Annotated in this window: 49 protein-coding genes and 1 riboswitch (1 of these 50 only partly in view); of the genes, 25 read left to right on the forward strand and 24 right to left on the reverse strand. The window is 72.3% G+C overall.

Annotation, left to right across the window (positions count from 1 at the left end):
* Positions 1–117 precede the first annotated feature (117 nt).
* Positions 118–3,930 carry a multifunctional oxoglutarate decarboxylase/oxoglutarate dehydrogenase thiamine pyrophosphate-binding subunit/dihydrolipoyllysine-residue succinyltransferase subunit gene (locus AB0947_RS21555; RefSeq protein WP_366751951.1) on the forward strand — a complete coding sequence of 1,271 codons (3,813 nt, stop codon included), beginning with the start codon at positions 118–120 and terminating at the stop codon, positions 3,928–3,930.
* A gap of 155 nt (positions 3,931–4,085) precedes the next feature.
* On the opposite strand, the gene fxsT is transcribed toward AB0947_RS21555, so the two are convergent.
* From fxsT to AB0947_RS21595, 8 genes are all read right to left on the reverse strand, one after another.
* On the reverse strand, positions 4,086–7,088 hold the full coding sequence (gene fxsT, locus AB0947_RS21560; protein ID WP_366751952.1) for an FxSxx-COOH system tetratricopeptide repeat protein: 3,003 nt from the start codon (positions 7,086–7,088) through the stop codon (positions 4,086–4,088).
* A gap of 83 nt (positions 7,089–7,171) precedes the next feature.
* Positions 7,172–8,494 carry an HEXXH motif-containing putative peptide modification protein gene (locus AB0947_RS21565; RefSeq protein ID WP_366751953.1) on the reverse strand — a complete coding sequence of 441 codons (1,323 nt, stop codon included), beginning with the start codon at positions 8,492–8,494 and terminating at the stop codon, positions 7,172–7,174.
* Positions 8,491–8,769, reverse strand: coding sequence for a hypothetical protein (locus AB0947_RS21570; protein ID WP_366751954.1), 279 nt, complete (start codon positions 8,767–8,769; stop codon positions 8,491–8,493). The genes AB0947_RS21565 and AB0947_RS21570 overlap by 4 nt, the downstream gene beginning before the upstream one ends.
* A 92-nt stretch (positions 8,770–8,861) precedes the next feature.
* Entirely contained in the window at positions 8,862–12,287 is a 3,426-nt protein-coding gene (locus AB0947_RS21575) for an SAV_2336 N-terminal domain-related protein (RefSeq protein WP_366751955.1), read from the reverse strand.
* 7 nt (positions 12,288–12,294) lie between these two features.
* Entirely contained in the window at positions 12,295–13,308 is a 1,014-nt protein-coding gene (locus AB0947_RS21580; RefSeq protein ID WP_366751956.1) for a MoxR family ATPase, read from the reverse strand.
* Positions 13,309–13,494: 186 nt separating this feature from the next.
* On the reverse strand, positions 13,495–16,020 hold the full coding sequence (locus tag AB0947_RS21585) for a trypsin-like peptidase domain-containing protein (RefSeq protein WP_366751957.1): 2,526 nt from the start codon (positions 16,018–16,020) through the stop codon (positions 13,495–13,497).
* Positions 16,017–16,427, reverse strand: coding sequence for a CU044_2847 family protein (locus tag AB0947_RS21590; RefSeq protein WP_366751958.1), 411 nt, complete (start codon positions 16,425–16,427; stop codon positions 16,017–16,019). The genes AB0947_RS21585 and AB0947_RS21590 overlap by 4 nt, the downstream gene beginning before the upstream one ends.
* 182 nt (positions 16,428–16,609) lie before the next feature.
* Positions 16,610–16,789, reverse strand: a complete 180-nt coding sequence (locus AB0947_RS21595) for a DUF6104 family protein (RefSeq protein ID WP_014674941.1) — start codon at positions 16,787–16,789, stop codon at positions 16,610–16,612.
* A 179-nt stretch (positions 16,790–16,968) separates the two neighbouring features.
* Between AB0947_RS21595 and AB0947_RS21600 the strand changes: the two genes are divergently transcribed.
* Complete coding sequence (locus tag AB0947_RS21600) at positions 16,969–17,952, forward strand: DUF4097 family beta strand repeat-containing protein (protein WP_366751959.1); 984 nt, start codon at positions 16,969–16,971, stop codon at positions 17,950–17,952.
* A 1-nt stretch (position 17,953) separates the two neighbouring features.
* Complete coding sequence (locus AB0947_RS21605; protein ID WP_366751960.1) at positions 17,954–18,976, forward strand: PadR family transcriptional regulator; 1,023 nt, start codon at positions 17,954–17,956, stop codon at positions 18,974–18,976.
* Positions 18,977–19,059: 83 nt separating this feature from the next.
* On the opposite strand, the gene AB0947_RS21610 is transcribed toward AB0947_RS21605, so the two are convergent.
* The 4 genes from AB0947_RS21610 to AB0947_RS21625 form a co-directional block, all read right to left on the reverse strand.
* On the reverse strand, positions 19,060–19,632 hold the full coding sequence (locus AB0947_RS21610; protein ID WP_366751961.1) for a Clp protease N-terminal domain-containing protein: 573 nt from the start codon (positions 19,630–19,632) through the stop codon (positions 19,060–19,062).
* Complete coding sequence (locus AB0947_RS21615) at positions 19,632–19,841, reverse strand: HTH domain-containing protein (RefSeq protein ID WP_014674937.1); 210 nt, start codon at positions 19,839–19,841, stop codon at positions 19,632–19,634. The genes AB0947_RS21610 and AB0947_RS21615 overlap by 1 nt, the downstream gene beginning before the upstream one ends.
* Positions 19,842–19,971: 130 nt before the next feature.
* Positions 19,972–20,937, reverse strand: coding sequence for a quinone oxidoreductase (locus AB0947_RS21620; RefSeq protein WP_030992977.1), 966 nt, complete (start codon positions 20,935–20,937; stop codon positions 19,972–19,974).
* Positions 20,938–21,220: 283 nt separating this feature from the next.
* Positions 21,221–22,444, reverse strand: coding sequence for an NADP-dependent malic enzyme (locus AB0947_RS21625; protein ID WP_366751962.1), 1,224 nt, complete (start codon positions 22,442–22,444; stop codon positions 21,221–21,223).
* A gap of 563 nt (positions 22,445–23,007) precedes the next feature.
* Here AB0947_RS21625 and AB0947_RS21630 point away from each other — a divergent pair.
* From AB0947_RS21630 to AB0947_RS21640, 3 genes are read left to right on the forward strand one after another with little or no spacing between them, the layout of a single operon-like run.
* The gene (locus tag AB0947_RS21630) at positions 23,008–23,967 is read left to right on the forward strand and encodes an ABC transporter substrate-binding protein (protein WP_366751963.1); all 960 of its coding nucleotides are present in this window, start codon (positions 23,008–23,010) and stop codon (positions 23,965–23,967) included.
* Positions 23,968–24,003: 36 nt separating this feature from the next.
* The gene (locus AB0947_RS21635; protein ID WP_366751964.1) at positions 24,004–24,939 is read left to right on the forward strand and encodes an amino acid ABC transporter permease; all 936 of its coding nucleotides are present in this window, start codon (positions 24,004–24,006) and stop codon (positions 24,937–24,939) included.
* 50 nt (positions 24,940–24,989) lie between these two features.
* Positions 24,990–25,742: an amino acid ABC transporter ATP-binding protein gene (locus tag AB0947_RS21640; RefSeq protein ID WP_366752078.1), complete on the forward strand. Its 753-nt coding sequence runs from the start codon at positions 24,990–24,992 to the stop codon at positions 25,740–25,742.
* Positions 25,743–25,906: 164 nt separating this feature from the next.
* Here the strand turns inward: AB0947_RS21640 and AB0947_RS21645 are convergent, their stop codons facing one another.
* Positions 25,907–26,665 carry a class I SAM-dependent methyltransferase gene (locus AB0947_RS21645; protein ID WP_366751965.1) on the reverse strand — a complete coding sequence of 253 codons (759 nt, stop codon included), beginning with the start codon at positions 26,663–26,665 and terminating at the stop codon, positions 25,907–25,909.
* Between the two features lie 101 nt (positions 26,666–26,766).
* Between AB0947_RS21645 and AB0947_RS21650 the strand changes: the two genes are divergently transcribed.
* Positions 26,767–27,396, forward strand: coding sequence for a CGNR zinc finger domain-containing protein (locus AB0947_RS21650; protein ID WP_132788601.1), 630 nt, complete (start codon positions 26,767–26,769; stop codon positions 27,394–27,396).
* Here the strand turns inward: AB0947_RS21650 and sodX are convergent.
* Positions 27,300–27,734, reverse strand: coding sequence for a nickel-type superoxide dismutase maturation protease (sodX, locus tag AB0947_RS21655; protein ID WP_366752079.1), 435 nt, complete (start codon positions 27,732–27,734; stop codon positions 27,300–27,302). The genes AB0947_RS21650 and sodX overlap by 97 nt on opposite strands.
* Positions 27,735–27,879: 145 nt before the next feature.
* Here sodX and sodN point away from each other — a divergent pair, with 145 nt between their 5' ends.
* The 3 genes from sodN to AB0947_RS21670 all read left to right on the forward strand — a co-directional run bounded on the left by sodN (position 27,880) and on the right by AB0947_RS21670 (position 29,281).
* Positions 27,880–28,275, forward strand: a complete 396-nt coding sequence (gene sodN, locus AB0947_RS21660; protein WP_046418451.1) for a superoxide dismutase, Ni — start codon at positions 27,880–27,882, stop codon at positions 28,273–28,275.
* A 152-nt stretch (positions 28,276–28,427) separates the two neighbouring features.
* A complete protein-coding gene (locus AB0947_RS21665) occupies positions 28,428–28,829 on the forward strand; it encodes a helix-turn-helix transcriptional regulator (protein ID WP_014674927.1) in 402 nt (133 codons plus the stop codon).
* A 35-nt stretch (positions 28,830–28,864) separates the two neighbouring features.
* Entirely contained in the window at positions 28,865–29,281 is a 417-nt protein-coding gene (locus AB0947_RS21670; RefSeq protein ID WP_366751966.1) for a VOC family protein, read from the forward strand.
* 66 nt (positions 29,282–29,347) lie between these two features.
* On the opposite strand, the gene AB0947_RS21675 is transcribed toward AB0947_RS21670, so the two are convergent.
* The 4 genes from AB0947_RS21675 to AB0947_RS21690 form a co-directional block, all read right to left on the reverse strand.
* Positions 29,348–29,722 (reverse strand): DUF952 domain-containing protein, encoded by a 375-nt coding sequence (locus AB0947_RS21675; RefSeq protein ID WP_366751967.1) that lies wholly within the window; start codon positions 29,720–29,722, stop codon positions 29,348–29,350.
* A 36-nt stretch (positions 29,723–29,758) separates the two neighbouring features.
* The gene (locus AB0947_RS21680) at positions 29,759–30,013 is read right to left on the reverse strand and encodes a hypothetical protein (protein ID WP_366751968.1); all 255 of its coding nucleotides are present in this window, start codon (positions 30,011–30,013) and stop codon (positions 29,759–29,761) included.
* 202 nt (positions 30,014–30,215) lie between these two features.
* Entirely contained in the window at positions 30,216–31,361 is a 1,146-nt protein-coding gene (locus tag AB0947_RS21685) for a family 2 encapsulin nanocompartment cargo protein polyprenyl transferase (RefSeq protein WP_366751969.1), read from the reverse strand.
* 112 nt (positions 31,362–31,473) lie between these two features.
* Entirely contained in the window at positions 31,474–32,880 is a 1,407-nt protein-coding gene (locus tag AB0947_RS21690) for a family 2B encapsulin nanocompartment shell protein (protein WP_366751970.1), read from the reverse strand.
* A 298-nt stretch (positions 32,881–33,178) separates the two neighbouring features.
* On the opposite strand from AB0947_RS21690, the gene AB0947_RS21695 reads away from it, so the two are divergent.
* Both AB0947_RS21695 and AB0947_RS21700 read left to right on the forward strand, forming a co-directional pair.
* Positions 33,179–33,772, forward strand: coding sequence for an N-acetylmuramoyl-L-alanine amidase (locus AB0947_RS21695; protein WP_366751971.1), 594 nt, complete (start codon positions 33,179–33,181; stop codon positions 33,770–33,772).
* A gap of 114 nt (positions 33,773–33,886) precedes the next feature.
* Entirely contained in the window at positions 33,887–34,807 is a 921-nt protein-coding gene (locus AB0947_RS21700; RefSeq protein ID WP_366751972.1) for a pyridoxal-phosphate dependent enzyme, read from the forward strand.
* On the opposite strand, the gene AB0947_RS21705 is transcribed toward AB0947_RS21700, so the two are convergent.
* On the reverse strand, positions 34,804–36,387 hold the full coding sequence (locus tag AB0947_RS21705; RefSeq protein ID WP_366751973.1) for a Na+/H+ antiporter: 1,584 nt from the start codon (positions 36,385–36,387) through the stop codon (positions 34,804–34,806). The two genes, AB0947_RS21700 and AB0947_RS21705, sit on opposite strands and share 4 nt — an antisense overlap.
* A gap of 61 nt (positions 36,388–36,448) precedes the next feature.
* Here AB0947_RS21705 and AB0947_RS21710 point away from each other — a divergent pair, with 61 nt between their 5' ends.
* The 3 genes from AB0947_RS21710 (at position 36,449) to AB0947_RS21720 (ending at position 38,560) form a co-directional block, all read left to right on the forward strand.
* Entirely contained in the window at positions 36,449–36,709 is a 261-nt protein-coding gene (locus tag AB0947_RS21710; protein WP_132788589.1) for a UBP-type zinc finger domain-containing protein, read from the forward strand.
* Between the two features lie 307 nt (positions 36,710–37,016).
* Positions 37,017–37,433 (forward strand): anti-sigma regulatory factor, encoded by a 417-nt coding sequence (locus AB0947_RS21715; protein ID WP_171152933.1) that lies wholly within the window; start codon positions 37,017–37,019, stop codon positions 37,431–37,433.
* A gap of 17 nt (positions 37,434–37,450) precedes the next feature.
* Entirely contained in the window at positions 37,451–38,560 is a 1,110-nt protein-coding gene (locus tag AB0947_RS21720; protein ID WP_366751974.1) for an RNA polymerase sigma factor SigF, read from the forward strand.
* A 62-nt stretch (positions 38,561–38,622) separates the two neighbouring features.
* On the opposite strand, the gene AB0947_RS21725 is transcribed toward AB0947_RS21720, so the two are convergent.
* A complete protein-coding gene (locus tag AB0947_RS21725; protein ID WP_366751975.1) occupies positions 38,623–39,084 on the reverse strand; it encodes a hypothetical protein in 462 nt (153 codons plus the stop codon).
* A 136-nt stretch (positions 39,085–39,220) separates the two neighbouring features.
* Between AB0947_RS21725 and AB0947_RS21730 the strand changes: the two genes are divergently transcribed.
* Entirely contained in the window at positions 39,221–40,189 is a 969-nt protein-coding gene (locus AB0947_RS21730; RefSeq protein WP_366751976.1) for a diacylglycerol kinase family protein, read from the forward strand.
* A gap of 321 nt (positions 40,190–40,510) precedes the next feature.
* Positions 40,511–40,768 (forward strand): WhiB family transcriptional regulator, encoded by a 258-nt coding sequence (locus tag AB0947_RS21735; RefSeq protein ID WP_003992873.1) that lies wholly within the window; start codon positions 40,511–40,513, stop codon positions 40,766–40,768.
* Positions 40,769–40,986: 218 nt separating this feature from the next.
* On the opposite strand, the gene AB0947_RS21740 is transcribed toward AB0947_RS21735, so the two are convergent.
* Positions 40,987–42,462 (reverse strand): PAS domain-containing sensor histidine kinase, encoded by a 1,476-nt coding sequence (locus tag AB0947_RS21740; protein WP_366751977.1) that lies wholly within the window; start codon positions 42,460–42,462, stop codon positions 40,987–40,989.
* 324 nt (positions 42,463–42,786) lie between these two features.
* Complete coding sequence (locus tag AB0947_RS21745; RefSeq protein ID WP_366751979.1) at positions 42,787–43,416, reverse strand: TetR/AcrR family transcriptional regulator; 630 nt, start codon at positions 43,414–43,416, stop codon at positions 42,787–42,789.
* 93 nt (positions 43,417–43,509) lie between these two features.
* Between AB0947_RS21745 and AB0947_RS21750 the strand changes: the two genes are divergently transcribed.
* The 5 genes from AB0947_RS21750 (at position 43,510) to mctP (ending at position 48,207) form a co-directional block, all read left to right on the forward strand.
* Positions 43,510–44,262, forward strand: coding sequence for an SDR family oxidoreductase (locus tag AB0947_RS21750; protein WP_366751980.1), 753 nt, complete (start codon positions 43,510–43,512; stop codon positions 44,260–44,262).
* A 160-nt stretch (positions 44,263–44,422) separates the two neighbouring features.
* Positions 44,423–45,208: a glucosamine-6-phosphate deaminase gene (gene nagB / locus AB0947_RS21755; RefSeq protein ID WP_366751981.1), complete on the forward strand. Its 786-nt coding sequence runs from the start codon at positions 44,423–44,425 to the stop codon at positions 45,206–45,208.
* A gap of 211 nt (positions 45,209–45,419) precedes the next feature.
* Positions 45,420–46,181 (forward strand): GntR family transcriptional regulator, encoded by a 762-nt coding sequence (locus AB0947_RS21760; RefSeq protein ID WP_366751982.1) that lies wholly within the window; start codon positions 45,420–45,422, stop codon positions 46,179–46,181.
* Positions 46,182–46,318: 137 nt separating this feature from the next.
* Positions 46,319–46,582 (forward strand): DUF3311 domain-containing protein, encoded by a 264-nt coding sequence (locus AB0947_RS21765; RefSeq protein ID WP_366751983.1) that lies wholly within the window; start codon positions 46,319–46,321, stop codon positions 46,580–46,582.
* Positions 46,579–48,207, forward strand: a complete 1,629-nt coding sequence (gene mctP / locus AB0947_RS21770; protein WP_366751984.1) for a monocarboxylate uptake permease MctP — start codon at positions 46,579–46,581, stop codon at positions 48,205–48,207. The genes AB0947_RS21765 and mctP overlap by 4 nt, the downstream gene beginning before the upstream one ends.
* 20 nt (positions 48,208–48,227) lie before the next feature.
* On the opposite strand, the gene AB0947_RS21775 is transcribed toward mctP, so the two are convergent.
* Complete coding sequence (locus tag AB0947_RS21775) at positions 48,228–51,848, reverse strand: ATP-binding protein (RefSeq protein WP_366751985.1); 3,621 nt, start codon at positions 51,846–51,848, stop codon at positions 48,228–48,230.
* A 154-nt stretch (positions 51,849–52,002) separates the two neighbouring features.
* Here AB0947_RS21775 and AB0947_RS21780 point away from each other — a divergent pair, with 154 nt between their 5' ends.
* The 3 genes from AB0947_RS21780 to AB0947_RS21790 all read left to right on the forward strand — a co-directional run bounded on the left by AB0947_RS21780 (position 52,003) and on the right by AB0947_RS21790 (position 56,179).
* The gene (locus AB0947_RS21780) at positions 52,003–52,509 is read left to right on the forward strand and encodes a GNAT family N-acetyltransferase (RefSeq protein ID WP_366751986.1); all 507 of its coding nucleotides are present in this window, start codon (positions 52,003–52,005) and stop codon (positions 52,507–52,509) included.
* A 39-nt stretch (positions 52,510–52,548) separates the two neighbouring features.
* A riboswitch (cobalamin riboswitch) is annotated at positions 52,549–52,686 on the forward strand.
* 122 nt (positions 52,687–52,808) lie between these two features.
* Positions 52,809–55,166 carry a ribonucleoside-diphosphate reductase subunit alpha gene (locus AB0947_RS21785; protein ID WP_366751987.1) on the forward strand — a complete coding sequence of 786 codons (2,358 nt, stop codon included), beginning with the start codon at positions 52,809–52,811 and terminating at the stop codon, positions 55,164–55,166.
* Complete coding sequence (locus tag AB0947_RS21790) at positions 55,166–56,179, forward strand: ribonucleotide-diphosphate reductase subunit beta (RefSeq protein ID WP_366751988.1); 1,014 nt, start codon at positions 55,166–55,168, stop codon at positions 56,177–56,179. Before AB0947_RS21785 ends, AB0947_RS21790 begins: the two co-directional genes overlap by 1 nt.
* A 7-nt stretch (positions 56,180–56,186) precedes the next feature.
* Here the strand turns inward: AB0947_RS21790 and AB0947_RS21795 are convergent, their stop codons facing one another.
* On the reverse strand, positions 56,187–56,697 hold the 3' portion of the coding sequence (locus AB0947_RS21795; protein WP_366751989.1) for a hypothetical protein. 275 nt of this gene lie beyond the right edge of the window; only the last 511 of its 786 coding nucleotides appear in the window; its start codon lies off the right edge, out of view; it ends in the stop codon at positions 56,187–56,189.

Here is a 56,697-nt window from a genome sequence, read left to right on the forward strand (position 1 = left end):
TCTTGATGTGACTTACGCGACGATGACCTTGCTCGACCTGACCTTCCCGGCCAGGGAGGCGTAGCCTTTATTCCCGCTGTCCATCACCTTGTGAAGCGGAAGAGGGCGGTTGCCGCCGTGTCGCCACAGTCCCCCAGTAACTCGAGCATCTCCACCGACGACCAAGCCGGGAAGAACCCCGCAGCGGCGTTCGGTGCGAACGAGTGGCTCGTCGACGAGATCTATCAGCAGTACCTCCAGGACCCGAATTCGGTAGACCGTGCCTGGTGGGACTTCTTCGCCGATTACAAGCCGGGTGCTCCTGCCACCCCGGCTCCGGCGGGTACTGCGGCCACGGGGGCCGCAGAGACCCCCACCACGGCCCCGCAGGCCCGGCCCGCGGCCCCGGCCCCCCAGGCCGCCGCCCCGGCCGCCCCAGCGGCTCCGAAGCCCGCCGCCGCTCCCGCTCAGGCCCCGGCTGCGGCCCCGGCCCCCGCGGCGAAGGCCCCCGCCCCGGCCAGGCCGGCGCAGCCCGCACAGGCGCCCGCCCAGCCGAAGGCGAAGCCCGCCGAGGCCCCCGAGGGCCCGGAGCTGATCACGCTGCGCGGCCCGGCCGCCGCCGTCGCCAAGAACATGAACGCCTCCCTGGAGCTGCCGACCGCCACCTCGGTCCGCGCCGTCCCGGTGAAGCTGCTGTTCGACAACCGCATCGTCATCAACAACCACCTCAAGCGCGCCCGGGGCGGGAAGATCTCCTTCACGCACCTGATCGGCTTCGCGATGGTGCAGGCCATCAAGGCCATGCCGTCGATGAACTGGTCGTTCGGCGAGAAGGACGGCAAGCCGACCCTCGTCAAGCCGCCGCACGTCAACCTCGGCCTGGCCATCGACCTGGTCAAGCCGAACGGTGACCGCCAGCTCGTCGTGGCCGCCATCAAGAAGGCCGAGACGCTGAACTTCTTCGAGTTCTGGCAGGCCTACGAGGACATCGTCCGCCGCGCCCGCGAGGGCAAGCTGACGATGGACGACTTCACCGGCGTCACGGTCTCCCTGACCAACCCCGGCGGCCTCGGCACCGTCCACTCCGTGCCGCGCCTCATGCCCGGCCAGTCCGTGATCATGGGCGTCGGCTCCATGGACTACCCGGCGGAGTTCCAGGGCACCAGCCAGGACACCCTGAACAAGCTCGGCATCTCGAAGGTCATGACGCTCACGTCGACCTACGACCACCGGGTCATCCAGGGCGCCGCCTCCGGCGAGTTCCTCCGCCAGGTCGCCAACCTGCTGCTCGGCGAGAACGGCTTCTACGACGACATCTTCGAGGCGCTGCGCATCCCCTACGAGCCGGTCCGCTGGCTCAAGGACATCGACGCCAGCCACGACGACGACGTCACCAAGGCCGCCCGCGTCTTCGAGCTGATCCACTCCTACCGGGTCCGCGGCCACGTCATGGCCGACACCGACCCGCTGGAGTACAAGCAGCGCAAGCACCCCGACCTGGACATCACCGAGCACGGGCTCACCCTGTGGGACCTGGAGCGCGACTTCGCGGTCGGCGGCTTCGCCGGCAAGTCGATGATGAAGCTGCGCGACATCCTCGGCGTGCTGCGCGACTCGTACTGCCGCACCACCGGCATCGAGTTCATGCACATCCAGGACCCCAAGCAGCGCAAGTGGATCCAGGACCGCGTCGAGCGCCCGCACGCCAGGATGGAGCGTGAGGAGCAGCTGCGGATCCTGCGCCGGCTGAACGCCGCAGAGGCCTTCGAGACGTTCCTGCAGACGAAGTACGTCGGCCAGAAGCGCTTCTCGCTGGAGGGCGGCGAGTCCGTCATCCCGCTGCTCGACGCGGTGATCGACTCCGCCGCCGAGTCCCGCCTGGACGAGGTCGTCATCGGCATGGCCCACCGCGGCCGCCTGAACGTCCTCGCCAACATCGTCGGCAAGTCCTACGCGCAGATCTTCCGCGAGTTCGAGGGCAACCTCGACCCGAAGTCGATGCACGGCTCCGGCGACGTCAAGTACCACCTGGGCGCCGAGGGCACCTTCACCGGCCTGGACGGCGAGCAGATCAAGGTCTCGCTGGCCGCCAACCCGTCCCACCTGGAGACGGTCGACCCGGTCATCGAGGGCATCGCCCGCGCCAAGCAGGACATCATCAACAAGGGCGGGACGGACTTCACCGTGCTGCCCGTCGCCCTGCACGGCGACGCGGCCTTCGCGGGCCAGGGCGTGGTGGCCGAGACCCTGAACATGTCGCAGCTGCGCGGTTACCGCACCGGCGGCACGGTCCACATCGTCATCAACAACCAGGTCGGCTTCACCGCGGCCCCCGAGTCCTCGCGTTCCTCCATGTACGCGACGGACGTGGCCCGCATGATCGAGGCCCCGATCTTCCACGTGAACGGCGACGACCCGGAGGCCGTGGTCCGCGTCGCGCGTCTGGCCTTCGAGTTCCGCCAGGCGTTCAACAAGGACGTGGTGATCGACCTCATCTGCTACCGCCGCCGCGGTCACAACGAGTCGGACAACCCGGCCTTCACCCAGCCGCTGATGTACGACCTGATCGACAAGAAGCGCTCGGTGCGCAAGCTGTACACCGAGTCCCTGATCGGTCGCGGCGACATCACCCTGGAAGAGGCCGAGCAGGCCCTCCAGGACTACCAGGGCCAGCTGGAGAAGGTCTTCACGGAGGTCCGCGAGGCCGTCACGACCCAGCAGGCCGCCGGCCCCGCCGCGGACCCGCAGGCGGACTTCCCGGTGGCGGTGAACACCGCGATCTCCTCGGAGGTCGTCAAGCGCATCGCCGAGTCCCAGGTCAACATCCCGGACTCCTTCCACGTCCACCCGCGTCTGCTGCCCCAGCTCCAGCGCCGGGCGGCGATGGTCGAGGACGGCACCATCGACTGGGGCATGGGCGAGACCCTCGCGGTCGGCTCCCTGCTGCTGGAGGGCACCCCGGTCCGGCTGTCCGGCCAGGACTCCCAGCGCGGCACCTTCGGCCAGCGCCACGCGGTCCTCATCGACCGCGAGACGGGCGAGGAGTACACCCCGCTCCAGTACCTCGCCGAGGACCAGGCGCGCTACAACGTCTACAACTCCCTGCTGTCCGAGTACGCGGTCATGGGCTTCGAGTACGGCTACTCGCTGGCCCGCCCCGACGCGCTCGTGATGTGGGAGGCGCAGTTCGGCGACTTCGTCAACGGCGCCCAGACGGTGGTCGACGAGTACATCTCGGCGGCGGAGCAGAAGTGGGGCCAGACCTCCGGCGTCACCCTGCTCCTGCCGCACGGCTACGAGGGCCAGGGCCCGGACCACTCCTCGGCCCGGGTCGAGCGGTTCCTCCAGCTCTGCGCGCAGAACAACATGACGGTCGCCATGCCGACCCTGCCGTCGAACTACTTCCACCTCCTGCGGTGGCAGGTGCACAACCCGCACCACAAGCCGCTGGTGGTCTTCACCCCGAAGTCGATGCTGCGCCTGAAGGCCGCCGCGTCGAAGACGGAGGAGTTCACGTCGGGTCAGTTCCGTCCCGTCATCGGGGACACGGCGGCGGACCCGGCCGCGGTCCGCAAGGTCGTGTTCGTGGCCGGCAAGCTGTACTACGACCTCGAGGCCGAGCGGCAGAAGCGGGGCGTGACGGACACCGCGATCATCCGCATCGAGCGGCTGTACCCGCTGCCGGGTGCGGAGATCCAGGCGGAGGTCAACAAGTACCCGAACGCCGAGAAGTACCTGTGGGCGCAGGAGGAGCCGGCGAACCAGGGTGCGTGGCCGTTCATCGCGCTCAACCTGATCGACCACCTGGACCTGGCGGTCGGCGCGGACGTGCCGCACGGTGAGCGCCTGCGGCGCATCTCGCGCCCGCACTCCTCGTCCCCGGCGGTCGGCTCCGCGAAGCGGCACCAGGCGGAGCAGGAGCAGCTGGTGCGGGAGGTCTTCGAGGCGTAGTGCCTCGGGCGGTCAGCCGAAGCCGGGAGCCCGGTGCCGAGTTCCGACTCGGCACCGGGCTCTTCGCCTGCCCGGCGGGGCGGTTGCGGACGGTGCGCGGCTGCGGACCGTCCTCGGTCGCCCGCGCGGTTCCCCGCGCCCCTCGCGCGGCGCTTTCAGCCCAGGTACGCCTCGAAGTCCCAGTACGGTCTGGTCCGTTGGCGGGCCGAGATCGTGTGGGGGTGTTGGGCTCCCAGCGTGCGGGTGAGGGCGAACAGGGCGTCCTCCTCCAGCTTCCCCGCCTCCTCCTGCTCGTGTGCCGCCCTCAGGTCCGCGGCGAGAGCGACCTGGCACGACAGTGTCAGCGGGTGCTCGTGACCCAATGTGTGCCGGGACCGGCGCAGGGTGTCGCGGCTCAGTTCGACGGCGTCCTCGATGCGGCCGTTGAGGTTGCGCGCGCCGGCCGCGTTCAGGGCGCAGCCCAGCACCCAGGGGTGGTCGGGGCCGAGCGTGGCGCCGAGGCCGGCGAGGGCGGACTCGAACATGGACAGGGCCTCGCCCCGCTCGCCCGCCGCCTGCATCACCAGCCCGGTGTTGGACAGCATGCCGGTGGCCACGGGGTGCGCGGGGCCGAGCAGCGACCGGTAGCCGGCCTCCGCCTCGTCGATGAGGTCGCGGGCCTGGCTGAGGTCGCCGTGCTCGCGCAGGAAGTTGCCGTAGTTGGTGAGGAACGCCAGCGTGCGGTAGTGCCCGCGGCCGTGCAGCTGGATCAGCTGGTCCAGCAGGCTGGCCATCCCGGGGCCGACGTCCGGCGCGTGCCCGCCCTCCCGGCGCCGGCACATGGCCAGCTGGGAGCGGGCTTCGAGGGTCTGCGGATGCTGCGGGCCGAGCACCTGCACATGGAGCCGTACGACGGGTTCCTGACGGGCCAGCGCCTCGCGGTAGCGGCCGAGCAGGCGGAGGCTGTGGGTGACGGCGTTGCCGGAGTGCAAGGTGTTGATGTGCCGGGCGCGCAGGACGCTCTCGCGCCGGGCCAGGGTCTCCAGGTCGAGGTCCAGCGCCTCGGCGTACCGGCCCAGCATGCGCAGGGTGACGCCGAGGTTGTGCCGGGCGACCAGGGTGGGCGGCTCGTCCGGGCCGAGGAGCCGTTCGTTGCCCTCGAGGACCTCGCGCTGGAGGTCGTACGCCTCCTGGTAGCGGCCCAGGGAGCGCAGGCCGGAGGCGATGGCGCTCCTGCTGACGAGTTCGCCGATCTCGTTGCGCCGGGGCGCGGCCCGGAGCTGTCTCAGCACGCCCCGGTGCAGCTCGTACAGCTCGCGGAACCGGCCGCTGTTGCGGAGCATGTTGCCCTCCTGGGTGGCCAGGTCGAGCATCGGCTGGTCGATCGGGTCCATGAACCGCGACCAGTGCGCGCGCACCTGCTGCGCCAGTTCCAGGCCGCCGCTGTACTCGCCGCTGCGGGTGCAGTACCGCAGGCAGTTCAGGACCAGTTCCTGCACGCGCGGCTGTCCGCTCTCCAGGGCGCCGGAGGGTTCGAGGTGGGGCAGCAGTTCGGCGTAGCGCGGCCAGTTGCGGCTGTCGGCCGGGTTGCCGGGGTCGGCCTCGGCGAGCAGGGTGCGCACCGCCCGCCGGTGCAGTTCCCGGCTGCCGTCGCTGGTCAGCTTGGAGACGATGTCGTGGACGAGCCGGTGCATGTGCACCGACTCCTGGTGCGGGCCCATCTCGGCGGCCAGCGGGCCGCGGGTCTCGCGGGTGAGCACCGAGTAGTTGACGAGGGTGTCCAGGGCCCGGGTCCAGGCGGGCAGGTCGGTGGACATCCAGCGCAGTTCCTCGGGCAGCTCGGCGCGCGGGTAGGCGCGGATGAGGCCGAGCGGGATGCGTCCGGGGGCGAAGGAGGTGCACAGGCCGAGCACCTCGATGGCCTGCGGCTGGGAGCGGCGCAGCCGGTTGAGCAGTATCGCCCAGGAGGTGAGGGAGGACTGCGGGAAGCCCTCGCCGGTGACGGGCTCGTCGACGGTGGACAGCCGCCGTTCGCGCACCATCCGCAGGTACTCGGCGGCCTCCATGCCGGACTCGCCGAGCCAGGACGCGGCCTGCACCAGCGGCAGCGGCACGTCCCCGAACTCGGCGGCCACCTCGTCGGCCTCGCGGGCGGTGATGTGCGGGGCGCGGCGCATCAGGTAGGCGGTGGACTCGGGGCGCAGGAACGCGGGGATCTCCAGGACGTCGGTGTGCTCGTTCCAGCCTCGGTTGCGGGAGGTGATCAGCACGTGCCCGGTGCCCTGCGGGAGCAGCGAGGCCACCGCGTCGATGTCGTCCCAGCCGTCGAAGACCACCAGCCAGTTCCCGTACGGCTCCCCGCGCCTGAGGGCGTTGCGGACCGCGCGGATGCGTTCGCCGGGCTCGCTGCCGATGCGCAGGCCGAGTTCGACGGCGAGTTCGCCGAGGCGGTCGCGCTGGATGGTCCGGTCGTCGCTGTTGACCCACCACACCAGGTCGTAGTCGGTGCTGAAGCGGTGGGCGTACTCGGCGGCCAGCTGGGTCTTGCCGATGCCGGACATGCCGACGAGTGTGCAGGCGGCGGCGCCGCGCTCGGCGTCGGCGAGCCGCTGGTGGAGTTCGCCCAGCAGGTCGTCGCGGCCGGTGAAGCGCGGGTTGCGGCGCGGCACCTCGCCCCAGATCTCGCAGCGCTCGTCCGGGTAGCGGATCCGGCCGGCGAGCGCGCGGGGGCGGGTGAGCGGTTCCAGGCCGAGGCGGCGCAGCAGGCGGTCCTCGGCGGCCTCCTCGCTCAGCGCCCACAGGCTGGCCGGTTCCAGGACGGCGGTGGCGGGCAGCAGCGGCCGGTTGGTGAGGTTGACGGCCGCGAACCGGTCGGCGTGGGCGGCGACGAAGCCGCGCAGCGCGTCGTTCCACTCGCCCGGCGGGCGGGGACCCAGTTCGAAGAACCAGTCGTTGAGGACCAGCAGCACCTTTCCGCTGGCCAGCAGCAGATCGCCGAGCGAGTCCTCCAGCGCGACCTCGCGCGGCGGGTCCCAGCGCTGCAGGGTGGCCCGGTGTCCGTGCCGCTCCAGGCACTGCGCGATCCACGCCGCCCACGAGCGGTAGTACCCCGGGAAGACCACGAGCACGTGCTCGGGTGCCGATGCGCCGTTCGCGCCCGGCCGCCGCTGTTCCGCCATCGCCGCTCCCTGCTTCCACCGCCGCCGCCGGTCTCCTGGGCGGCCGCACGCATAACGTAACGCAAGAGGTCGTCCACGGAGCGTCAGCCCGGCGCGTGGGCGCTCCCCGCGAGGCGCGCGTGGTGGCTGCCCATGTGCCGGACGAACTCCCTTCCGCAGGGGGTCAGTTCATCGGACTCCGCCAGTACGGACAAGGCCTCGGCGACCTGCTCCCGGCACGCCTCGAACCGCTCGTCGGCGCGCCGCCGCCACGCCCAGGCCGCTCCGGTGCGCGCCTTCCCCCACAGGTCCAGCAGCGCGAGGTGCGCGTACGCGCCCTGGAGCACGCCCGGCACCGGGCGCGGGTCGCGCCGCCAGCCCACCCGGTGCAGGCTGCCGCCGGGCCGCCACAGCGGGACCAGTTCGTCCAGCACCGCCAGTTTGGTGTGGTGCGTCTCGTGCACCAGCAGCTCGGCCAGCTCGCGCCGGTCGGCCGGCAGCTGGGCCAGGACGGCGCCGGGCGCGGTCCGCACGGTGGCGCTCAGCGGCGGTCCGCCGCCCGCCGACGGCGCCAGCGGGACGACGGCCCGCACCAGTGCCAGGGTCTCGGCGGCCCGCGCGGGGTGCGTCGCGGCCAGCAGGGCGTGCGCGTCGCGCCAACGGGCGGCCCACGCGGCCGGGTCGGAGTAGGGCCGCTCGGCCGCGGGCAGTGCCGCCGGCCCGATGCCGCCCGGGGGCACCCGGTGGGGGTCCACGTCGTCGAGTACGGCGGTGCCGCCGGGCAGGGTGTACAGGGCCGACCAGGCCAGGGCGCCGTCGGCGGTCCACCGGGTGCCGGGTCCGGCCGGGGCGGGCCCGGGCAGCAGCAGCGTCCGGCCCGCGCCGTCGGTGACGCGGAGGGTTCCCAGCCGGCCGCTGAGCCGGGCCCGGCCGCGGGCGCAGCGCAGCAGCCCGGCACCGGGCAGCGGCAGGGTGCCGGCGGGCAGCACGCGGGTGGTGGTGAAGCGGCAGCCGGCGCGCAGGGCGGCGGCGACGGCCACCGCGCCCAGCCCGGCGAGTCCCTCGGCGAACGCCGGGCCGTCGGGCGCGGCGAGCGCGGTGGCCAGCCAGGCACCGGTCGTCGGATAGTCGAGGACGGCGCGGACGGCCGGTGCGTCGGCCCGTTCGGCCCGCTCCAGCAGCGCCCAGTCGTCCTCGAAGCGCCGCCGTACCGCCGCGGGCAGGGTGCCGCGCGCGCGGTCGAAGCGGACCAGCAGGGACTTCAGCAGCAGCATCCGCCGGGCGTGCAGGGCGGCGCGCAGGGCCGCGGTGACGGCGGGCAGCGGCCGGGTGCGGGCCAGGGCGGCGAGGGTCCCGGGCGGGACCGGTCCCGGAGCGGGGCCGGCCGGGCGTATGTCCCCCTCGGGTCCCACGGCTCCCGGGGTCATGCCACGGTGTCCTCGCCGGGTAAGGGCTGCCGCGCGGGACCGGCCGAAAACGCGCGCCCGGGCCGGCCCGGCGTGATCTCGTCGTCCCCGCCGGTGGTGTACCAGACCCGGCGCAGCCCGTCCGGGTCGGCGAGCACCCCGGCGACGGCCGCGAGCACCGCCGGATCGTCCATGGCACGCAGTGTCCGCAGGTCGACGTCGGTGAGGTCGGGCGGGCACACGGCCTCTTCGGCGTCCTCGCCGAGGCCGGCCCCCCGTGTCCTAAGCTCCCCCACCCTCGGCTCCTCCCTGCCCCACGGCCTCCCCGCACAGCCGCAGTGGCTGCCCACTCCTTCCCGACAGGCCGGAACCAGAAACCCTGGACGGCTCAACTCCGGTCACGTTCGCGCGCGTCGGCCCAGTCCTGGGACCACGGCCACCACGGCGGGGCCGTTTCCCGCCAGTCCGGCCCGGCCAGCGACCGGGCGTCCGCGGGCGGCGGTCGCCGCTCCGCCCGCCGGGTCAGTTCGACGTCGGCCCAGTCGACCTCGCGCAGCGCCCCGACGAGCCGCTGCCACTGGTCCAGGGCGGCCCGGAAGGCGTCACGGGCCGCGCCGGGCCGTCCCATCAGCGCCAGTACCGCCCCGCAGCCGTGCCGGGCGCGTGCGGCCGTCACCGAGCCGGGGTCGCCGCCGTGGGCCGCCTCCGCCTCCCGTTCGGCGTTCTCGTACGCCTGCAACGCCTCCATCAGCACCGGCGCGCCCGCGTGGTACCAGCCCTCCAGCCGCACCCGGCCCAGCTGGAGCCAGACCTCGGCCCGTACGGCCGCGTCGGTCGCCGCGCGCACCGCCTGGCCGAGCAGGTGCCGGCTCTCGAACAGGTCGGGCAGGAAGCCGACGTGGCGGAAGCGCTGGGCGAGGGCGCTGCCGACCAGGCCCTGGAGCCGGCCGCGGTGCGCGGACCGGGCGGGCAGCGACTTCAGCGCCTCGCGCAGCACGTACTCGGCGCGGTCCACCACCCCGGCCCCGTCACCGGCGGAGGCCCGCCGCAGCAGCGACTCGCCCCAGGCGGTGAGGAGCCGGACGCGCAGCGGGCCGTCGGCGGGGGCGAGCAGCGCGGCCCGCTCGTACGCCGCGTCGGCCTGCCCGCTCTCCCCGGCCGCGTCGTGGAACGCGGCCAGCGCGGCCAGGCACGGCAGCAGCAGGTCCGGATCGTCCCCGGCGGCCTCCAGCGCCTCGCCGAGCGCCCGCCGCAGCTCGGCGTCCTCGACGTCGTCCCGGTGCAGTGCCCGCGCGAGGTCGAGCAGCGCGGGCCCCCGCACGGCGTCGGGCACCCGTTCCCGCGCCAGCACGGCGCAGGCCTCCCGCAGTACGGGCTCGGCGGCACCGGGCCGCCGCAGGTCGAGCAGGACCCGCCCGGCCAGCAACAGCCGCGCCCGGTGTGCGGTCACCTCCCAGGGCACGCCGCCCCGGCTCCCGGGGGACGGCTCCGGATCAGCGGCGGCGGGTACGACGGTGTCCGTGCCGCCGTTGCCGTTACGGCCGTGCGTGCCCCCGGCGTCACCGGGGCCACCCTGACCGGCCTCGCCGCCGGCGTGACCGGACCCGCCGCCCCCGGACCCGCCGTCGCCGGTCCTGCCGTCGCCGGTCCTGCCGTCGCCCGGACTCGTGCCCTCGGTACCCGCGGGGCCGGGGCGCCAGTCGCGGGCGACGGCGGTGATCCGCGGCCAGGGCGGGACCTCGCCGTCCAGGGCGCCGAGCGCTTCCGTCAGGTGGTCCCCTTCCGCCGTCAGCTCCCACAGCTCACGGCGGCACGACGCCAGTTCCAGTGCCGCTTCCGCCCGTTCCCGGCTGTCGGCGGGGGCCGCCCCGTACGCGCCGGCGAGTTCGGCCGCCGCCTCCCGCAGCAGCCCGGCGCGCCGCCCCTCCGCCCGCGCACCCGCCGTACCGGCCTCGGCGCGCAGCACGCGGCCGAGGACCAGGCGCGCCCGGGCCACGGGACCGGGACCGTCGGCGCCGGTGCCGGCCGTGGCGACGCGGGCCTGTTCCCGGGCCCGGCGCAGCATCTCCGGGTCGGCCAGCTGCCGCCACCGGTCGAGCAGCCGCTCGGCCTCGGTCAGCGGATCGGGGGTGACCAGGCCCGGCAGGTAGAAGCGCAGCACGCGCGCGGGGATGCGGGCGAACAGCTCGGCCTCCACGCTGCCGCCGGTGTCCCGCGCACCGCCGTCCCCCGCGGGGCGCACGGTGCCGGCGTCCGGGTCGTGGTCGGCGAGCCGGGCCGCGGCCAGGGCGGAGAAGTTGCGGGTGCCCTTGCCGAAGTGCCGTTCCACGTACGCCGAGCAGTGCTTGAGGACGAGTCCGGCGGTGTCCTGGTCGAGGGAGGACAGCAGCAGGTCCTGCATGCGCGGCGAGTACGCGAAGCACGGCTGGTCCTCGGTGCCGGGCAGTTGCCGCAGCAGTCCGCCGAGCAGCACCTCGGCCAGTTCCATGGGACCGGTGTCGGGCAGCATGGCCCGCTGGACCAGCCGCATCACGGGCAGGGTGAGGGGCGCGGCGGCGAGGTAGACGGCGAGCCGGAGGGCGCCGGGTGAGGCGCCGGCGCGGAAGGCCCGCAGCAGCTCCTCGTCGGTGCGCGCCGGAGCCTCGGCGGCGGCCCCCGGCGCGGTGGCGGGGTGGGCGAAGCCGGCCCAGGCGTGCTCGCGGGTCGGACCGGTGCGGGCGAGCAGCCGGGCGAAGGCCGCGAACGCCTCCGGGGTGGGCTGGAGCACCGGCACGGGCCGCGCGCCCGGCGGCGGTTCCTCCGCTTCCTCCCACGGCTCGTCCTCGGGCAGGAAGTCCAGGCGCCCGCCGGACTCGCCGGTGCGCACCAGCAGCCCCGGCTCGGCGGGCAGCGCGGTACGGCCCCACAGCCGGGGCGGCAGCGGCTGGACCACGGCCAGCGGGGCGGTGCGCGGCCAGTCGTGCAGCAGGCGCTGCGCGGTGCCGTTCTGCCACAGGGGGCCGACGCAGTCGCTGATGACGAAGGTGAGCCGGTGCCCGCTGGGGTCGTGCAGTTCGTCGGCGGGCCGCAGCCGGGTGCGCCGGCCGGGACCGGCGGTCGTACCGACGAGGGGGGTGCCGGCGTCGTCGGCGTACAGCTGGTGGACGCGGACGGAGGCGAACGCGCCGGACTGCTGGCAGGCCTGGCGCAGTTCCTCGACCATCTCGCCCCAGACGGCCATGGCGGGCCCGGTGTCCACGAGTAGCTGGACGTCGCAGCGCCGGTGGCGGCCGGGCCGGGTGACGGGGAGCAGGATGCCGCTGGCGGCGGCCCGGTCGGCGGTGGCCGCCTCGTCGATGCGCTCGTCCCGGCCGCGTGCGGAGGCGGTGCGGTAGCGGCCGAGGGCACGCAGTGCCTTCTGCAGGCCGAGCAGTCCGGGCAGGGCGCCGGCGGCGGGGGCGCGGACCGGGAAGGCCGCGGGGTCGCCGTCGGTGCGGGCGTGGGGGGCGGGGCCCGGGGTGTGCAGGGGGACGGCGGGGGCGGGCGCGTCCGCGCGGAGCGCCTGCGGGTCGCCGGGGCCGCCCGGTCCGGGCCCGTCTGCCGGTCCGTCCTGCGCCTCCGGACCGGACGCGCCGCCGGAGCCCGGGGAACCGGCGGAACCGGAAGAGCCGGGCGGTACTCCGGCGCCGGTGCCCGGCCTGTCGTCCGGGTCGCCGGGCGCGGACGTGCCGAGCCGCCGGGCCAGCCAGAGCGCGTCGGCCACGTCCTCGGCGGTCGGCTGGAGCCCGCCCTGGCGCAGCTTGCCGATCAGCTCGTCCAGGCGCATCCCCGGCATCCGCCTCTCACCTCGTGCGGTCGAGCGGTTGCATCAGCATCTCGGCGATCCGCTCCCGGGTGAGGCCCTGCGCGTGCGGATCGTGCTGGGTGAGGAACAGGGCGTTGAGGAGCTGGTCGGCGGCGAGCACCTCACCGGGTTCCCGCTCCAGGAAGCGGCGGATGAGGTCGCTGCCGGCGGCGACGCCTTCCGTGCCGAGGTGCGCCTCGACCATGGCGGTGAGCTGCTCCTCGCCGGGCGGGTCCAGTTCGAGCTGGACGCAGCGGCGCAGCAGCGGGGCGGGGAAGTCGCGTTCGCCGTTGGAGGTCATCACGATCACCGGGAACGCGGTGCACGCGACGCGCCCGCCGCGCACGGCCACCCGGTCGCCGTCGTGCGTGAGCACCTCGACGACCGGTTCCCGGTCGGCGAGCCGTTCCAGCTCGGGGACCGAGAACTCGCCTTCCTCCAGCGTGTTCAGCAGGTCGTTGGGCAGGTCGAGGTCGCTCTTGTCCAGCTCGTCGATGAGCAGGACGCGGGGCCGCGCGGCGGGCAGGAGCGCGGTGCCGAGCGGTCCGAGGCGGATGTAGGAGCCGATCCCGGAGGCCGCGGCACCGCGGTCGTCGCCGCCGGCGCGCTCCAGCTGGACGTCCTGGAGGCGGGCTATGGCGTCGTACCGGTACAGGCCGTCCTGGAGGGTGGTCCGGCTGACGACGGGCCAGCGCAGCACCTTGCCCAGGCCGAGTTCGTGGGCGATCGCGTAGGCCAGGGTCGACTTGCCGGTCCCCGGGTTGCCGGTGACCAGCAGCGGCCGGCGCAGGTAGAGGGCCGCGTTGACCGCGTCGACCTCGGCAGGCCGGGGCGCGTAGTTCTCGACCAGCCGGCGGCGCACGCCGAGCCGGCGGGCGCTGCTGGGATCCTCCGGGCCGCTGTCGGCGCCGTCCCGGGAGGCGGCGAAGTCACGCCAGGGCGGCGGCGCCGGCAACCGTCGCATGCCGTCGTGCGGCTGACCCACTCCGCGGTAGATCCGCCAGTCGTTCACCTTGGGCTCCTCCCGGCTCTGGTGATCATGCAGCGGGCCCGGCCGTCCGACGTACGAGGCTACCGCCCGTCGGCCGCGCCCGCCGAGGTTCGCGGCGTGCGGCGCCCCCTCCCCCTTCCCGCGAACAGCCGTACGACTCGGGAGAGTTGACGGGACGTCCACCGGGAGCGGCGGGCCGCCGGCGGGTCAGCCGCCGGGCGCGGCCAGCGGCGGCGGCCGCATGCTCTCCGTCCCGTACGGCGTCCGGTCCGGCGGCGGGTCGAGCAGTACGGCCATCTTGCCGCGCAGGCCGTGCGCCCGGGCGGTCTCCGGGTCGGCCAGGCGGATGCGCAGGTCGCGGAGCGGACCGTGCAGCCCGTCCGCGTGCCCGGCGAGCCCCAGCAGGCCGGCGGCCTGCCGGTGGAAGTCCCCGCACTCGTCGTGGTCGTGCAGGTCGCGGCGCCACAGCACCACCGCGTGCCCGGACCGCAGCGCGTCCCGCATCGCCGCGTAGCCCTCGCCCCTGCCGACGGGACCGCAGTAGACGGGCACGGACGCGTCACTCATCGCCGACAGGGCGCCGTAGTACGGGAACCTGCCCCCGGCCCGGGCGCCCGGCGGATGCCCCTCGTCGGCCGGCCGCCCGTGCAGCGTCCCGTGCGCCAGGGGGCCGCGCGCCACGCCCTTCCAGCGGCGGCGCCACTCCGGGGAGGGCGGCAGGCCGTTGCGCCGGATGTCCCGGACGACGACGGTCCGCCGCATCCCGAGCGGCAGGGCCCGCTCGTCCACGAGGTCGTCGTCCTCGTCGTCCTCGTCCTCCGCGTCGCCCCCGGCGACCCCGACGCTCTCCCCCGCCTGGTCGGCCGTGGCGGCGCGCGGGTCGGGGAGCAACTGCCAGTCGTCCACCGGGAGGTCGAACAGCCTGCGGGGCAGGAAGACCTCGATCGCGGCGAGATGCTCTCCGTGGTCCCCCTGGTTCAGCGCCTTGGCCAACGGCTCGCGCAGCACCCGCGCCAGCTCCTCGGCCCGCACGCCCCGGTCGTCCCCGTCGACCGGCGTGACGTCCTGCCCGCCGTAGATCAGCTGCACGCTCCAGGGGTGCCGGCCGTAGGTGGCCGGGCCGATCTTGACGAGGACGTCGGTACGGGTGTCGGCGGAAGGGGCGCGGAAGGACGGGGCGGTGACGTGCGGCCGGGTCGCCGGTCCGGTGAGTGACGGGATGCCGGGGCACCCGACGGTGGGCGGCGCGTCGAGGGCGGGCAAAGTGTCGTGGGTCGACGGCGCGTCGAGGGTTGCCGGTGCGTCGAGAGCGGAGGGCGGACCGAGGGCTGACGGCGCGTCCAGGGCGGCCGGCGCGTCGAGGGCGGGCGGCGCGTCGACGGCTCCGACCGGCGTCGGCACGTCGGCCGCTCCGTTCTGCGCCGGAACGGCCTGCGCCGGAGTCACGACCGCCCCGTTCGACACGGGCACCGCGTCGGAAGGACCACCGGACATGCCACCCGACGGGCCACCGGGCCGGCTGCCGGACGGGCCACCGGACGGCCCACGGGTCGCGGCGCCCTCCAGCAGCGCGCCGATGGCCTTGCCGACCGCCCAGTGCCGGTGGCCGGCGGCCTGCCCGGCTATCCACTCGGTGAACGCCCGCAGCCGTCCCGCGTCCGCCTCCCCGGTGTGCTCGCGCGCGGTCCGGCGGGCCACGTGGGCGGCGTACAGCAGTACGGCGTCCAGGTCGACCAGCGTTCCACCGCCGCCGGGGTCCAGCACGCGCAGGCCGTACAGCAGCGCGGCGCCCTCGCGCCAGGTGCGGACGTTCCGCAGCATCAGCGACGGCAGCCGTTCGCCCCGCACCTGCTCCTTCACGTCCTCCACGAGGTGGACGACCTCACCCGCTCCGGCGGGCGGCGGCAGGTGCGCGAGGTGGTGGCCGTAGAGCCGTGTGCGCAGTTCGGTGCTGACGCCGGAGACGGAGGCCGCGTGACCGGGCAGGGCGGCCTGGACGGCGGTCCAGTGCGGGTACGGCGAGGGGGCGCCGAGGAGGCTCGCGTGATGGAGGTCGTGGGCGCGCAGCACCTCGCGCACCGCGCGCCCGGCCTCCCGCGAGTCCAGCAGTTCGTACAGCGCGGTGACCGGTACGGCGACGCCCTCCTCCCGCCGGCGCCCCTTGATGACACCGATGACGGAGCCGTGCCGCAGGTCGAGCACCGGCCCGCCGGAGAGCCCGCCGACGGGGAGGATGCCGGTGAGCAGCAGCGCGCGGGCGTCGGACCCGGCGAGTTCGCCGCTGCCCTGCCGGATGCCCAGCTCGCCGGTCTGCACCGACCAGCCGTAGAGCCCGAGCGGGGTGAGCGGGCCGGCCTCCCGGTCGCCGAGCCACAGGCAGCGGACCCCGTCGGCGCCACTCACCCGGACGAGCGCGAGGTCGGGGAACGGCCAGGGGTCACGGGCCGGCCCGCCGGGCTCGGGGCGGGGCGCGACGACGACGGCCGTCCCGGTGCCGCCGCGCGGCTCCCAGGCGCCGTCGGCGGTGCGCTCCTGCCAGGTCACGCTCAGGGCGCTCTCCCCTCGGCACACCGCGGCTCCCCCCTTTCCCACGACGTGGGCGCAGGTCAACAGCCAGCCCGGGGCTATGAAGAACCCCGACCCCCAGTACGAGTCACGGTCCGTTGCATACCCGTCACCCGGTGCGCCGATGCGCGCGAGGGAGGGGCGCACCATCTCGTCGAAGGCGCTCATACGGCCCCGGGCGCCGGGGACTGCGGCGGTACGACCGTGCCGCCCGCCGTCGCGGGGTCCGCGCCGTCCGCCGTCGCGGCGGGTTCGGTCCAGGTCAGGGACACGGTGAGGGAGGAGGTGCCGCCGCCCTCGGCGATGGCGCTCACGATCTTGCCGGACTGCGCCGTCAGTTCGATACCGAAGCTGACGGAGACCTCGACGGGGGCCGGCGTGTCCAGACCGGCGCGCAGGGAGCGCACGACGCCACCGACCGTGCCGGCCAGTCCCCCCGCCATGTCGATGACCCGGTCGCCGAGCCCCGTGTCCCGGTAACCGCCCTCGTCCAGCGCCTCCTCGGCGGCGACGCCGATCCTGACCCAGACGACGGTCCCGTCGTCCAGGCGCACGCGTTCGATTCCTCCAGCCATGACGCCCCCGTTCGCCGATGGGAGGAGAAGGCTAACTCCCGGGGAGGGAGAGGGGGAGGGGAAGCGGGGAGCCGGCGGGGGATACGGCCGGTGAACGCCCCCTGCACGACCCGTTCGACCCGCTCGACCGGCCCGTCCCGCGGGTCCCGCTCAGGCCCTCGTCCCGCTCGTCCCCCTCCGCCCTACTCGTCCTCCTCGTCGTCGAGCCGGGCGAGCCAGGTGGCCAGACGCTCCACGGGCACCTCGAAGTCCGGGTTCAGGTCCACGAACGTACGCAACTGCTCCGCCAGCCACTCGAAGGTGACCTCTTCCTCGCCACGCCGCTTCTCCAACTCCTCGATACCGCGGTCGGTGAAGTACATCGGTGCCCATCTCCAGCAGATACATCGGCCTGACAACAACTCCCACCAGCCTATGCCGCCGCCGGGGGGTCCCCCGGAAGAGCGCCTTGACTTCCGGCGACCACGATATATCGTGAGTAGCGGCGAACGCGATATGGCGTGTCGTGACACGTGCCCCCGCCCGGCCGAGGAGGCCCCCCATGCCCGAGTGGTCCGTCACCGAACCCCAGAAGCTGACCTTCGACGCCCCCGTGCACGACCTCCAGGTCCGCATCGTCAACGGCACGGTGAACGTGGTGGGCACGGACGAGGGCTCGGCCCGCCTTGAGGTCTCCGAACTGGAAGGCCCGCCCCTGATCGTCACCCGGAACGGCACCACCCTCACCGTGGCCTACGAGGACCTGCCCTGGAAGGGCTTCCTCAAGTGGCTCGACCGCAAGGGCTGGCGCCGCAGCGCCGTCGTCTCCCTCGCGGTGCCCGCCGACACGCGCGTGGAGGTGGGCGTGGTCGGCGCCGCGGCGGTCGTCTCCGGCGTCCGCGGCCCCGCGGTGATCAGGGGAGTGACCGGCGACACCACCCTGGTCGGCGTCTCGGGCCCGGTCCGCGCGGACACCGTCTCGGGGAACCTGGAGGCCCAGGCGGTCACCGGCGACCTGCGGTACAACTCGGTCTCCGGCGACCTGACCGTGGTCGAGGGCTCCGGCTCCTCCGTGCGCGCCGACACCGTCAGCGGCTCCATGATCGTCGACCTGGACCCGGACGGCCCCACGGACATCGGTCTCACCAGCGTCTCGGGCGAGATCGCCATCCGCCTGCCGCACCCGGCCGACGCCGAGGTGGAGGCGAACACCGCGAGCGGCACGATCTCCAACGCGTTCGACGGCCTGCGGGTGCGCGGCCAGTGGGGCGCGCACAAGATCACCGGCCGCCTCGGCGCCGGCACCGGCAAACTGCGCGCCACCACGGTCTCCGGCTCGATCGCCCTGCTGCGCCGCCCACCCCGGGACGACGACGAGGGCACTTTCCGGGACACCGAGCCCCACCCGGCCGACCACTCCCCCGGCGCCCCGGGAGACAATTCCGTCCCCGGCCAGGACGCCACCGGGGACACCGACGGCACCTTTGGTGCCGGCCCTTCCACCGACGACCCGGCCGACGGCACGACCGACAAGAAGGTGCTCTGACATGCCTCCCGTCTTCGCCCACGGCCGCCTCCGCCTGTACCTGCTCAAGCTGCTCGACGAGGCCCCGCGTCACGGCTACGAGGTGATCAGGCTGCTTGAGGAGCGCTTCCAGGGCCTCTACGCCCCCTCGGCGGGCACGGTCTACCCCCGCCTGGCCAAGCTGGAGGCGGAGGGCCTGGTCCGGCACACCACCGAGGGCGGGCGCAAGGTGTACGCCATCACGGACGCGGGCCGCGCCGAACTCGCCGACCGCAGCGGTGAGCTGGCCGACCTGGAGCTGGAGATCCGCGAGTCGGTCGCGGAACTCGCCGCCGAGATAAGGGCCGACGTCCGCGGCGCCGCCGGTGACCTGCGCCGCGAGGTGCGCGCCGCCGCCTCCGAGGCCCGCCGCGGCAGCAAGGCGTCCGAGGCCGGGCCCTCCTTCGGGGAACACGGGGAGACGGGCGAGAAGGAGGCCTGGAAGACCGCCAAGGAGGAGATGCGCCGGGTCAAGCAGGAGTGGAAGGAGCAGGCGCGGCGCGCCAAGGACGAGAGCCGCCGGGCCCGTGAGGAGGCCGAGCGGGCCCGCCGCCAGGCCCAGGAGGCACAGGTACGGGCGCGGGCCCAGGCGCAGGAGGAGATGCAGCGCATCGCCCGCCGGGTCCAGGACCACTTCGCGCGCGGCGACTGGCCGACCGGCGTCCGCGACGGCCTGACGGAACTGGCCAAGGAGCTCGGGGACTTCGGGAAGGACTTCGGCAAGGGCTTCGGCAGGGACTGGACCTTCGGCCGCCCCGGCGAAGAGCCGCACCACACCTCCCCCCGGGAGGACTTCCCCGCCGACTACGAGCCCGCCTGGGCCCACGAGGACACCACCGGCGACCCGGCCCGCGACCTGGACCGCCTCCTGGACCGCTTCCGCGACGACATCCGCGACGCGGCCCGCGACCACGGTGTCACCCCCACCCAGCTCCGCGAGGCCCGCCACCACCTCTCCACAGCGGCGGCCCACATCGCAGCCCTGCTCCACACCCCCAAGCCCTGACCCCGGGGCCCGGGGGGCCACCTCCCAGCCGACCGAGCCGGGCGGGCGGCTGGGACGACACCCCCGGGCCCGAGCCGACGCGGTCAGCCCGCCGCCGGGCACACCCTGGACACCCCCTCGAACGTCACCCCGTGATCGGCCAGCACCTCCCCCGCCACCCCCGGCAGCACGGTGAGCGCCAGCAGCAGGTGCTCATCCCCGATCCCACGGTCCCGCCGGGCCAGGGCAACGCGCAACGCCCGCTCCAGCACCGCCTTGGCCCCGCGGCCGAAGCCGGGCCGCCGCCCGCCCGACGGCCACCCCGCCCGGCCCGTACCCCGCCCCCGGTCACCGGACATCGCCCCGACGCCGTGCACCTCCTCCACCCGCGCCACGATCTCCGACACATCGATCCCCAGCCCGGCCAGCGCGTCCGCGTCGGCCCGGGTCAGCCCGGCCCGCCGCCGCGCCTCCCCCACATCGCGCCGTACCCGCTCCCGCGCTCCCGGCTCCGCGAGCCCGAGGGCGGACAGCGCGAAGGACGCCCGGCTGCCCTCCCGGTCGAGGAGCGCGAGCAGCAGGTGCTCGGCGTCCACGGACCGGGCCCCGTCGTTCTCCGCGTACACGTACGCCCCTTCGACCACCGCCCGGGCGTCCTTGGTGAACCGCTCGAACATCAATGCCTCCCGTACTTCTTGTGCACGGCCTGCCTGCTGACACCCAGCTCCGCGGCGATCTCCTGCCACGACCAGCCCTGATTGCGCGCACTGCGCACCTGTACCGCCTCCAGCTGCTCCAGCAGCCGGCGCAGCGCGGCCACGGCTCGCAGTCCGACCCGTGGATCACGGTCACCGGCACGCTCGGCGAGATCGGTTGCCTCACTCATACTGTCAATCTAGGTTGACACCCCGCAGGTGTCAACCTCAGTTGACAGTCGCGCCGCAGAAAAGGCGGGCCCGACATCCCGGACCCGCCTCTCGGCTCCTCGGCGCGACAGCCCGACGGCCCGCCGAGCCTCAGGAGTTGGTCAGCACGATCTTCCCGAACTGCTCCCCGGAAGCCAGCCGTTCGAAGCCCTCCCGGGCCCGGTCCAGCGGCAGCTCCTCGTCGATGACGGGCCGCACCCCCGTCGCGGCGCAGAAGGCGAGCAGGTCCTCCAGTTCGTCCTTGGTGCCCATGGTGGAGCCGACGACCTTCAGTTCGAGGAAGAAGATCCGGGTCAGCTCGGCGTGCGAGGGCCGGTCCCCGCTGGTGGCACCGGAGATGACGAGCGTCCCGCCGGGCCGCAGGGACTTCACGGAGTGGGACCAGGTGGCGGCGCCCACGGTCTCGATGACGGCGTCCACCCGCTGCGGCAGCCGCGCCCCGGGCTCCACGGCCTCCACCGCGCCCAGCTCCAGGGCCCGCTTCCGCTTGGCCTCGTCCCGGCTGGTGGCGAAGACCCGCAGCCCGGCGGCCTTGCCGAGGACGATCGCGGCCGTGGCGACACCGCCGCCCGCGCCCTGCACGAGGACCGAGTCACCGGGCCGTACCCCGGCGTTGGTGAACAGCATCCGGTACGCCGTCAGCCAGGCGGTCGGCAGACAGGCCGCCTCGGCGAACGACAGTTCCTTCGGCTTGGGCAGGATGTTCCAGGTCGGCACGGCGACCTGTTCGGCGAAGGTGCCCTGGTACCGCTCGGTGAGGATGGAGCGCGGCTCGTCGGGGCCGACGCCGTGGCCGGTCTGGCCGATGACGGAGTGCAGGACGACCTCGTTGCCGTCCGCGTCGACCCCGGCGGCGTCGCAGCCGAGGATCATGGGAAGCCGGTCCTCCGGGAGGCCGACGCCCCGCAGGGACCAGAGGTCGTGGTGATTGAGGGAAGCGGCCCGCACCGTGACGGTGCTCCAGCCGGGACGGGCCTCGGGAGCCGGGCGCTCCCCCAACTCGAGGCCGGTGAGCGGCTGGTCGCGGTCGATTCGGGCGGCGTAGACAGCGAACATGCTGCCGACGATAGGTGCGCGGTGCGGCCGGCGGAACCAGGACCCCCTGTGACACATGCCCTCTTGCGCGACGGCACCCGTGCGGAGCATGACCACCGGCACCCCGGACGGCACCGTCCGGCACCCTCGGGACGCACGGGCGCCGCACCGGAGGAACGGCCCCGTCCACACGGACGGGGCCGTTCAGCACCACCCGGCGCCGCGAAGCACTGCCCGGCACCGCGAAGCCCCGGTCGGCACCACGCGCTCCGCTCAGCAGTACACCGCGCCGCTCAGCGCGACGTCACCGGCGAGCCACACCCTCGGCGCGCGCGGCGGCGGCGACCGCCGCCGTGACGGCGGGAGCGACCCGCTCGTCGAACGGGGACGGGATCACGTAGTCGGCGGCGAGATCGTCACCGACCACCGAGGCCAGCGCCTCGGCGGCGGCGATCTTCATCCCTTCGGTGATCCGCGTGGCCCGCACCTGGAGCGCGCCCGCGAAGATCCCGGGGAAGGCCAGCACGTTGTTGATCTGGTTCGGGAAGTCCGAACGCCCGGTGGCGACGACCGCGGCGTACTTGTGCGCCACGTCGGGGTGCACCTCCGGGTCCGGGTTGGCCATCGCGAACACGAAGGCGCCCTCGGCCATGGAGGCGACGGCCTCCTCGGGCACCGTACCTCCGGAGACGCCGATGAAGACGTCGGCGCCCGCGAGGGCGTCCTCCAGCGAGCCGGTGACGCCGGCCTTGTTCGTGAAGCCGGCCAGTTCGCGCTTGACCGGGGTCAGGTCCTCCCGGCCGGCCGACACGACGCCCTTGCGGTCGGCCACCGCCACGTCGCCGATGCCGGCCTCGACCAGCATCCGTGCGATGGCGACACCGGCCGCGCCGGCGCCGGAGATGACGGCCCGCAGCTGACCGATCTCGCGCCCGCTGAGCCGCGCCGCGTTGCGCAGCGCCGCGAGCGTCACGACGGCCGTGCCGTGCTGGTCGTCGTGGAAGACCGGGATGTCCAGGCGTTCCTGGAGCCGGCGCTCGATCTCGAAGCACCGCGGCGCCGAGATGTCCTCCAGGTTCACTCCGCCGAAGGAGGGAGCGAGCCGGACGACGGTCTCGACGATGTCGTCCACGTCGGTGCAGTCGAGCGCGATCGGCACCGCGTCGACACCACCGAACTGCTTGAACAGGATCGCCTTGCCCTCCATCACGGGGAGGGAGGCCTGGGGACCGATGTCCCCGAGTCCGAGCACGGCCGTGCCGTCGGTGACGACGGCGACCACGTTGGACTTCCATGTGTAGTCGTTGACCAGCTCCGGCGTTTCCGCGATCGCGGTGCACACGCGAGCGACGCCGGGCGTGTACGCGAGGGAAAGGTCGTCCTTGTCGCGGACCGGCACGGTGGCCTGCACGGCCATCTTGCCGCCGCGGTGCAGCGCGAACGCCGGATCGAAGGAATCGAGGGGCTCGGCCCCGCCGTCCTGGTCCGTTGTGCCGTCGCTGCGAGGATTGACGATCTCCGCTGCCACTTTGTTTTACCCCTTAGGTATGCATGGTTTGAGGGTCGACCACTCCTGGTGAGGGGTGGGCGGGCACCGCGTACGGCTCGATTGCGGATACGTACGAGCTCCTACGCGACGGGCGCGCCGCACACGCGCCCTGAGCCCCGGATGAGGGGTGTAAAGAACCTTCTTACCGGACGGACGGCGCCCGCGACGAGTCCATTAGGTGCAAGGTCACATCGCGGAACCGGAAGACGACACGCGGATGACGCGCGACCGGCGGACCGGAATGGCCCGAAAACACCCAAGGCCGACCGATGGGGCGGCGGGAGTGACCGCATCCTGAGACACGCTGAAGATTTTGCGGCCGGAGCGCTGGATTCCCGCAGATGGTTCGGTGGTGATGGACCAAGGATGTACCGACCTGATGCGGTTCGGGGATCACCCGTTATCCGATTTTGACATGGCGACGCCCTCGAATGGCGCAGACCGAATGGCAAGATGCCGTAAACCCACGAGGTCGCGACACCCGAAGGTGTGTGTTTCCGTCGACCCATCGGCACCTCTTCCCATCCGCCGGAGGAACCACGATGACCGCAAGCTCCACCCGTCGTACGACCGCAGCGCGCTCCCGTCTGGCCGCGGCCGGTGCGATCGCGGTCGCAGGGGCCCTGCTGATCACCGGCTGCGGTGACCAGACCAAGGACAAGAACGAGAACTCCGGCAGCGCTTCCGCCGGCAGCGCCCCGCTCGCCGACAAGCTCCCCCAGGACATCCGGACCAAGGGCACGATCAGGGTCGGTTCGGACATCGCGTACGCGCCGGTGGAGTACAAGGACTCCGCCGGCAAGGTCGTCGGACTGGACCCCGACCTGGCGGCGGCCCTCGGCAAGCAGCTCGGGGTGACCTTCGACTTCCAGAACGGCACCTTCGACGCCCTGCTCACCGGTCTGCGCTCGGACCGCTACGACATCGCCATGTCGGCCATGACGGACAACAAGAACCGTCAGGAGGGCGTCGACCCGGACACCGGCAAGAAGGTCGGCGAGGGCGTCGACTTCGTCGACTACCTGACCGCCGGTGTCTCCATATACACCCGCAAGGGCGACACCAAGGGCATCACGTCCTGGGACGACCTGTGCGGCAAGAAGCTCGCCGTCCAGCGCGGCACCACCTCGGAGGACCTGGCCAAGGAGCAGGCCAAGAAGTGTCCGGGCGGCAAGAAGCTGGCCATCGAGGCCTTCGACGACAACCAGCAGGCCCAGACCCGGCTGCGCTCCGGCGGCGCGGACGCCGTGTCCGCGGACTTCCCGGTGGCGGCGTACGCGGTGAAGACCTCCGGCGGCGGCAAGGACTTCGAGATCGTCGGCGACCAGGTCGAGGCGGCGCCGTACGGCATCGCGGTCTCCAAGAAGGAGACCCAGCTGCGCGACGCGCTCAAGGCGGCGATGGACGCGATCATCAAGAACGGCGAGTACCAGCAGATCCTCTCGAAGTGGGGCGCGCAAGACGGCGCCGTCAAGGAGTCCGTGGTCAACGGCGGCAAGTGACCCGCGGCGGCAAGCGGCCACTGAGAGGCAATTCCCGTGACTGACATCGACAAGAAGGCGGGGCCGGTGGACACGCCCCCGGCCGGCGCGGAGGCCATCAAGGCCATCCCGGTCCGGCACTACGGACGTTACGTCTCCGCCGTCATCGCGATCGCGCTCCTCGTCGCGATCATCTACGCGTTCGGCCAGGGCCGGATCAACTGGCACGCGGTGCCGGACTACTTCTTCGACGACCGCATCCTCACCGGTGTCGGCAAGACCCTCCTGCTGACGGTGCTGTCGATGCTGATCGGCATCGTCGGCGGCATCGTCCTCGCGGTGATGCGGCTGTCGAAGAACCCGGTGACCTCGTCCATCGCCTGGTTCTACATCTGGTTCTTCCGCGGCACCCCGGTCCTGGTCCAGCTCTTCCTCTGGTTCAACCTGGGCCTGGTCTTCGAGTACATCAACCTGATGCCGTTCTACAAGGACTACTGGTCGAACTTCATGACGCCGCTGCTGACGGCGCTGCTCGGCCTGGGTCTGAACGAGGCGGCGTACATGGCCGAGATCTGCCGGGCGGGCCTGCTCGCGGTGGACGAGGGCCAGACCGAGGCGGCCCACGCGCTGGGCATGAGCCACGGCAAGACGCTGCGCCGGGTGGTCATCCCGCAGGCGATGCGCGTGATCGTGCCGCCGACGGGCAACGAAGTGATCAACATGCTGAAGACGACCTCGCTCGTGGCGGCCGTCCAGTATCCCGAGCTGTTCCGCTACGCCCAGGACATCGGCCAGAACTCCGGTGCCCCGGTGGAGATGTACTTCCTCGCCGCGGCCTGGTACCTGATCATGACTTCGGTGCTGAGCGTCGGCCAGTACTACATCGAGCGGTACTACGCCCGCGGCTCCAGCCGCCAGCTGCCGCCGACGCCGTGGCAGAAGGTGAGGACCAACATGCTCTCCCTGGGCCGGCCCAAGGGGGGCATGGCATGAGCGACAAGCTGAACAAGGATCAGGGCACCCCGGCCGAGGGCGCCGTCCCGATGGTCAAGGCGCAGGACGTCCACAAGTCCTTCGGCCATGTCGAGGTGCTCAAGGGCATCGACCTGGAGGTCAGGCCGGGCGAGGTGTTCTGCCTCATCGGCCCCTCCGGCTCCGGCAAGTCGACCTTCCTGCGGTGCATCAACCACCTGGAGAAGATCAACGCCGGGCGGCTGTACGTCGACGGCGAGCTGGTCGGCTACCGCCAGCAGGGCGACAAGCTGTACGAGCTGCGCGACCGCGAGGTCGCGATGAAGCGCCGGGACATCGGCATGGTCTTCCAGCGCTTCAACCTGTTCCCGCACATGACGGCCGTGGAGAACGTCATGGAGGCGCCGGTGCAGGTCAAGGGCGCGAACCGGGCGCAGGCCAGGGAACGCGCCATGCAGCTGCTGGAGCGCGTGGGCCTGGCCGACCGGGCCGGGCACTACCCCTCGCAGCTCTCCGGCGGCCAGCAGCAGCGCGTGGCGATCGCCCGGGCGCTGGCGATGGACCCGAAGCTGATGCTGTTCGACGAGCCGACCTCGGCCCTGGACCCGGAGCTGGTCGGTGACGTCCTGGACGTCATGCGGGACCTCGCCGAGTCCGGCATGACCATGGTCGTCGTCACCCACGAGATGGGCTTCGCCCGCGAGGTGGGCGACAGCCTGGTGTTCATGGACGACGGCGTGGTGGTGGAATCCGGCCACCCGCGGGACGTCCTGACGAACCCGCAGCACGAGCGGACGCAGTCGTTCCTGTCCAAGGTGCTCTGAGGCTGCCGCTCGGGGGCGGGTGCGCCGAGACGGGTGCGGGTCCGGTCCTCGCGGCGCCCGCCCCCGGCGAAGGCGTGCGAGAGGAAGGGGCGGTACGAGTTCTCGTGCCGCCCCTTGCGCGTGCCGCCTCGCGCCTGCCCCCCCTCGCGCCTGCCGCGCGCCGGCTATTTGACGGCGAGGAGCAGCGTGTCCGAGGGCGAGCACCACACCGGCCGGGCCTCGGTGAAGCCCTGGGCGAGCAGGGTGCGCGCGTGCCACGCCGCCGACGGCGTGTCGCCGTCCGCGTGTTCGCCGTAGATCTCGAAGCGGCGGGCGGTCGGTTCGGCGAGGACCGGGTCCTGGGCGGCCAGCCGCCACCAGTCGGCCCAGTCCACGGCGCCGTCCCGCTTGGCCTGATCCATGCGGGCGTGGCGCTGGGCGCGCTCGGCCGCGTTGATCCGGGGCGTGGTGTCGTCGATCATGTGGTCCGCGTTCATGAAGACACCGCCGTCGCGGACCAGCCCCGCGACCCGACCGTAGAGGGCCGCGAGGGGTTCGCTGTGCAGCCAGTGGAGGGCCGTGGCGGTCAGTACGGCGTCGTAGGAGTCGTACGGCAGCCCGGCCGGCCAGTCGGGGTCCTTCAGGTCGGCGGTCACCAGCGTGACCCGGTCGTCGCCGGCGAAGGTGCCGCGGGCTATGGCGAGCAGCGCGGGGTCGAGGTCGACGCCGGTGCTGGTGGCGTCGGGGAAGCGGCGCAGCAGCCGGGCGGTGATGCTGCCGGTGCCGCACGCGAGGTCCAGCACGCGGGGGGCCGTGCCCACGAGGGCCTCGACCATGTCGAGCATGATCCGGAACCGTTCCTCACGGTCCGGCATGTACCACTCCTGCTGCCGGTCCCAGCTCTCCTGCCAAGCCGCACAGTCGGTCCCGGTACTCGTCGTCATGGAACCCCGACTCCCCTCGGTTCGCGTAATACCCTGGAAGCACGACCGGCTGTTACCCCGACCGCAGACTCGACGATAAAGCGCCTCCGTAAGGACTACAAGTGGAACTGGCCTATTACTCGGATTACGCCGTACGTCTCGTCAACAGCGAGGAACCGGCCCGGGGCAGGGACACCCTGACCACGGTCGAGGCCGTCCGCGATCTCTTCGGCGACAACGCGTCGGCGGCCCGCCGCGCCACCGACGCCGACGTCACGCGCTTCCGCTCGGTCCGGGCGCGGCTGCGCGGGGTCTTCGAGGCCGCCGACCAGGGCGACGAGACCCTGGCCGTGGACCTGCTGAACTCCCTGCTGCTGGAGTTCCCGGTCAGCCCGCAGATCTCCGGGCACGACCACCGCGACGAGGACGGCCGCCCGCTGTGGCACATGCACCTGGCCGACCACCCGTCCAACGCCACCGCCGGCTACGCGGCGATCGCGGCGATGGGCCTGGCCTTCCACCTCACCGAGTACGGCGTCGACCGGCTCGGCCTGTGCGAGGCCGCCCCGTGCCGCAACGCCTACCTGGACACCTCGACCAACCGCTCCCGCCGCTACTGCTCGGACCGCTGCGCCACCCGCGCCAACGTCGCCGCCTACCGCGCCCGCAAGCGCCTGGAGGCCGACCGGTCGGGCAGCAGCGGCCTCGCCGCCGAGAGCGCCCAGCGCAGCAGCGCGAGCGGCGAGCGCTGACCGGCCGGCGGCGGACGGAAGCGGAACCTGGCCGTCCCGAGGATCAGCTCCTCGGGCACGACCCCGTAGTCCGTGCTGTCCCCGCCCGCGTACGGGTTGTCGCCGAGCACCCACCAGCCGCCCTCGCGCCGCTCCGCGGCCCGCTTGACGACGAGCAGGTCCTGCTGGAACGGATGGCGCAGGACCACGACGTCCCCGGGCCTGACCACCCCTCCGTACCGCACCAGCAACTGGTCCCCGTGGTGCAGCGTGGGCACCATGGACGGGCCGGTCACCTCGGCCAGTCCGAAGGGCGCCCCGGCCCTCCCCCGTTCGGTCTCCTGCGACAGCTCCGGCATCCCCGGCACCTCCCCGGTCCGTTCCTCCACCAGTCTCAGTCTCACCCTGGACTTTTGTCCTAAGCCCTAGGGGGCACCCGAGAAATCGCCTTCCACAGGGAGTAATGTCGCACCTGAGAAGACGATCACGAGGAAGGAATGCTCCATGCTTTCCCGCCTGTTTGCCCCCAAGGTCAAGGTCAGCGCCCACTGCGACCTGCCCTGCGGCGTGTACGACCCGGCCCAGGCCCGCATCGAGGCGGAGTCGGTGAAGGCCGTCCAGGAGAAGATGGCCGGTAACGACGACCCCCACTTCCAGGCGCGCGCCACCATCATCAAGGAGCAGCGCGCGGAGCTGGCCAAGCACCACGTCTCCGTGCTCTGGAGCGACTACTTCAAGGCCCCGCACTTCGAGAAGTACCCGGAGCTGCACCAGCTCGTCAACGACACCCTGAAGGCCCTCTCGGCCGCCAAGGCGTCCACCGACCCGGCCACGGGCCAGAAGGCGCTGGACTACATCGCCCAGATCGACAAGATCTTCTGGGAGACCAAGAAGGCCTGAGCTCGTCCCGCGCCTTCTGACCCGCGGTTCCCCGGACCGCGGCACCTCCCCGGCCCGCACCCGGCCCGCAGTCCGCCGTCCACGGCGTCCTCGCGGACCGGGTGCGGTCTTTTCCCCGCACTCCGTGACGCGGTCCGTGCGAAGCTGGGCGGGTGACCGCCCTGGAGGACCTGAGACGGCTGCGGCGCGTGCGCGACCGCATGGACCGCGAGTACGCCGAGCCGCTCGACATGACCGAGCTGGCCCGTGACGCCCTCATGTCCCCGGGCCACTTCCAGCGCAGCTTCCGCAAGGCGTTCGGGGAGACGCCGTACGGCTACCTGATGACCCGGCGGATCGAGCGGGCCAAGGCCCTGCTGCGCCGGGGCGACCTCAGCGTGACCGAGGTGTGCCTCGCCGTCGGCTGCACCTCGCTCGGTTCCTTCAGCTCCCGGTTCACCGAGCTGGTCGGCGAGACGCCGAGCGCCTACCGCGCCCGCGACCACGAGGAGACCGCGGCGATCCCGCCCTGTGTGGCCCGCAGACTGACCCGGCCGCGCCGCCGCCCGTACTGAGGCGCGATCCCGCCCCCCGGTTCTAGGGTGGGTCCATGGACGTGAAACTCGCGCAGTGTTTCCTCGCCGTGGACGACCACGACAAGGCCATCGCCTTCTACCGCGATGTGCTCGGCCTGGAGATCCGCAACGACGTGGGCTTCGAGGGGATGCGCTGGGTGACCCTGGGCTCCCCGCTCCAGCCGGACGTGGAGATCGTCCTGGAGCCGCCGGACGCGAGCCCGGACGCCTCCCCCGCCGACAAGCAGGCGCTCAACGAACTCCTCGCCAAGGGCCTGCTGCGCGGCGTCATCTTCACCACGCCCGACTGCGACGCGCTGTACGCGCGGGTCCGCGAGTCCGGCGCCGACGTCCTCCAGGAGCCGATGGACCAGCCGTACGGGGTGCGCGACTGCGCCTTCCGCGACCCGGCCGGCAACCAGCTCCGCTTCATCGAACGTCCCACGCGCTGACCCCACCCGCCGGCTCCGCGCCGACGCCGCCCGCTGAACGGTACGGGCACCGCGACCGTCGGTGTGTCAGTGGTCCGCCTTCCCCGCCTGCCGCTCCGGCCCACCGTCCCGCTCCCACGGCTCCACGTCCACCACCGCCTCGCACGGTACGGGCCCGTACACGTGCGGGAACTCCTCCCCGCCCGGCTCGGCGGACTCGTACCTCACCGGAGCGCCGACCCGCGCCGGGTCCACGACCAGCACGACCAGCTCGTCCGGGCCGTCGTAGCCGCCGTAGAGGAAGTCGGCGATGCGCGGGAGCTGCTCACGGGTGGAGAAGTGGAGGAAGCCCTCGTCCTGGAGGGTGCGGCCCCTGGTGGACATCTCGTAGGCGCCGCGCTCACGCGCCGCCTCCCACAGGGAGCGCTCGGTGATGTGCAGGATGTACGGCAGTTTCGGCATGCGCCCACGCTACGGCGCCCCCCGCCTCCCGGGCGCTCAGACGTCGCGGTTCCCGGTGCCCGACGCCGACGGGCCCCGCGGACCGCTGCCGCCGCCCGGCCGGGCCTGCGCACCGCCGGAACGCTCCTGCCCGGCGGCCCGGGTGCCGGTCTCGTCGTACGTCGCGCAGCCGGGGTTCCGGCAGGGCCCGGGGCCCCAGACCGGTACCCAGGCGCCCAGGGTCTTGTGCCGCTTGACGACCGTTTCCACGGGCTGTCCGCAGACGGGACAGGCGTGGTCCTCGCTGTCCATGCCCTCAGCGTAGAGCGGTGGCGCCCTCGGCGCCCCTTCCCGCGACGGCCCCGACGTCCGTGGGGAAGGATCGGCGGCCCCAGCACACCGTCCGGGGTGTGCGGGGGCCGCCTGGCCGGAGCCTCCCGATGACCGCACGGGGTCAGGAGCCGCACGGGCCCGGGGGCTCCGGGTTCTGCTCGGCCGCCGGGACGGGCGGCCCTCAGCTGGTGCGCCGGGTCACGAACTCGGCGAGCGCCAGCAGACCGCCCGCCGCCGCCGGATCGGGGACCGCGCGGGCCAGCTCCTGCATGGCCCGGGCCATCCGGTCTGCTGCCTCGGCCTGCGCCCAGTCCCGGCCGCCGGCCCGCTCCACCGCCAGCGCCGTACGCGCGATCTCCCCGGCCTCCGCCTCCTCCTCGCGGTACGGCGTCCCGTACAGCGCGGCGAGCTCGGCCGCCGCCGGGGTGCCGGAGGTGAGCGCCGCCACCACCGGCAGGGACTTCTTGCGGGCGGCGAGATCCGCGCCGGCCGGCTTGCCGGTGTGCCGCGGGTCGCCCCATATGCCGATGACGTCGTCGATGAGCTGGAAGGCGAGCCCGGCCTGCCGGCCGAAGCCGTCGAGCGCGGCCACCTCCTCCTCACCCGCGCCCGCGTACAGCGCGCCGAGCGCGCAGGCACAGCCCAGCAGGGCGCCGGTCTTGGCCTCGGCCATCGCGAGCACCTCGTCCAGGGTGACCGCGTCCGGCGCGCACCGCTCCAGATCGGTGTCGGCGTGCTGGCCCTCGCACAGCTCCACGACACAGGCCGCGAGCCGGGCCGCGGCCGGCACGGAGGCCGGGTGCGGATCCTCGGCGAGCAGCCGCAGGGCCAGCGCCTGGAGGGCGTCCCCGGCGAGGATCGCGTCGGCGTCGCCGAACACGGTCCACGCCGTCGGCCGGTGGCGGCGGGTGGTGTCCCGGTCCATCACGTCGTCGTGCAACAGCGTGAAGTTGTGGACCAGTTCGACCGCCGCCGCCGCCCGGACGGCCGCCCCCCGGGCCGCCGGACCGCCGAGCGCGGCGGCGGCCGCCAGCACGAGCGCGGGTCTGATCGCCTTGCCCGCGTTGCCCGCCGTCGGGGTGCCGTCGGCGTGCTGCCAGCCGAAGTGGTAGCTCGCGATCCGGCACATGGAGGCGGGCAGCGATCCCACGGCCGCGCGCAGCTCCGGGTCGACCAGCTTCCGGGCGCGCTCCAGCTGGGCCGCCGCCTCGTGCCCTTCGAGCGGACCGGCGCCGCCGCCCCCGGCCTTCTGCGGTGGCTCCCCCGGGGTGCCGGGACGCGGCACCCCGGAGGAACGCTGTTCGGTCTCCGTCATGAACTCGGCCATGCCTCCCCCTCACCAGGACCGCGGAGTACGTCGTCACCGGCCCGGCCGGACGCGTACCCCGAGGGCCTACCCGCCCCGGAGGGCGGGGACACGGCCGCGACGTGCGGAAACGTCACCTCCATCGGCCGATCTCGACGTTCTCCAGCACGCCGAGCGCGTCGGGCACCAGGACCGCGGCCGAGTAGTACGCCGTCACCAGGTACTTGATGATGGCCTGCTCGTTGATGCCCATGAACCGGACGGACAGGCTCGGCTCGATCTCGTCCGGGATGCCGGACTGCCTGAGGCCGATGACGCCCTGGTCGGCCTCGCCGGTACGCATGGCGATGATCGAGGTCGTACGGGCCTCGCTGATCGGGATCTTGTTGCACGGGTAGATCGGCACGCCGCGCCAGGTGGGGATGCGGTTGCCGGCGATGTCGATGGTCTCCGGGACCAGTCCCCGCTTGTTCAGCTCGCGCCCGATCGCGGCGATGGCGCGCGGGTGGGCGAGCAGGAGCTTGGTGCCGCGGCGGCGGCTGAGCAGCTCGTCCAGGTCGTCCGGGCTCGGCACGCCGTCGTGCGGCTGGATCCGCTGGTCGTACTCGCAGTTGCTGAGCAGACCGAACTCCGGGTTGTTCACCAGCTCGTGCTCCTGGCGCTCCTTCAGCGCCTCGACCGTGAGCCGCAGCTGCTGCTCGGTCTGGTTCATCGGCTGGTTGTAGAGGTCGGCCACGCGCGAGTGGATGCGCAGCACGGTCTGGGCGATGCTCAGTTCGTACTCGCGCGGCCGCGGCTCGTAGTCCACGAAGGTGTGCGGGATGTCGGGCTCGCCGGAGTGGCCGGCCGCCAGCTCGACCTCCTTCTCCCCGTACTTGTTGGTCCGCTGCGCGGGGATCGAGCGCAGCCGTTCCAGGTGCGCGCGCAGCGAGTCGGAGCGTTCCGCGACCTGCTGGAAGTCCTGGCGGCTGAGGATCAGCACCGTGGTCGAGGTGTCCGCGCGGACGGTGTACTCCCAGATCGCCTCCGGGTCGACCAGCGCCTGGTCGCCGAAGTAGGCGCCGTCGGCGAGGACACCGAGGACGGCGTCGTCGCCGTAGGGACCCGTGCTGACCTTCTCCACCCGGCCGTGGGCGAGCAGGTAGACCTCGTCCGCCTGGTTGCCGAAGTCGGCGATCACCTCGCCGGGCGCGAAGTCGCGCTGCCGGCAGCGGCGGGCCAGTTCGGACAGCACCTCCTCGTCCTGGTACGACCGCAGGGCCGGCAGCTCGCCCAGCTCGTTCGGGATGACCTCCACCTGGTTGCCGGTCTTCACGAAGGTGATCCGGCCGTCGCCGACGGCGTACGTCAGACGCCGGTTCACCCGGTACGTGCCGCCCTGGACGTCCACCCAGGGAAGCGTGCGCAGCAGCCAGCGGGAGCTGATCTCCTGCATCTGCGGAACGGACTTGGTGGTGGTGGCCAGGTTCCGCGCGGCCGCCGTCCCGAGGGACTGCTGCGGCCTGCCCTGATCCGTGCGGACCTCTTCGCCTACCGACATAGAGAAATGCCCTCCCATGTATGCCCGGTACCGAAGTGCGCCGGGCACCGGTCTCGCATCGAGCGTCCCAGCACAGTGCGTGTACGCGCCATTACCCGAAAGAGCGGGAATGGATCATCGGATTAGTGGGCACGGTGGGGGGCCTCGCCGCGGCCCGCGGGGCATGCCCCGTCTGTCCGGATCGGCTCGCACACCATACGAACGATGTGTCACGGGACGTCCGGTTTCGGTAGAAGCGGGCAGGACATCCCGTGGCCGCGACCGGCGGCCGCACGGGCACGGCACGAAGGAGTCGGGCATGGCCCCACCCATGTCGGCGAGCGGTTTCCTGGACGCGCTCAGGGCGGAGGGCGTCACGGTCGTCGAGGTCGGCGACTGGCGGAACCACAACCGCAATCACAAGGGCCCCTGGGGGCCGGTCCACGGCGTGATGATCCACCACACGGTGACCAGGGGCGGTGCGCGCACGGTGGAGCTGTGCCGGGACGGTCACCCGGACCTGCCGGGGCCGCTGTGCCACGGTGTGATCACCAAGGACGGCACGGTCCACCTGGTCGGCTACGGCCGCGCCAACCACGCCGGCCTCGGGGACGACGAGGTGCTGCGCGCGGTGATCGCCGAGAAGGGGCTGCCGCCGGACAACGAGGCGAACACCGACGGCAACCGGCACTTCTACGGCTTCGAGTGCGAGAACCTCGGCGACGGGGAGGATCCCTGGCCGGACGCACAGCTGGAGGCGGTCGAACGGGTCGCCGCCGCGGTGTGCCGGCACCACGGGTGGACGGAACGGTCGGTCATCGGCCACCGCGAGTGGCAGCCGGGGAAGGTGGATCCCCGGGGCTTCGAGATGTCCTGGCTGCGGGAGCGGGTGCGGGAACGGCTGAAGGACTAGGTGTGCCGTCCGGGGTTGGTGACGCGGCTGGCTGGTGGTCGGCCGCCGATGCCGGTGTGGGGTCGGTGGGCGGCCCCGCCCCCGCCCGGCCGCCGTACCGGCGACAATGAAGCCGTGACCAGCCCCGGCCCGCTCAGCCCCCGCCTCCCCTCGCCCCTGCACGAGGTGCGGGACGCCCGGTTCGAGCGCCGCGGGCTCCGGCTGCTGCTCAAGCGGGACGACCTCGTCCACCCGCAGTTGATCGGCAACAAGTGGCGCAAGCTGGTGCCCAACATCGCGGCGGCCCGGGGTCGCGCCCTGGTCACCTTCGGCGGGGCCTACTCCAACCACCTGCGGGCCACCGCCGCCGCGGGCCGCCTGCTGGGCCTGCCGACCACGGGCGTGGTCCGCGGCCACGAACTGGCCGGCCGCCCCCTCAACCCGTCCCTGGCCCGGTGCGCGGCCGACGGCATGCGGCTGCACTTCATCGACAGATCGACATATCGCCGCAAGACCGAGCCGGAGACCCTGGCCCGGATCCTGCGCGCGGCCGGCGCCGAGGACGCGTACGTCGTGCCCGAGGGCGGCAGCAACGCCGAGGCGGTACGCGGCTGCCGCGCCCTCGGCACGGAGCTGCGCGGCCGGGCCGACGTCGTCGCGGTCGCCTGCGGCACCGGCGGCACCCTCGCCGGCCTCGCCGCCGGACTCGCGGCCGGCCAGCGCGCGCTCGGCGTACCGGTCCTCAAGGGCGGCTTCCTCGGGGCCGACGTACAGGCGTTGCAGGAACGTGCCTTCGGCGCCCGCAGCGGCACCTGGTCCCTGGACGACCGCTTCCACTGCGGCGGTTACGCCCGGACGACACCGGGACTGGAGGCGTTCGCACAGGACTTCGAACAGCGGCACGGGCTGGCCGTGGAGCGTCTCTATGTCGCCAAGTTGCTGTTCGGACTGGCCGCCCTGGCGGAGGAGGACGCCTTCGCGCGCGGGACGACGATCGCCGCCGTCGTCACCGGACGGCCGTTCCCGGAACCCGCGCCGGCCGCCCCGGAGCGCTAACCGGCCTCCCGGTAGGCCGCCGCCTCCTCCAGGTCCAGGCGTCTGAGCAGGGCGCGCAGCATCTCGTCGTCGATGTAGCGCAGGTCGCGGAGCCTGACGAAGACCTCGCGCTCGGCGCCGATCATCTCGCGGGACAGCCGCCGGTAGGTGTCGTCGACGGACTCGCCGGTGATCGGGTTGACCTGCCCGAGGCGTTCCCAGACGGCGTTGCGGCGGCGCTCCAGGACCATGCGGAGCCGGTCGGCGAGGGGCTCGGGCAGCGTGTTGCGCTCGTCGGCGAGGAGTTCGTCGAGCCGGGCCTCGGCGGCCCGGGAGGCCTGGGCCTGGGCGTTGGCCTCGGCGAGCGTCTCGGCCTGCCGGTCGCGGCCGGGGAACTTCAGCAGCCGGATCAGCGGCGGCAGCGTCACGCCCTGCACGACGAGGGTGCCGATGACGGTGGTGAAGGTCAGGAAGAGGATCAGGTTGCGCGGACCGGCGGGCATGGCCGGCGGGACGGCGAAGGCGATGGCCAGGGAGACGACACCGCGCATGCCGGCCCACGAGGTGACCATCGCACCCCGCCAGGTGGGGTTCTGTTCGCGCTGCGCGACACGCTTCGACAGGACGCGGGGCAGGAAGGTGGCCGGGTAGACCCAGACGAACCGGGCCACCACCACGACCAGGAAGACGGCGACCGCGTACCAGGCGGCGGAGACGCCCTCGTACTCCCCGAGCCGTTTCAGGACGATCGGCAGCTGCAGGCCGATCAGGGCGAACACCGCGGACTCCAGTACGAAGGCGACCATCTTCCACACCGCGCCCTCCTGGAGGCGGGTGGCGAAGTCGACCTCCCACGCGCGGTGGCCGAGGTAGAGGGCGACGACCACCACCGCGAGCACCCCGGAGGCGTGCGCCTGCTCGGCGACCCCGTAGGCGACGAACGGGATGAGCAGGGAGAGCGTGTTCTGCAGGAGGGGCTCGGTCAGGTGGGTGCGCAGCCAGTGCAGGGGCGCCATGAGGACCAGACCGATCCCGACACCGCCGACCGCGGCGAGCGCGAACTCACGGATGCCGCCCGCCCAGGTGGCCCCCTCCCCGACGGCGGCGCCGAGCGCCACCTTGTAGGCGGTGATCGCCGTGGCGTCGTTCAGCAGGGACTCGCCCTGGAGGACGGTGGTGATCCGGGACGGCAGGCCCACCCGGCGCGCGACCGCCGTGGCGGCGACCGCGTCCGGCGGTGCCACCACCGCGCCCAGCACCAGCGCGGCGGTCAGCGAAAGACCGGGGATGATCATGTACGCGGCCCAGCCGACCACGACGGTCGCGAAGAGCACGTATCCGACCGAGAGCAGCGCCACCGGCCGCATCTGCGCCCGCAGGCCGAGGTAGGAGCTGTCGCTCGCCGACGTGTACAGCAGCGGGGGCAGCAGCAGCGGCAGGACGATGTGCGGATCGAGGGTGTAGGACGGCACGCCCGGGATGTAGGAGACCGCCAGACCGACCGCGACCAGCAGCAGGGGCGCCGGCGCCGGGGTGCGCCGCGCCGCCGCGGCCACCACGGCACTGCCCGCCACCAGCAACAGCAGCGGCATCACGTCCATGGTCCTCGCCCACCCTCATCTTTCGCGCGGCAACCCGCACAACCGTCGTAATCTGGCAATCATGAAACAGTGCACGCACGCCGACGCGCTGCCGCACCCCGAACCGGAGCCGCTCGACGAGACCTGTCCGGAGTGCCTGCGGGACGGCACGAACCCGGTCCAGCTGCGACTGTGCCTCACCTGCGGCCACGTCGGCTGCTGCGATTCCTCGCCGGGACGGCACGCGACGGAGCACCACGCGCAGTCCGGTCACCCGGTGATGCGGACGTTCGAGCCCGGCGAGGACTGGCGGTGGTGCTTCGTGGACCACGTACTCGTCTGAGCGTTCTCCCCCGGAGCGTCCCGTCCGACCGCGTTCTCGTGTGACACTGCATGCGGCGGCTGCCGCACGACGGTTCGAGCGTCTGACGTCTGGGTACGTCAACCCGGCGCGCGCTCTTCCCATTTGGGCCCGCGAACCCCCTAGACACGGAGCGTATCCACAGCTTTACTGTGAGTGACGCCAGGGGGTTGGGGTCCCGGGGACAGAAACGTTCGGAGCGCGATAGCGTCACCGCTTGAACCACTCACGCGTTACCCCGGGGGGCGACCCTCGGCCCCGTAAAGCTTGTACCACCATGGAGGTGAGGGTGTCCCAGATCGCAGGCGAGCCCGCGTCGAACCAGGACTTCGTGGAAGTCCGGCTGCCGGCTGCGGGTGCCTACCTGTCGGTGCTGCGGACGGCCACGGCCGGTCTCGCGGCCCGCTTGGACTTCACCCTGGACGAGATCGAGGACCTGCGCATCGCCGTGGACGAGGCCTGCGCGATCCTGCTCCAGCAAGCCGTGCCCGGCTCGGTGCTCAGCTGTGTCTTCCGGCTCGTCGACGACTCGCTGGAAGTCACGGTGTCGGCGCCGACCACGGACGGCCACGCCCCCTCGCGGGACACTTTCGCCTGGACCGTGCTGTCGGCCCTCGCGGGCAAGGTCTCGTCCGCCGTGGACGAGGACAAGACGGTGTCGATCAGTCTCTACAAACAGCGTGGCGCCGGCCCCGGGCCGGCGTGAGGAACGGGGACGGGCCGGTGCGGGACGAAGAGCGCGGCACACGGGAGCTGCCGACCGGGGACGGGGGTGCCTCCTGGTCGGGCGACGCCGAGACCGCCGGGGCAGGCCCCCGGGACGGTTCCCGGCGCATGGCGGACGGCATCGACGGCATCCCCGAGCAGGCCAGACCGCACCCGGAGGACGACTCCGCGCCGGTCGGCGGTGACGGTGCCACGGGCACGCCGCCGAAGGCGCGCGGCGGCGCCGGACCCGCCGTCCGCGCGGGGGCCAGGGCTCGGGGAAGGGCTACGGGCGGGACGATGAGCGAGCACGAGCGATACGCCGAGGACGACGCGCTGGGCACGGAGGCCGTACAGGCCGTGCAGCACGACGCCCCGGACCGCAGCGGGGCGCGGGCGAAGTTCGTCGAGCTGCGCGCGCTGCCGGAAGGCAGCACGGAGTACGCGGAGCTGCGCAACCAGCTGGTCCGTATGCACCTGCCGCTCGTGGAGCACCTGGCACGCCGGTTCCGCAACCGCGGCGAGCCGCTGGACGACCTCACCCAGGTCGCCACCATCGGTCTCATCAAGTCCGTCGACCGGTTCGACCCCGAGCGTGGCGTGGAGTTCTCCACCTACGCCACACCGACCGTCGTCGGCGAGATCAAGCGGCACTTCCGCGACAAGGGCTGGGCGGTCCGCGTGCCGCGCCGGCTCCAGGAGCTGCGGCTCGCGCTGACCACCGCGACGGCCGAGCTGTCCCAGCTGCACGGCCGTTCCCCGACGGTCCACGAGCTGGCCGAGAAGCTCGCCATCTCCGAGGAGGAGGTCCTGGAGGGCCTGGAGTCCGCGAACGCGTACTCCACGCTGTCCCTGGACGTCCCCGACACCGACGACGAGTCACCGGCGGTCGCCGACACCCTGGGCGCCGAGGACGAGGCGCTGGAGGGCGTGGAGTACCGCGAGTCCCTCAAGCCGCTGCTGGAGGACCTTCCGCCGCGCGAGAAGCGGATTCTGCTGCTGCGCTTCTTCGGCAACATGACCCAGTCGCAGATCGCGCAGGAGGTCGGCATCTCCCAGATGCACGTCTCGCGCCTGCTGGCCCGCACGCTGGCCCAGCTCCGCGAGAAGCTCCTCGTGGAGGAGTGAGCGTGCGGTGGGCCCCGCTCGGCGCGGCCCCGTGTGGCGCGGCCGGCCCCGCCCGGTGAGCCCTACTCGCCCCGGCCCGGTCCCTTGATCCCGAGGGCCCGGGTCGTCTCGCCGTTGACGAGCAGCACCAGCGCCGCCACGGCGACGAGCCCGAGCGCGATACCGGCCGGAATGGCCAAGCTGTCGGCCCGGAGCAGGTTGTAGGCCACGGGCAGGGCCATGAGCTGGGTGATCAGCGCGGGCCCCCGGCTCCAGCCGCGCCGCAGCAGCAGACCGCGCGCGGCGAGCAGTGGCAGCAGCGCGAGGACGACCAGGGTGATCCCCAGGGTCACGGCCTGCTGCCGGTCGTCCGGGTCACCGGTGAGCCCGAGCACCAGCACCCACAGGCCGCCGGCCACCAGCGCCGTGCCCTCCAGCGCGGCCAGCACCGCCGCGTACGTCAGCCGGCGCGGGCGCGGCCCGGCGGCCGGGTCGGCCGTGGCGGCTTCGGCGGTGTGCGGGGCGGGATTCTGCTGACTGCTCACCCCAGCAGGGTAGCCCTCCCCCTCCGGCGCGCTGCCGCGCCCCGCGCCCGCGAGTGTCCAGGCTCACGCCCCGGTCTCTTACCGGATCCCTAACTCGGTCTGGGCCGAGTACCCCCCAGTAGGTACGCTGCCATCCATGCGTGCACTTCTCGTGGTCAATCCGGCGGCAACCACCACAAGCGCACGCAGACGTGACGTCCTGATCCATGCGCTGGCCAGCGAGATGAAGCTGGAGGCGGTCACCACCGAGTACCGCGGCCACGCTCGCGACCTCGGCCGGCAGGCGGCGGAGAGCGACGACATCGACCTGGTGGTGGCGCTCGGCGGCGACGGCACGGTCAACGAGGTCGTCAACGGCCTCCTGCACGCCGGTCCCGCCCCGGACCGCCTCCCCGGTCTCGCCGTGGTCCCGGGCGGCTCCACGAACGTCTTCGCCCGCGCGCTGGGCCTGCCCAACGACCCCGTCGAGGCCACCGGGGCCCTGCTGGACGCGCTGCGCGACGGCACCGAGCGGGTCGTCGGCCTCGGCCTGACCTCGGGCACGCCCGGCACCGAGGACGAGGCGGTGCCGGCCCGCTGGTTCACCTTCAACGCCGGACTCGGCTTCGACGCGGGGGTGGTGGGCCGGGTCGAGCAGCAGCGCGAGCGCGGGAAGAAGTCGACGCACGCGTTGTACGTCCGTCAGGTGGTCCGGCAGTTCCTCGGTGAGCCGAACCGCCGGCACGGCACGATCACGCTCGAACAGCCCGGCGCGGACCCGATCGAGGACCTGGTCGTCGCCATAGTCTCGAACACGTCCCCGTGGACGTATCTCGGCAATCGCCCGATGTACACGTCGCCTAAGGCCTCGTTCGATACGGGCATCGACGTGCTCGGTCTCAGCCGGCTGTCCACCGCCGCGGTTGCCCGGTATGGCACCCAGTTGCTCACTTCGTCCCCCGAGCGGGGACCGCAGGGGAGGCACGCCGTCTCCCTGCACGACCTGGACCAGTTCACCTTGCATTCGAAGGTGCCCCTGCCCCTCCAGATGGACGGTGACCATCTGGGGCTGCGTACGAGCGTGACGTTCACAGGCGTACGCCGTGCACTGCGTGTGATTGTGTGAGCGGAACAGGCGAAAGTCCTTTCACTCGAACGTTTAGGCCAGGGTCCACCCCATGGAAGTACGGCTGTGACCTAGCCGACACCGAGGAATCAAAAAAAATCTTCCGGAAGGGGTTGTATCCGCCGCTGAGGTTTGCGAGTCTCTACGTGGCGATCGGGACGGCCCGCAACACCGGCCTCCGCTGATCACCAGAACCCCTCTTCAAACACAGGACCACGCCGGGTGAAGACCCGGCGGTCGGCCCTTCACTTGTTGAGGGATTCGTGAAAGCGTTCACATTCACAAGCAACTTGCACGTAATACCAAGGAGAGGTAGCAGCCATGGACTGGCGTCACAACGCCGTTTGCCGCGAGGAAGACCCCGAGCTCTTCTTCCCCATCGGCAACACCGGTCCTGCGCTGCTGCAGATCGAGGAAGCCAAGGCCGTCTGCCGTCGCTGCCCGGTGATCGAGCAGTGTCTGCAGTGGGCGCTCGAGTCCGGTCAGGACTCCGGCGTCTGGGGTGGTCTCAGCGAGGACGAGCGCCGCGCCATGAAGCGCCGCGCCGCCCGCAACCGGGCTCGTCAGGCCTCCGCCTGACATACCCACCCCTGCTGACAGCCTGAGCTTGGCGGCGCGCACAGCACGTACGCATCTCCCGCCCCCGAGCCGCAGCGCGCAGTTCCCCCGATGCTCCCCCAACTCTCGGCTACGCTCGAGCCGGGGGGACCCCCATCGCAAGAGAAGCAAAGCAGCAACGAGCGACAGCCCCGGACCGAAGAAGGTCCGGGGCTTTTTGCCGCGCCGGGTCCGTCGGTTCACTTCTGGGCCCGCACCGGGATGTCGAGAATCACCCGCGTCCCGCGCTCCGGCGCCGGCACCATGTCGAACGAGCCGCCCAACTCGCCCTCCACCAGCGTCCGCACGATCTGCAGGCCGAGGTTGCCCGAGCGGTGCGGGTCGAAGCCCTCGGGCAGGCCGACCCCGTCGTCCTGGACGGTGACCAGCAGCCGGGCCTCCTTGGTGGTGCCGCCGCGCACCGCGGACACCTCGACCGTGCCGGTGTCGCCCTCGCGGAAACCGTGTTCCAGGGCGTTCTGCAGGACCTCGGTGAGGACCATGGACAGCGGGGTGGCGACCTCGGCGTCGAGTATGCCGAACCGTCCGCTGCGCCGGCCGGTCACCTTGCCCGGCGAGATCTCGGCGACCATCGCCAGCACCCGGTCGGCGATCTCGTCGAACTCCACGCGTTCGTCCAGGTTCTGAGACAGCGTCTCATGCACGATCGCGATGGAGCCGACCCGGCGGACCGCCTCCTCCAGGGCCTCCCGGCCGCGTTCGGACTCGATGCGCCGGGCCTGGAGCCGGAGCAGCGCGGCGACCGTCTGGAGGTTGTTCTTCACCCGGTGGTGGATCTCCCGGATGGTGGCGTCCTTGGTGATCAACTCGCGCTCGCGGCGCCGCAGTTCGGTGACGTCCCGGAGCAGCACGAGCGAACCGATGCGCGTGCCCTTGGGTTTGAGCGGGATGGCCCGGAACTGGATGACCCCGTCGTGTGCCTCGATCTCGAACTCGCGCGGTGCCCAGCCGCTGGCCACCTTGGCCAGTGCCTCGTCCACCGGCCCCCGGGTCGGGGCGAGTTCGGCGGTCGTCTGGCCGAGGTGGTGGCCGACGAGGTCGGCGGCGAGGCCGAGCCGGTGGTAGGCGGACAGGGCGTTCGGGGAGGCGTACTGGACGATGCCGTCCGCGTCGAGCCGGATCAGGCCGTCGCCGACGCGCGGGGAGGCGTCCATGTCGACCTGCTGGTTCGGGAACGGGAAGGCGCCGGCCGCGATCATCTGCGCGAGGTCGGAGGCGCTCTGGAGGTAGGTCAGCTCCAGGCGGCTGGGGGTGCGCACGGTGAGCAGGTTGGTGTTCCGGGCGATCACGCCGAGGACGCGGCCCTCACGCCGTACGGGGATGGACTCGACCCGTACGGGCACCTCTTCGCGCCACTCCGGGTCGCCCTCGCGCACGATCCGGCCCTCGTCCAGGGCCGCGTCCAGCATGGGCCGCCGGCCGCGCGGCACCAGGTGGCCGACCATGTCGTCCTGGTAGGAGGTCGGGCCGGTGTTGGGGCGCATCTGGGCGACCGAGACGTACCGGGTGCCGTCCCGGGTGGGGACCCACAGCACCAGGTCGGCGAAGGAGAGGTCGGAGAGCAGCTGCCACTCCGAGACCAGCAGGTGGAGCCACTCGAGGTCGGAGTCGTCGAGGGCGGTGTGCTGGCGTACGAGTTCGTTCATGGAGGGCACGTCTGCGAGCGTACCCGGGGCCTCGCGGGTGGCCGAAAAACACCCGCGGGCCGCGGCGCCTGGAAGGGACCCTCAACCCTCCCGGCACCGCAGCCCGGAGCATCATCGGCCGTGGGGTGTGCGGTCCCGGTCGGCCGAAGGCCGAGGAGCCGGGGCAGTCAGGGCAGAGAGCGCCGGTTCCTCGATCCGCCTTCCTGTGCGGGGAGGGCGGAAGCGTGCTGTTCTCGATTGTGGACTAGACCACGACGGCGTGTCCATGGTGTGGAGGCGTCCGCGCCGCGAGGGGCACCGGCACGCGATGCCACGCAGCCTAGCCCGCCCCGGTCAGTCGTGGGGCCAGATGGACAGGGCAATTTCCGCGAGTGCTTCCAGTTCCTCCCGGCGTGCGCCGTCGCGGGCCTGCTGGGACATGCCCTGGATCATCGCGCCGGTGTGCCGGGCGAGGGCGGCGGCGTCGGTGCCGGCCGGCAGCAGCCCGGCGGCGATGTCCGCCCGGATCCGGGCTTCGACCGCGGCGATGTTCGCGTTGCGCATGTCGCGCAGCAGCGTCTCCACCTCGGGGCTGGTGCAGTTGGTGGCCGCGTGGACGATCAGGCAGCCGTGCGGGTGGCCGGGGTCGGTGTACTCGGCGGCGGCCTCGCGGAGCATGCGGGCGACACCCGCCCGGGCCGTGGGCTCCTCGGCGAGGGCGCGGTCGGTGAAGGCGCCGTGCGAGCCGGCGTAGACCCGCACGACCTCGTCGAAGAGGGTCCGCTTGTCGCCGAAGGCCGCGTACAGACTGGGTGCGCCGATGCCCATGAGCCGGGTGAGGTCGGAGACCGAGGTGGCCTCGTACCCCCGCTCCCAGAAGGCCATCAGCGCCTTCTCCAGCGCGGTGGCCCGGTCGAAGGAGCGCGGCCGGCCCCGCGTCCGGCCCGTGCCGCCCTGTGCCCGTGTGTCCTGACCCGTCGTCATGGGGACCATTTTATAGCGCCCCCTAGAAAATGGTCGGCGAGGTGGTGTACGGTTTTTCTGTAGCGACCGCTAGACAAACCTGGAGGGGCGGACATGGGCGTGCTCACGGGGAAGACGGCGCTGGTCACCGGCGCGAGCCGGGGCATCGGACGAGGGATCGCCGAGCGGCTGGGACGCGACGGGGCGCGGGTGGCGGTGCACTATGGGCGCGACGAGACCGCGGCGAAGGAGACGGTCGCGGCGATCGAGGAGGCCGGCGGGTCGGCGTTCCCGCTCGGGGTGGAGCTGGGGACGCCCGGGGACGCCGAGCGGCTGTGGACGGAGTTCGACCGGCACGCGGACGGACTGGACATCCTGGTGCACAACGCGGGCATCGGCACCACCCGCCCGTTCGCGGAGACCGACGAGGAGGAGTACGACCGGCTCTTCGCGGTGAACGTGAAGGCCCCGTTCTTCCTCACCCGGCTCGGGGCGGAGCGGCTGCGGGACGGCGGGCGGGTGGTGGCCATATCGTCCGGCCTCTCCCGGACCGCGGCGATGCCCGACCTGATGGCGTACGCGATGACGAAGGCGGCCCTGGACGTCTTCACCCGGGACCTGTCCAAGGTGCTCGGCCCCCGCGGGATCACGGTGAACTCGGTGGCGCCCGGCATCGTGGACACCGACGTCAACGCCCCGTGGCTGCGCACGAGCGACGAGGCGTGGCAGCGGGCGGCAGCGTACTCGGCGCTGGGCCGGGTGGGCGCGCCGGCGGACATCGCCGACGTGGTCGCCTTCCTGGTCTCGGAGGACGGCCGCTGGGTCACCGGGCACTGGCTGGACGCGACGGGAGGCTCTCTCACCTGACAACCCCCCGGCACCTGCCCGCCCTCCCCGCCTCCCCGCCTCCCCGCCACCCCGCCTCTCCGCCCTCCCGCCTTTCCCGCGCTCTCGAACGCCGATACTGTTAGATTGGTCTAAACCACCTAGAGACGCACAGAGCCCTCTTCAGAACGGCAGGCCCAGCGTGGAAGTTGTCATCGTTCCGGACGCCGCGGCGGGCGGCGAACTGATCGCCGAGGCCATGGCACAGCTGCTGCGACGCAAGCCCGGCGCCCTGCTCGGCGTGGCCACCGGCTCCACCCCGCTGCCCGTCTACCAGGCACTGGCCGCCAAGGTGCGCTCCGGCGCCGTGGACGTCTCGCGGGCGCGGATCGCCCAGCTCGACGAGTACGTGGGGCTGCCCGCCGACCACCCCGAGTCCTACCGCTCGGTGCTGCGCCGCGAGGTGCTGGAGCCGCTCGGCATAGACATGGACGCGTTCATGGGACCGGACGGCACGGCCGAGGACGTCCAGGCGGCGTGCGAGGCGTACGACCGCGCGCTCGCCGGGGCCGGCGGCGTGGACCTGCAACTGCTCGGCATCGGGACCGACGGGCACATCGGCTTCAACGAGCCGTGCTCCTCGCTCGCCTCGCGCACCCGGATCAAGACGCTGACCGAGCAGACCCGTGTCGACAACGCCCGCTTCTTCGACGGCGACATCGAGCAGGTCCCGCACCACGTCATCACCCAGGGCATCGGGACGATCTTGGAGGCCCGCCACCTGGTGCTGCTGGCGACCGGCGAGGGCAAGGCGGACGCGGTCGCGGCGACCGTCGAGGGCCCCGTCGCGGCCGTCTGCCCGGCCTCCGCGCTCCAGCTCCACCCGCACGCGACGGTGGTCGCCGACGAGGCCGCCGCCTCCAAGCTGAAGCTGGCCGACTACTTCCGGCACACGTACGCGAACAAGCCGGACTGGCAGGGCATCTGACCCGCAGCGCCCGAGGGAGGGCGGCCCCGGCCCAGCGGGCCCGCCGGGCTTGCCCTCCCGTTGGACTAGACCAACAGCGGGCGCAACGGTATATAGAGGAGATCACGGAGCGTGCGGGTGGAGTGCTGAGACGACAACCCGTGCCACGATGTGAGCCGTGGCCGATGGGGTTGTCGGTCGCTTTCGGCATTCGGAGCCGGGAAGGCAGAGCATGAGCACCGACGTCAGCAGTGCGGAGAACGAGGCCGGCACCACCCGTACCGCGCGCGTGCCGAAGTACTACCGCCTGAAGAAGCACCTGCTCGACATGACGGAGACGCAGGCGCCGGGCACCCCGGTCCCGCCCGAGCGCACGCTGGCCGCCGAGTTCGACACCTCCCGCACCACGGTGCGCCAGGCGCTCCAGGAGCTGGTCGTGGAGGGCCGGCTCGAGCGCATCCAGGGCAAGGGCACCTTCGTGGCCAAGCCCAAGGTCTCCCAGGCGCTGCAGCTCACCTCCTACACGGAGGACATGCGCGCCCAGGGCCTGGAGCCGACCTCGCAGCTGCTGGACATCGGGTACGTCACCGCCGACGACCGGCTCGCCGAGCTGCTCGACATCACGGCCGGCGGGCGCGTGCTGCGCATCGAGCGGCTGCGCATGGCCAACGGCGAGCCGATGGCCATCGAGACCACCCACCTGTCGGCCAAGCGCTTCCCGGCCCTCAGACGCTCGCTGGTGAAGTACACCTCCCTGTACACCGCGCTCGCCGAGGTCTACGACGTCCACCTCGCCGAGGCCGAGGAGACCATCGAGACCTCCCTGGCCACACCGCGCGAGGCGGGGCTGCTCGGCACCGACGTGGGCCTGCCGATGCTGATGCTCTCCCGGCACTCGCTGGACCGCGAGGGCAAGCCGGTGGAATGGGTGCGGTCGGTGTACCGGGGGGACCGGTACAAGTTCGTGGCGCGGCTCAAGCGGCCGGTGGACTAGGCGCCGGCCGGCCGGTGCCCGGCATGTTCGCTGAATCGATATACCGATATGCGGACGAGGTCTTCCACTCCCGGGACACCGTCACCTAGATTGCCTGCGCATTACACAGGTGATCAGCGAGGAGACGGAGCCGTGGCATGTCCGAAACGCCTGAAGTGAGGCCACCGGTGGTGACACCGGTCAGGGTGGTCATCGCCTTGTGTCTCGTCGCGCCCTTCGTGGCGATGCTGTGGGTCGGCTCGTACGCCAAGACGGATCCCGCGTTCATCGGGATCCCGTTCTTCTACTGGTACCAGATGCTCTGGGTGCTGATCTCCACCGCGCTCACCATGCTGGCGTACAAGCTGTGGCAGCGTGACCAGCGTGCCCGCGAGGACACGAACGGGGGTGCGGTGAAGTGAAGGACGGCGTCAACGGCGTCGCGCTCGGCGTCTTCATCTTCTTCTTCCTGGCCGTCACGGTCATGGGCTTCCTGGCCGCGCGCTGGCGCAGGGCCGAGAACGAGCAATCCCTGGACGAGTGGGGTCTGGGCGGCCGGTCCTTCGGCACCTGGGTCACCTGGTTCCTGCTGGGCGGCGACCTGTACACGGCGTACACCTTCGTCGCCGTCCCGGCGGCGATCTACGCGGCGGGCGCGTCCGGCTTCTTCGCGGTGCCGTACACGATCCTGGTGTACCCGCTGATCTTCACGTTCCTGCCCCGTCTGTGGTCGGTCTCGCACCGCCACGGGTACGTCACCACCTCCGACTTCGTGCGCGGCCGGTTCGGCTCGAAGGGCCTGTCGCTGGCGGTGGCGGTGACCGGCATCCTGGCGACGATGCCGTACATCGCGCTCCAGCTTGTCGGCATCCAGGCGGTGCTGGACGTGATGGGCGTCGGCGGCGGCGAGAACACCAACTGGTTCGTGAAGGACCTGCCGCTGCTCATCGCCTTCGGCGTGCTGGCCGCCTACACCTACTCGTCCGGTCTGCGCGCCCCCGCGCTGATCGCGTTCGTCAAGGACGGCCTGATCTACATCGTCATCGCGGTGGCGATCATCTACATCCCGATCAAGCTGGGCGGGTTCGACGACATCTTCGCCAAGGCGGGCCAGGCGTTCAGCCAGGTGAACCCGGCCACCCACAAACCGCGCGGGGCGCTGGCTCCCGCGGAGGCGAGCCAGTGGACGTACGCCACCCTGGCCCTCGGCTCCGCGCTGGCGCTGTTCATGTACCCGCACTCGATCACCGCGACCCTGTCGTCCAGGAGCCGTGAGGTGATCCGCCGCAACACCACGATCCTGCCGCTGTACTCCCTCATGCTCGGGCTGCTGGCGCTGCTGGGCTTCATGGCGATCGCGGCCGGCGTGAAGGTCACCAACGGCCAGCTGGCGATCCCTCAGCTGTTCGAGGACATGTTCCCGGACTGGTTCGCGGGCGTGGCGTTCGCGGCGATCGGCATCGGCGCGCTGGTCCCGGCGGCGATCATGTCCATCGCGGCGGCCAACCTCTTCACCCGCAACATCTACAAGGACTTCATCAAGCCCGACGCGACGGCGGAGCAGGAGACCAAGGTCTCCAAGCTGGTCTCGCTGCTGGTGAAGGTCGGCGCGCTGGTCTTCGTCCTCACCATGGACAAGACGGTCGCCATCAACTTCCAGCTCCTCGGCGGCATCTGGATCCTGCAGACCTTCCCGGCGCTGGTGGGCGGCCTGTTCACCCGCTGGTTCCACCGCTGGGCACTGCTCGCCGGCTGGGCGGTCGGCATGATCTACGGCACGGCCGCGGCCTACGGCATCGCCTCGCCGACGCAGAAGCACTTCGGCGGCAACGCCAAGGAGATCCCCGGCATCGGGGAGATCGGCTACATCGGCCTCACCGCGTTCGTCCTGAACGTCCTGGTCACCGTCGTCCTCACCTTCGTCCTGAAGGCCGTCAAGGCTCCCGAGGGCGTCGACGAGACCAAGCCGGAGGACTACACGGCGGACGCAGGCGACCCCGGTGTCCAGGTGGAACTTCCCCCGGCCACCGCGGACAGCGCTCACTAGTCCGCGTCCCGGCCGGGCGCTCAGTCACGCGTGCGCCCGGCCATCGCGTCCCAGAAGCCGTCCAGTTCGCGCACGCGCATGCTCACCCAGGGCGGTGTCTTCCTGTGCACGGTCCGGGGCAGCTTCCGGCGTATCGGGCCGGGCAGCAGGACCTGCTGCTGGCGGCAGAAGGGCTCGCGGATCTCGCCCCGGGGCACCCCGCCCCGGGGCGGGTACGGGCACAGCTGGAACTTGCAGTCGGGCAGACAGGCGCTGCCCGGCGGGGGCGGGGCGGAGGTGCCGGGCCGCAGACCGGGCCGTAGCGGCTCGCGGTCCGTGCCGATGCACGGCGGGAGCGGCATGCCGGGGCGCTCGGCACGGGCCATGCGCTCCTCGACCTCGCTCGGATACCCGTCCCGCTCGATCAGGTTCAGCATGATCAGCACGTCGGCGACGAGGCGCTGGGCGCGCCCGTCGAGGGTGCTCCAGCCGGCGGAGGGCGGGATCCACAGGTTGTGCTTGCGGTAGCCGCGGTTGTTCCCGGTGCGCGAGCCGATGTTGTCGGTGACGGTCTTCTCGTCCATCCAGAGGAACCGTTCGGGCTGCCCGGTCTCCAGTGCCATGGCCACCAAGTCGCCCGCCTCGGCGACGAACGGGTGCAGCACCCGCCGGGGCGCGTCGCCGTCGCCGCCGGGCCCTCCGGGCGCGGGGTTCACCGTGCCCGCCATCGACAGCCAGCGCTGCACCGTCTGCACCGCGTTGCACCCGCCGATCGCCCGGGACCGCTCGCCGGAACCGTCGGTGTCGTCCTCCCGCCACACCGCGCTGTCCGCGTCCTGCTCATGGCGGCCGACGCTGTCCGGGAGCTCCCACAGGCACAGCGCCTGAAGCAGCATCACCTGCGTGTACCAGCAGCGGGACTGCTGCAGCACGGTCTCCGCCTGCCGGATCAGGTCGGCCCGGCTGCCCGGGTAGGAGTACGGGTGGCGTTTGCGCCGGTTGGCCGCGAACTTGAAGCCCTGGGCCAGCGCGGCCTCCAGCAGGAGGGGCAGGTCAGGGCTGCCGTGGGTGTCCTTCGGGTCGAGGTGGCGCAGCCACTTGGTCAGGCGGTCCCGGGCCTCGTCGCGGTGGGCGTCGTCGACGGAGCCCAGGAGCATGGGGAGCATCCAGGCCCGCATCATGAACTCCCTGCACAGCTCGATACGGGCCGTGCGGTACTGCCGCTTGATCTCCTTGCGCTCCTCCTGGAGCCGGTCGACCTCCGCCGGCGACGCGTTCCGCGAGGGGGCGCGGTCGGCCAGCGCCTTCCGCATCCGCTCCGTCCAGTCCTGGTACCGGTCCCTCTTGTCGGCTCTCAGCCGGCCGACCGCCTTGTCGTACTCCCTGACGGGGTCGGTGTCCAGGCCGATCTTCTCCCGGATGAAGGCGAACGCGTCGTTGCCGCCGCTGCCGAACTCCTGGGCGACCGCCAGGCGTACGGCGTGCGAGGGCTCCACCTTGCCGAGGTGGAAGAGGTGGTCGTACAGCGGCATGGTGTCGGTCTGCTCCGAGGCCGCGCGCAGTGCCGTGCCGAGCTGCTTGAGCAGGGCCAGCTTCGCGTCCTCGACGGTGCGGCGGTCGCCCTGGATGCCGGGCCAGCGGCTGTGCACCCGCTCGACGATGTCGCACAGCAGCCGTGACCGGCGTTCCACGCTGTCGGCCTCCAGAGCCGCCGCGTACAGGTCGAGGGCCTTGGGGTCGTTCGCACGGTGGTTCGCGGCCATGAAGAGCCGCTGGGCCAGGGGGTGGCCGTACAGGGGGGCGCGGCGCAGCAGTTCGGTCCGGGTCTTCTGCCACTCGGCCCCGAGACTGCCTCCCCCGGCCGAGAGCCTCGCCACCCGGTGGCGGGAGTGCAGCACCGCGGCGATGAGCAGCTCACGGCTGGGGCCGGGCGGCCGCAGCGCCTGCTCGATCAGCTCGCCGGCGTCGCGCTCGTCGAGGTGCCGCAGCAGACGGAAGCCGAAGTAGGCCTGCATGATGCTGTGGGGGAAGCGCACCCTCTTCTCGAAGCTCTCCACCAACTGGAGCCTGTTCGCGTTGGCCGCCAGGTGGGCGAGCGCGCTCTGGCACTGGCACAGGTCGCCCTGGGTCAGACGCTCTCTCTGTTCCCGGCTCAGATGGCCGCAGAGCGTGTCCCAGATCCGCTGCCGGTGCCACTCCGTGAAGGCGTTCCCTCGCTCGTCGTAGTGGTGGAAACCGGGTCTCCCGGCCCACAGGTGCCCCGCCCTGGCCCGGGTCCGCCGCGCCGGACCGGGGTGCACGGCGTCGCCCAGCAGCTCGGTGAAGCCGACCTCCAGCTTGTCCTGGAGCAGTCCGACGCAGGCGAGCGCCGAGACCACCTCCAGCGTGTCGCCGCGCTCCTGCGGGGTCAGCTCGACGTCCCCGCGCAGCCGGCCCTCCCGCACCGCGAGATCCCAGGTCTCCAGCAGCCACAGCCGCAGTGTGCTGCGGTCCCAGCTCCGGGTGTCCAGCCGGTCCCTGTCCTCGCGCGGACGGTCGCGTTCCAGGCCGCCGTGGTGGTGCAGTTCGCGGGCGATCTGCAGGTAGATGGGCGACTCCGTGACCTCCGCGGTCTCCACGATCCAGTCCACGCGGCGCTCGTCCGTCTCCGGGATGCGGGCCTCGACGAAGTACAGCGCCTCCTCCTCGCTGAGCGGTTCCAGCTCCACGATCGCGGCGGGGGTGCTCTCCAGCGGGCTGTGCGGCCGCGACGCGATGACGAGCGGCAGCCTGTCCTCGTGGGCGCACTCGATGGCCCTGCGGATGATGTTGTCCCTGTCCTCCTGGAGGCGCTCGTCGAGGACCGCCTCCTCCAGGCCGTCGGCGAGGACGACCACCTTGTCGTCGGCGAGCAGTTGCTGCCAGACCCGGTCGTTCTTGGTGCGTGCGAGGATGCCGCGGGGTGCTTCCTCGGCGAACCGTTCCCTGGCCATGCGCTCGAAGTTGAGATCGGCGCCGGTTGCGTCCCGCAGCCGGATCGGCACGGGCACGGCGTGCTGCCGGGCGAGCAGTTCGGTGAGCCGCACCAGGACGGCCGTCTTGCCCGTGCCCACACCGCCGACGAGCACATAGGGCCTGCGGGTCTCACGCTGCCGCAGCCGCTGGGCGATGACCCGGGCGATCTCCTCGCGGCCCACGATCTCGGCGATGTCGGGGCCGGCGGTGGGCACCAGATCGCGGGGGTGCCTGCGCGCCTTCGCGAGGTAGCGCCGCTTGGTCCACCAGTACCAGAAGAACAGGAAGAGGGCGGCGGCGATCGAAGCGGAGAGCACCGGACCGACGAAGCGGAGCACGTCGTCGAAGCCCTGGTTGCCGTTCCGCCACGTCTCGAACCGCGTCGTGCGGTGCGAGATCAGGATGTACACGCCCTCTCCGGCCCACGCCAGGACGGCGAGGGCGGCAAGGGCCCACACGACCCGGTTCACGTTGGTGTACGAGGCCCATCTGCGCCACTTGCGGGGGCGGGTGGTGTCGAGCCGGGCTTCCGACCTGATGGTCAGGTGGTGCCAGTAGCCCAGGAAGAACCGCCTGCCCCGGCACCACGCCCGTCGCGCGTACAGCGTCGCCATCGGCGCGTTGCGTGGTCGCTCCTTGCCCGGTGGGTGACGGACGATTCTCGTCATGGTGCGTTCTCCTTCCGAGACCAGCTTTCGGCACGGAGGACCCCACACAGCACCTGTTTCCATGAAAACATGGGCATTCCGCCCCGCAACCCGGCAGGCGACCGCCGCGGATCCCCGGGAATCCGCGCCGCACCCCTCGGGCAGACTCGGTGTCATGGACTTCGTGATCCGGCGGGCAGCTCCCGGCGAGTACGACGACCTGGGCGAGATCACCGCCGGGGCCTATGTCCGTGACGGCCTCCTCGCCTTCGACGAGAGCGACTGGTACCTCGGCGAGCTGAGGGACGTGGCGAAGCGGGCCGCCGCCGCGGACGTCCTCGTGGCCGTCCGCGACGGCGTGCTCCTCGGCGGGGTCACCTTCGTCCGCTCCGGCGGCCCCATGACCGACATCGCCGGCCCGGGGGAGGCGGAGATCAGGATGCTCGCGGTCGCCCCCGCGGCCCGGGGCCGGGGCGTGGGGGAGGCGCTGGTGCGGGCCTGCGTCGAGCGCGGGCGGGCCACCGAGGGCTGCGTGCGCGTGGTCCTGTCCACCCAGCGGACCATGCACACCGCCCACCGCATCTACACCCGCCTCGGTTTCGTCCGCGCCCCCGAGCGGGACTGGAATCCCCTCCCGGGCCGGGACGACCTCACGCTCCTCGCGTACGAGTTGACCCTCTGAGGCCGGGCCGACACTACATCTGGGGGTGACATGGCAGCCCGGCACTAGATGTATGCTCGTCCTCGCTGTCGTCGCAGGGGAATCCGGTGCGAATCCGGAACTGTCCCGCAACGGTGTACCCGTGTGCCCCCGCACGCGTGTCGAGTCCGAAGACCTGCCGGCGGTGCACCCGGCCGTCCAGGCCCGGGTGGTTCTGACGTCCGGGCCTCGTGGAATGGGCCGGTGGACGCGACGCCGTGCGCGCTCGTGACCGCCCCCGCCTCCCGCCAGGCCCCGTGCCGAGCGAGGGAGAGCCCCACGTGACCATCGCGCCAGCCGACCCGGCCTCAGTCAGCGAGCCGGAGACCGACGGTCCCGGTGCCGCGCTGCTGCGGATCCTGACCGAGCTGACCGCCGACCTGCCCGACGCCGACCCGGGCCGGGTGGCCGCCGCCGCGCTGCGGGGCCGGTCCGCCCGGGCCGACGAGGCGGAGTTGCGGGAGCTGGCCACGGAGGCCGCGGCCGGCCTGATCTCCGAGGATCCCGCGTACTCGAAGCTGGCCGCCCGGCTGCTGACCCTCGCCATCCGGGACGAGGCCGCCTCGCAGGGCGTGACGTCCTTCACCGAGTCGGTCGCGGTCGGCCACCGCGAGGGCCTGATCGCCGACCGCACCGCCGAGTTCGTGCGGCTGCACGCCGAGCGCCTCGACGCGCTGGTCGACCCCGCGGCCGACGACCGCTTCGGCTACTTCGGCCTGCGCACCCTGCACAGCCGCTACCTGCTGCGCCACCCGGTCACCCGCAGGGTCGTGGAGACACCCCAGCACTTCCTGCTGCGCGTGGCGAGCGGCCTCGCGGAGGACGACACGACCCGCTCCGTGGACGAAGTGGCGTCCCTGTACGGCCTGATGAGCCGCCTGGACTACCTGCCGTCCTCCCCCACCCTGTTCAACTCCGGTACGCGACACCCCCAGATGTCGTCCTGCTACCTGCTGGACTCCCCGCGGGACGAGCTGGACTCCATCTACGACCGCTACCACCAGGTCGCCCGCCTGTCGAAGCACGCCGGCGGCATCGGCCTGTCCTACTCCCGCATCCGCTCGCGCGGTTCGCTGATCCGGGGGACGAACGGGCACTCCAACGGGATCGTGCCGTTCCTGAAGACCCTGGACGCGTCGGTGGCGGCGGTCAACCAGGGCGGCCGGCGCAAGGGCGCGGCAGCGGTCTACCTGGAGACCTGGCACTCCGACATCGAGGAGTTCCTGGAGCTGCGGGACAACACCGGCGAGGACGCCCGCCGCACCCACAACCTCAACCTCGCGCACTGGATCCCCGACGAGTTCATGCGCCGGGTCAACGCCGACGGGCAGTGGTCGCTGTTCTCCCCCGCCGACGTGCCCGAACTGGTCGACTTGTGGGGCGAGGACTTCGACACCGCCTACCGCAGGGCCGAGGCGGCGGGCCTGGCGAAGAAGACCATCGCGGCCAGGGACCTGTACGGGCGGATGATGCGCACCCTCGCCCAGACCGGCAACGGCTGGATGACGTTCAAGGACGCCGCCAACCGCACCGCCAACCAGACCGCCGAACCCGGCAACGTCATCCACTCCTCCAACCTGTGCACCGAGATCCTGGAGGTCACCGACGACGGCGAGACGGCCGTCTGCAACCTCGGCTCGGTCAACCTCGGCGCCTTCGTGGACACCACGACCGGGGACATCGACTGGGAGCGGCTGGACCAGACGGTCCGCACGGCCGTCACCTTCCTGGACCGCGTGGTCGACATCAACTTCTACCCCACCGAGCAGGCGGGGCGTTCCAACGCCAGGTGGCGCCCGGTCGGCCTGGGCGCGATGGGCCTGCAGGACGTCTTCTTCAGGCTCCGCCTGCCCTTCGACTCGGCGGAAGCCAAGGCCCTCTCCACGCGGATCGCCGAGCGGATCATGCTCGCCGCCTACGAGACCTCCGCCGACCTCGCCGAACGCAACGGCCCCCTGCCCGCCTGGAAGCAGACCCGCGCCGCCCGGGGCGTCCTCCACCCCGACCACTACGACGTCGACCTCACCTGGCCCGGACGCTGGGACGCCCTCCGCAAGCGGATCGCACAGACGGGCATGCGCAACGCGCTGCTCCTCGCGATCGCGCCGACGGCCACGATCGCGTCGATCGCGGGGGTGTACGAGTGCATCGAGCCCCAGGTCTCCAACCTGTTCAAGCGCGAGACCCTCTCGGGTGAGTTCCTCCAGGTCAACTCCTACCTCGTACAGGACCTGAAGAACCTCGGCGTCTGGGACGCCCGCACCCGCGAAGCCCTGCGCGACTCGGGCGGCTCCATCCAGGACTTCCCCTGGATCCCCGAGGAGATCCGCGCCCTGTACCGCACGGCCTGGGAGATCCCCCAGCGCGGCCTCATCGACATGGCCGCCGCCCGCACCCCGTTCCTCGACCAGGCCCAGTCGCTGAACCTGTTCCTGGAGACGCCGACGATCGGCAAGCTCTCCTCGATGTACGCCTACGCCTGGAAGTCCGGGCTCAAGACGACGTACTATCTGCGCTCCCGCCCCGCGACCCGCATCGCCCGCGCCGCCCAGGCCACCGTCCCCGCACAACAGACCACCGACCCGGAAGCGATCGCCTGCTCCCTGGAAAACCCCGAGTCCTGCGAGGCCTGCCAGTAATGACCACCCGATCCCAGAACCTGCTCGACCCGGGCTTCGAGCTGACTCTCCGCCCCATGCGCTACCCCGACTTCTACGAGCGCTACCGGGACGCCATCAAGAACACCTGGACCGTCGAAGAGGTCGACCTCCACTCCGACGTGGCCGACCTCGCCAAGCTGACGCCGGAAGAGCAGCACCTCATCGGCCGGCTGGTCGCGTTCTTCGCCACCGGCGACTCGATCGTGGCGAACAACCTGGTGCTGACGCTGTACAAGCACATCAACTCCCCAGAGGCGCGGCTGTACCTGAGCCGCCAGCTCTTCGAGGAAGCCGTCCACGTCCAGTTCTACCTGACCCTGCTGGACACCTACCTCCCCGATCCCGACGACCGCGCCGCCGCCTTCGCCGCCGTGGAGAACATCCCCTCCATCCGCGAAAAGGCCGAGTTCTGCTTCAAGTGGATCAACGAGGTCGAGAAGATCGACCGCCTGGAGAGCACCGCGGACCGCCGCCGCTTCCTGCTCAACCTCATCTGCTTCGCGGCCTGCATCGAAGGACTCTTCTTCTACGGCGCCTTCGCCTACGTCTACTGGTTCCGCAGCCGCGGCCTCCTGCACGGCCTGGCAACCGGCACCAACTGGGTCTTCCGCGACGAGACCATGCACATGAGTTTCGCCTTCGACGTCGTCGACACCGTCCGCAAGGAAGAACCCGACCTCTTCGACGACCAGCTCCGGCAACAGGTCACCGACATGCTCCACGAGGCCGTCGAAGCCGAGCTCCAGTTCGCCCGGGATCTGTGCGGCGACGGCCTGCCCGGCATGAACACCGACTCCATGCGCCAGTACCTGCAATGCGTCGCCGACCAGCGCCTCACCCGCCTCGGCTTCGCCCCCGTCTACGGCAGCGAGAACCCCTTCTCCTTCATGGAACTCCAGGGCGTCCAGGAACTGACCAACTTCTTCGAGCGCCGCCCGTCGGCCTACCAGGTCGCCGTGGAGGGCACGGTCGACCTGGACGAGGACTTCTGACCGGCCGTTACTTCAGCTTCACCGCGTCCCCGGCCGACACGACCCGCGCGGTCGTCGTCGTGCCGGGGAAGTACCAGCGCCAGCTGCCCGCCGAGGTGGCGGTGACCTTGGTGCTGAGCTTTCCGGCGTCGCCCGTGCGCACGGTCTTCACCGTACGGTAGTGGGCGGCGCCGGCCGCCTTGAACTGCAGCCGCACGTCCTGCCCGGTGAACCCGTGGTACTTCAGGTCCTCCCAGTTCGCCCGGGACAGCCGGCCGGTGACGGTCAGCTTGGCGCCCTTGGCGACGGGCTCGGGCGAGGCGTCCGTGGTCAGCCGCGAGGCACGCTTCACCTTGTACTCGGCGATCCGGTCGGAGATCCAGTAGTCGCCGTCGTTCGCCTTGACGGTGGCGTCGACCTGCCAGACGCCGGCCAGCTTGTTGCTGTCCATGTCGTCACTCTGGCGGATCCAGGCCGGGTCGGCCGTCATCGTGACCGTGCACACCGACGTGGTGTGCGACTTCTTCACGCACGAGGTC

This window comes from Streptomyces sp. NPDC047841, from assembly GCF_040704085.1.
In the GTDB taxonomy this organism is placed as follows: domain Bacteria; phylum Actinomycetota; class Actinomycetes; order Streptomycetales; family Streptomycetaceae; genus Streptomyces; species Streptomyces argyrophylli.

Excerpts from the sequence above, each read along its gene's own strand:
- fxsT (WP_366751952.1), bottom strand. The coding sequence starts at position 7,088 with ATGGCGGAACAGCGGCGGCCGGGCGCGAACGGCGCATCGGCACCCGAG.
- AB0947_RS21565 (WP_366751953.1), bottom strand. The coding sequence starts at position 8,494 with ATGACCCCGGGAGCCGTGGGACCCGAGGGGGACATACGCCCGGCCGGC.
- AB0947_RS21575 (WP_366751955.1), bottom strand. The coding sequence starts at position 12,287 with ATGCCGGGGATGCGCCTGGACGAGCTGATCGGCAAGCTGCGCCAGGGC.
- AB0947_RS21585 (WP_366751957.1), bottom strand. The coding sequence starts at position 16,020 with ATGAGCGCCTTCGACGAGATGGTGCGCCCCTCCCTCGCGCGCATCGGC.
- AB0947_RS21590 (WP_366751958.1), bottom strand. The coding sequence starts at position 16,427 with ATGGCTGGAGGAATCGAACGCGTGCGCCTGGACGACGGGACCGTCGTC.
- AB0947_RS21595 (WP_014674941.1), bottom strand. The coding sequence starts at position 16,789 with ATGTACTTCACCGACCGCGGTATCGAGGAGTTGGAGAAGCGGCGTGGC.
- AB0947_RS21600 (WP_366751959.1), top strand. The coding sequence starts at position 16,969 with ATGCCCGAGTGGTCCGTCACCGAACCCCAGAAGCTGACCTTCGACGCC.
- AB0947_RS21605 (WP_366751960.1), top strand. The coding sequence starts at position 17,954 with ATGCCTCCCGTCTTCGCCCACGGCCGCCTCCGCCTGTACCTGCTCAAG.
- AB0947_RS21610 (WP_366751961.1), bottom strand. The coding sequence starts at position 19,632 with ATGTTCGAGCGGTTCACCAAGGACGCCCGGGCGGTGGTCGAAGGGGCG.
- AB0947_RS21615 (WP_014674937.1), bottom strand. The coding sequence starts at position 19,841 with ATGAGTGAGGCAACCGATCTCGCCGAGCGTGCCGGTGACCGTGATCCA.
- AB0947_RS21620 (WP_030992977.1), bottom strand. The coding sequence starts at position 20,937 with ATGTTCGCTGTCTACGCCGCCCGAATCGACCGCGACCAGCCGCTCACC.
- AB0947_RS21630 (WP_366751963.1), top strand. The coding sequence starts at position 23,008 with ATGACCGCAAGCTCCACCCGTCGTACGACCGCAGCGCGCTCCCGTCTG.
- AB0947_RS21640 (WP_366752078.1), top strand. The coding sequence starts at position 24,990 with ATGGTCAAGGCGCAGGACGTCCACAAGTCCTTCGGCCATGTCGAGGTG.
- AB0947_RS21645 (WP_366751965.1), bottom strand. The coding sequence starts at position 26,665 with ATGACGACGAGTACCGGGACCGACTGTGCGGCTTGGCAGGAGAGCTGG.
- sodX (WP_366752079.1), bottom strand. The coding sequence starts at position 27,734 with ATGCCGGAGCTGTCGCAGGAGACCGAACGGGGGAGGGCCGGGGCGCCC.
- sodN (WP_046418451.1), top strand. The coding sequence starts at position 27,880 with ATGCTTTCCCGCCTGTTTGCCCCCAAGGTCAAGGTCAGCGCCCACTGC.
- AB0947_RS21670 (WP_366751966.1), top strand. The coding sequence starts at position 28,865 with ATGGACGTGAAACTCGCGCAGTGTTTCCTCGCCGTGGACGACCACGAC.
- AB0947_RS21675 (WP_366751967.1), bottom strand. The coding sequence starts at position 29,722 with ATGCCGAAACTGCCGTACATCCTGCACATCACCGAGCGCTCCCTGTGG.
- AB0947_RS21680 (WP_366751968.1), bottom strand. The coding sequence starts at position 30,013 with ATGGACAGCGAGGACCACGCCTGTCCCGTCTGCGGACAGCCCGTGGAA.
- AB0947_RS21685 (WP_366751969.1), bottom strand. The coding sequence starts at position 31,361 with ATGGCCGAGTTCATGACGGAGACCGAACAGCGTTCCTCCGGGGTGCCG.
- AB0947_RS21690 (WP_366751970.1), bottom strand. The coding sequence starts at position 32,880 with ATGTCGGTAGGCGAAGAGGTCCGCACGGATCAGGGCAGGCCGCAGCAG.
- AB0947_RS21695 (WP_366751971.1), top strand. The coding sequence starts at position 33,179 with ATGGCCCCACCCATGTCGGCGAGCGGTTTCCTGGACGCGCTCAGGGCG.
- AB0947_RS21705 (WP_366751973.1), bottom strand. The coding sequence starts at position 36,387 with ATGGACGTGATGCCGCTGCTGTTGCTGGTGGCGGGCAGTGCCGTGGTG.
- AB0947_RS21710 (WP_132788589.1), top strand. The coding sequence starts at position 36,449 with ATGAAACAGTGCACGCACGCCGACGCGCTGCCGCACCCCGAACCGGAG.
- AB0947_RS21730 (WP_366751976.1), top strand. The coding sequence starts at position 39,221 with ATGCGTGCACTTCTCGTGGTCAATCCGGCGGCAACCACCACAAGCGCA.
- AB0947_RS21735 (WP_003992873.1), top strand. The coding sequence starts at position 40,511 with ATGGACTGGCGTCACAACGCCGTTTGCCGCGAGGAAGACCCCGAGCTC.
- AB0947_RS21745 (WP_366751979.1), bottom strand. The coding sequence starts at position 43,416 with ATGACGACGGGTCAGGACACACGGGCACAGGGCGGCACGGGCCGGACG.
- AB0947_RS21750 (WP_366751980.1), top strand. The coding sequence starts at position 43,510 with ATGGGCGTGCTCACGGGGAAGACGGCGCTGGTCACCGGCGCGAGCCGG.
- AB0947_RS21760 (WP_366751982.1), top strand. The coding sequence starts at position 45,420 with ATGAGCACCGACGTCAGCAGTGCGGAGAACGAGGCCGGCACCACCCGT.
- AB0947_RS21765 (WP_366751983.1), top strand. The coding sequence starts at position 46,319 with ATGTCCGAAACGCCTGAAGTGAGGCCACCGGTGGTGACACCGGTCAGG.
- AB0947_RS21775 (WP_366751985.1), bottom strand. The coding sequence starts at position 51,848 with ATGACGAGAATCGTCCGTCACCCACCGGGCAAGGAGCGACCACGCAAC.
- AB0947_RS21780 (WP_366751986.1), top strand. The coding sequence starts at position 52,003 with ATGGACTTCGTGATCCGGCGGGCAGCTCCCGGCGAGTACGACGACCTG.
- AB0947_RS21790 (WP_366751988.1), top strand. The coding sequence starts at position 55,166 with ATGACCACCCGATCCCAGAACCTGCTCGACCCGGGCTTCGAGCTGACT.